The organism is Bradyrhizobium sp. Pa8, from assembly GCF_052588265.1.
In genome coordinates, this window is sequence record NZ_CP176767.1 from 5,114,242 (window position 1) to 5,167,448 (window position 53,207).

General features: G+C 63.8%; 61 protein-coding genes, 3 pseudogenes and 1 riboswitch (2 of these 65 only partly in view). Of the genes and pseudogenes, 17 read left to right on the plus strand and 47 right to left on the minus strand.

Annotation, left to right across the window (positions count from 1 at the left end; genetic code table 11):
• The 3 genes from ACKWRH_RS23665 to ACKWRH_RS23675 form a co-directional block, all read right to left on the minus strand.
• Positions 1-1,679: the 5' portion of an AIPR family protein gene (locus tag ACKWRH_RS23665; RefSeq protein WP_445215478.1), read on the minus strand. It extends 25 nt beyond the left edge of the window; only the first 1,679 of its 1,704 coding nucleotides appear in the window; the start codon lies at positions 1,677-1,679; its stop codon lies beyond the left edge, outside the window.
• Positions 1,680-2,134: 455 nt separating this feature from the next.
• Positions 2,135-2,605 (minus strand): hypothetical protein, encoded by a 471-nt coding sequence (locus ACKWRH_RS23670; RefSeq protein WP_445215479.1) that lies wholly within the window; start codon positions 2,603-2,605, stop codon positions 2,135-2,137.
• Positions 2,606-2,608: 3 nt separating this feature from the next.
• A complete protein-coding gene (locus ACKWRH_RS23675; RefSeq protein WP_445215480.1) occupies positions 2,609-2,743 on the minus strand; it encodes a hypothetical protein in 135 nt (44 codons plus the stop codon).
• 311 nt (positions 2,744-3,054) lie between these two features.
• On the opposite strand from ACKWRH_RS23675, the gene ACKWRH_RS23680 reads away from it, so the two are divergent.
• The 3 genes from ACKWRH_RS23680 to ACKWRH_RS23690 all read left to right on the plus strand — a co-directional run bounded on the left by ACKWRH_RS23680 (position 3,055) and on the right by ACKWRH_RS23690 (position 4,978).
• Positions 3,055-3,720 (plus strand): recombinase family protein, encoded by a 666-nt coding sequence (locus tag ACKWRH_RS23680; protein WP_445215481.1) that lies wholly within the window; start codon positions 3,055-3,057, stop codon positions 3,718-3,720.
• Positions 3,701-3,940: a hypothetical protein gene (locus ACKWRH_RS23685; RefSeq protein WP_445215482.1), complete on the plus strand. Its 240-nt coding sequence runs from the start codon at positions 3,701-3,703 to the stop codon at positions 3,938-3,940. The genes ACKWRH_RS23680 and ACKWRH_RS23685 overlap by 20 nt, the downstream gene beginning before the upstream one ends.
• A gap of 135 nt (positions 3,941-4,075) precedes the next feature.
• Positions 4,076-4,978 (plus strand): hypothetical protein, encoded by a 903-nt coding sequence (locus ACKWRH_RS23690; protein WP_445215483.1) that lies wholly within the window; start codon positions 4,076-4,078, stop codon positions 4,976-4,978.
• Between the two features lie 320 nt (positions 4,979-5,298).
• On the opposite strand, the gene ACKWRH_RS23695 is transcribed toward ACKWRH_RS23690, so the two are convergent.
• From ACKWRH_RS23695 to ACKWRH_RS23745, 11 genes are all read right to left on the minus strand, one after another.
• Positions 5,299-5,811: a hypothetical protein gene (locus ACKWRH_RS23695; RefSeq protein ID WP_445215484.1), complete on the minus strand. Its 513-nt coding sequence runs from the start codon at positions 5,809-5,811 to the stop codon at positions 5,299-5,301.
• Positions 5,812-5,968: 157 nt separating this feature from the next.
• On the minus strand, positions 5,969-6,331 hold the full coding sequence (locus ACKWRH_RS23700; protein WP_445215485.1) for a DUF1376 domain-containing protein: 363 nt from the start codon (positions 6,329-6,331) through the stop codon (positions 5,969-5,971).
• Entirely contained in the window at positions 6,328-6,540 is a 213-nt protein-coding gene (locus ACKWRH_RS23705; protein ID WP_445215486.1) for a hypothetical protein, read from the minus strand. The genes ACKWRH_RS23700 and ACKWRH_RS23705 overlap by 4 nt, the downstream gene beginning before the upstream one ends.
• 1 nt (position 6,541) lies before the next feature.
• Positions 6,542-7,045: a cell division protein ZapB gene (locus ACKWRH_RS23710; protein WP_445215487.1), complete on the minus strand. Its 504-nt coding sequence runs from the start codon at positions 7,043-7,045 to the stop codon at positions 6,542-6,544.
• 19 nt (positions 7,046-7,064) lie between these two features.
• On the minus strand, positions 7,065-7,514 hold the full coding sequence (locus ACKWRH_RS23715) for a hypothetical protein (RefSeq protein ID WP_445215488.1): 450 nt from the start codon (positions 7,512-7,514) through the stop codon (positions 7,065-7,067).
• Complete coding sequence (locus tag ACKWRH_RS23720) at positions 7,514-7,825, minus strand: hypothetical protein (protein WP_445215489.1); 312 nt, start codon at positions 7,823-7,825, stop codon at positions 7,514-7,516. Before ACKWRH_RS23720 ends, ACKWRH_RS23715 begins: the two co-directional genes overlap by 1 nt.
• A complete protein-coding gene (locus tag ACKWRH_RS23725; RefSeq protein ID WP_445215490.1) occupies positions 7,818-8,477 on the minus strand; it encodes an RAD52 family DNA repair protein in 660 nt (219 codons plus the stop codon). Before ACKWRH_RS23725 ends, ACKWRH_RS23720 begins: the two co-directional genes overlap by 8 nt.
• On the minus strand, positions 8,477-8,977 hold the full coding sequence (locus ACKWRH_RS23730) for a siphovirus Gp157 family protein (RefSeq protein WP_445215491.1): 501 nt from the start codon (positions 8,975-8,977) through the stop codon (positions 8,477-8,479). The genes ACKWRH_RS23725 and ACKWRH_RS23730 overlap by 1 nt, the downstream gene beginning before the upstream one ends.
• On the minus strand, positions 8,977-9,162 hold the full coding sequence (locus ACKWRH_RS23735; protein WP_445215492.1) for a hypothetical protein: 186 nt from the start codon (positions 9,160-9,162) through the stop codon (positions 8,977-8,979). Before ACKWRH_RS23735 ends, ACKWRH_RS23730 begins: the two co-directional genes overlap by 1 nt.
• The gene (locus ACKWRH_RS23740; protein WP_445215493.1) at positions 9,155-9,514 is read right to left on the minus strand and encodes a hypothetical protein; all 360 of its coding nucleotides are present in this window, start codon (positions 9,512-9,514) and stop codon (positions 9,155-9,157) included. Before ACKWRH_RS23740 ends, ACKWRH_RS23735 begins: the two co-directional genes overlap by 8 nt.
• An 11-nt stretch (positions 9,515-9,525) precedes the next feature.
• Complete coding sequence (locus ACKWRH_RS23745) at positions 9,526-9,738, minus strand: hypothetical protein (RefSeq protein WP_445215494.1); 213 nt, start codon at positions 9,736-9,738, stop codon at positions 9,526-9,528.
• A 191-nt stretch (positions 9,739-9,929) separates the two neighbouring features.
• Here ACKWRH_RS23745 and ACKWRH_RS23750 point away from each other — a divergent pair, with 191 nt between their 5' ends.
• The gene (locus tag ACKWRH_RS23750) at positions 9,930-10,340 is read left to right on the plus strand and encodes a helix-turn-helix domain-containing protein (RefSeq protein WP_445215495.1); all 411 of its coding nucleotides are present in this window, start codon (positions 9,930-9,932) and stop codon (positions 10,338-10,340) included.
• Here the strand turns inward: ACKWRH_RS23750 and ACKWRH_RS23755 are convergent.
• Positions 10,337-10,519 carry a hypothetical protein gene (locus tag ACKWRH_RS23755; protein WP_445215496.1) on the minus strand — a complete coding sequence of 61 codons (183 nt, stop codon included), beginning with the start codon at positions 10,517-10,519 and terminating at the stop codon, positions 10,337-10,339. The genes ACKWRH_RS23750 and ACKWRH_RS23755 overlap by 4 nt on opposite strands.
• 235 nt (positions 10,520-10,754) lie before the next feature.
• Here ACKWRH_RS23755 and ACKWRH_RS23760 point away from each other — a divergent pair, with 235 nt between their 5' ends.
• The 3 genes from ACKWRH_RS23760 (at position 10,755) to ACKWRH_RS23770 (ending at position 11,915) form a co-directional block, all read left to right on the plus strand.
• A complete protein-coding gene (locus tag ACKWRH_RS23760; protein WP_445215497.1) occupies positions 10,755-11,144 on the plus strand; it encodes a hypothetical protein in 390 nt (129 codons plus the stop codon).
• Positions 11,141-11,350, plus strand: a complete 210-nt coding sequence (locus tag ACKWRH_RS23765) for a hypothetical protein (RefSeq protein WP_445215498.1) — start codon at positions 11,141-11,143, stop codon at positions 11,348-11,350. Before ACKWRH_RS23760 ends, ACKWRH_RS23765 begins: the two co-directional genes overlap by 4 nt.
• Positions 11,351-11,636: 286 nt before the next feature.
• Positions 11,637-11,915 carry a helix-turn-helix transcriptional regulator gene (locus tag ACKWRH_RS23770; RefSeq protein ID WP_445215499.1) on the plus strand — a complete coding sequence of 93 codons (279 nt, stop codon included), beginning with the start codon at positions 11,637-11,639 and terminating at the stop codon, positions 11,913-11,915.
• Positions 11,916-12,149: 234 nt separating this feature from the next.
• On the opposite strand, the gene ACKWRH_RS23775 is transcribed toward ACKWRH_RS23770, so the two are convergent.
• The 11 genes from ACKWRH_RS23775 to ACKWRH_RS23825 all read right to left on the minus strand — a co-directional run bounded on the left by ACKWRH_RS23775 (position 12,150) and on the right by ACKWRH_RS23825 (position 23,419).
• Positions 12,150-12,512: a hypothetical protein gene (locus ACKWRH_RS23775; RefSeq protein WP_445215500.1), complete on the minus strand. Its 363-nt coding sequence runs from the start codon at positions 12,510-12,512 to the stop codon at positions 12,150-12,152.
• Positions 12,513-12,607: 95 nt separating this feature from the next.
• The gene (gene serS / locus ACKWRH_RS23780; protein WP_445215501.1) at positions 12,608-13,939 is read right to left on the minus strand and encodes a serine--tRNA ligase; all 1,332 of its coding nucleotides are present in this window, start codon (positions 13,937-13,939) and stop codon (positions 12,608-12,610) included.
• 192 nt (positions 13,940-14,131) lie between these two features.
• A complete protein-coding gene (gene tatC / locus ACKWRH_RS23785) occupies positions 14,132-14,944 on the minus strand; it encodes a twin-arginine translocase subunit TatC (protein WP_212483581.1) in 813 nt (270 codons plus the stop codon).
• Positions 14,941-15,480 carry a Sec-independent protein translocase protein TatB gene (tatB, locus tag ACKWRH_RS23790; RefSeq protein ID WP_445215502.1) on the minus strand — a complete coding sequence of 180 codons (540 nt, stop codon included), beginning with the start codon at positions 15,478-15,480 and terminating at the stop codon, positions 14,941-14,943. Before tatB ends, tatC begins: the two co-directional genes overlap by 4 nt.
• A gap of 86 nt (positions 15,481-15,566) precedes the next feature.
• Complete coding sequence (locus tag ACKWRH_RS23795; protein WP_028156107.1) at positions 15,567-15,803, minus strand: twin-arginine translocase TatA/TatE family subunit; 237 nt, start codon at positions 15,801-15,803, stop codon at positions 15,567-15,569.
• Between the two features lie 167 nt (positions 15,804-15,970).
• Positions 15,971-16,720 (minus strand): SMC-Scp complex subunit ScpB, encoded by a 750-nt coding sequence (gene scpB, locus ACKWRH_RS23800; RefSeq protein WP_063983111.1) that lies wholly within the window; start codon positions 16,718-16,720, stop codon positions 15,971-15,973.
• A 21-nt stretch (positions 16,721-16,741) separates the two neighbouring features.
• Entirely contained in the window at positions 16,742-17,581 is an 840-nt protein-coding gene (locus ACKWRH_RS23805; RefSeq protein ID WP_445215503.1) for a segregation and condensation protein A, read from the minus strand.
• Positions 17,578-18,606, minus strand: coding sequence for a beta-N-acetylhexosaminidase (nagZ, locus tag ACKWRH_RS23810; RefSeq protein WP_445215504.1), 1,029 nt, complete (start codon positions 18,604-18,606; stop codon positions 17,578-17,580). The genes ACKWRH_RS23805 and nagZ overlap by 4 nt, the downstream gene beginning before the upstream one ends.
• 46 nt (positions 18,607-18,652) lie before the next feature.
• Entirely contained in the window at positions 18,653-20,269 is a 1,617-nt protein-coding gene (locus tag ACKWRH_RS23815; protein WP_445222469.1) for an SPOR domain-containing protein, read from the minus strand.
• 141 nt (positions 20,270-20,410) lie between these two features.
• The gene (gene argS, locus ACKWRH_RS23820) at positions 20,411-22,201 is read right to left on the minus strand and encodes an arginine--tRNA ligase (protein WP_445215505.1); all 1,791 of its coding nucleotides are present in this window, start codon (positions 22,199-22,201) and stop codon (positions 20,411-20,413) included.
• Positions 22,202-22,210: 9 nt separating this feature from the next.
• Positions 22,211-23,419, minus strand: a complete 1,209-nt coding sequence (locus ACKWRH_RS23825) for a deoxyguanosinetriphosphate triphosphohydrolase (RefSeq protein ID WP_445215506.1) — start codon at positions 23,417-23,419, stop codon at positions 22,211-22,213.
• A 123-nt stretch (positions 23,420-23,542) separates the two neighbouring features.
• Between ACKWRH_RS23825 and erpA the strand changes: the two genes are divergently transcribed.
• Positions 23,543-23,872 carry an iron-sulfur cluster insertion protein ErpA gene (gene erpA / locus ACKWRH_RS23830; protein WP_014495044.1) on the plus strand — a complete coding sequence of 110 codons (330 nt, stop codon included), beginning with the start codon at positions 23,543-23,545 and terminating at the stop codon, positions 23,870-23,872.
• A 275-nt stretch (positions 23,873-24,147) separates the two neighbouring features.
• On the opposite strand, the gene ACKWRH_RS23835 is transcribed toward erpA, so the two are convergent.
• Positions 24,148-24,669 (minus strand): methyltransferase family protein, encoded by a 522-nt coding sequence (locus ACKWRH_RS23835; RefSeq protein WP_445215507.1) that lies wholly within the window; start codon positions 24,667-24,669, stop codon positions 24,148-24,150.
• Positions 24,670-24,907: 238 nt separating this feature from the next.
• On the opposite strand from ACKWRH_RS23835, the gene ACKWRH_RS23840 reads away from it, so the two are divergent.
• Together ACKWRH_RS23840 and ACKWRH_RS23845 are read left to right on the plus strand one after the other, a co-directional pair.
• On the plus strand, positions 24,908-25,810 hold the full coding sequence (locus ACKWRH_RS23840) for a hypothetical protein (RefSeq protein ID WP_445215508.1): 903 nt from the start codon (positions 24,908-24,910) through the stop codon (positions 25,808-25,810).
• Between the two features lie 73 nt (positions 25,811-25,883).
• Positions 25,884-25,994, plus strand: a pseudogene (locus ACKWRH_RS23845) (iron-sulfur cluster assembly accessory protein); the annotation flags it as partial.
• A 4-nt stretch (positions 25,995-25,998) separates the two neighbouring features.
• Here the strand turns inward: ACKWRH_RS23845 and ACKWRH_RS23850 are convergent.
• Positions 25,999-28,329: an ATP-binding protein gene (locus ACKWRH_RS23850; protein WP_445215509.1), complete on the minus strand. Its 2,331-nt coding sequence runs from the start codon at positions 28,327-28,329 to the stop codon at positions 25,999-26,001.
• A gap of 133 nt (positions 28,330-28,462) precedes the next feature.
• On the opposite strand from ACKWRH_RS23850, the gene xth reads away from it, so the two are divergent.
• Positions 28,463-29,260 carry an exodeoxyribonuclease III gene (xth, locus tag ACKWRH_RS23855; RefSeq protein WP_445215510.1) on the plus strand — a complete coding sequence of 266 codons (798 nt, stop codon included), beginning with the start codon at positions 28,463-28,465 and terminating at the stop codon, positions 29,258-29,260.
• Positions 29,261-29,347: 87 nt separating this feature from the next.
• On the opposite strand, the gene ACKWRH_RS23860 is transcribed toward xth, so the two are convergent.
• The 5 genes and pseudogenes from ACKWRH_RS23860 to ACKWRH_RS23880 form a co-directional block, all read right to left on the minus strand.
• On the minus strand, positions 29,348-30,178 hold the full coding sequence (locus ACKWRH_RS23860) for a tetratricopeptide repeat protein (RefSeq protein ID WP_445215511.1): 831 nt from the start codon (positions 30,176-30,178) through the stop codon (positions 29,348-29,350).
• Positions 30,165-31,889 carry a dihydroxy-acid dehydratase gene (gene ilvD, locus ACKWRH_RS23865; protein ID WP_445215512.1) on the minus strand — a complete coding sequence of 575 codons (1,725 nt, stop codon included), beginning with the start codon at positions 31,887-31,889 and terminating at the stop codon, positions 30,165-30,167. The genes ACKWRH_RS23860 and ilvD overlap by 14 nt, the downstream gene beginning before the upstream one ends.
• 434 nt (positions 31,890-32,323) lie before the next feature.
• Positions 32,324-32,782 (minus strand): GNAT family N-acetyltransferase, encoded by a 459-nt coding sequence (locus ACKWRH_RS23870; protein ID WP_445215513.1) that lies wholly within the window; start codon positions 32,780-32,782, stop codon positions 32,324-32,326.
• Positions 32,783-32,857: 75 nt separating this feature from the next.
• Positions 32,858-32,998 (minus strand): annotated as a pseudogene (locus tag ACKWRH_RS23875) (ribonucleotide-diphosphate reductase subunit beta); the annotation flags it as partial.
• 18 nt (positions 32,999-33,016) lie between these two features.
• The gene (locus ACKWRH_RS23880; RefSeq protein WP_445215514.1) at positions 33,017-33,427 is read right to left on the minus strand and encodes a MerR family transcriptional regulator; all 411 of its coding nucleotides are present in this window, start codon (positions 33,425-33,427) and stop codon (positions 33,017-33,019) included.
• An 85-nt stretch (positions 33,428-33,512) separates the two neighbouring features.
• Between ACKWRH_RS23880 and ACKWRH_RS23885 the strand changes: the two genes are divergently transcribed.
• Positions 33,513-33,953, plus strand: coding sequence for a hypothetical protein (locus ACKWRH_RS23885; RefSeq protein WP_445215515.1), 441 nt, complete (start codon positions 33,513-33,515; stop codon positions 33,951-33,953).
• Positions 33,953-34,166 (plus strand): annotated as a pseudogene (locus tag ACKWRH_RS23890) (hypothetical protein). Before ACKWRH_RS23885 ends, ACKWRH_RS23890 begins: the two are co-directional and overlap by 1 nt.
• A gap of 67 nt (positions 34,167-34,233) precedes the next feature.
• Here the strand turns inward: ACKWRH_RS23890 and ACKWRH_RS23895 are convergent.
• From ACKWRH_RS23895 to ACKWRH_RS23930, 8 genes are all read right to left on the minus strand, one after another.
• Positions 34,234-34,815: a hypothetical protein gene (locus tag ACKWRH_RS23895; protein WP_445215516.1), complete on the minus strand. Its 582-nt coding sequence runs from the start codon at positions 34,813-34,815 to the stop codon at positions 34,234-34,236.
• A gap of 61 nt (positions 34,816-34,876) precedes the next feature.
• Positions 34,877-35,887 carry a DUF6925 family protein gene (locus ACKWRH_RS23900; protein WP_445215517.1) on the minus strand — a complete coding sequence of 337 codons (1,011 nt, stop codon included), beginning with the start codon at positions 35,885-35,887 and terminating at the stop codon, positions 34,877-34,879.
• 17 nt (positions 35,888-35,904) lie between these two features.
• Positions 35,905-38,022 carry a TonB-dependent receptor plug domain-containing protein gene (locus tag ACKWRH_RS23905; RefSeq protein WP_445215518.1) on the minus strand — a complete coding sequence of 706 codons (2,118 nt, stop codon included), beginning with the start codon at positions 38,020-38,022 and terminating at the stop codon, positions 35,905-35,907.
• A gap of 114 nt (positions 38,023-38,136) precedes the next feature.
• Positions 38,137-38,350, minus strand: a riboswitch (cobalamin riboswitch).
• 75 nt (positions 38,351-38,425) lie between these two features.
• A complete protein-coding gene (locus tag ACKWRH_RS23910; protein WP_445215519.1) occupies positions 38,426-38,647 on the minus strand; it encodes a hypothetical protein in 222 nt (73 codons plus the stop codon).
• A gap of 128 nt (positions 38,648-38,775) precedes the next feature.
• Entirely contained in the window at positions 38,776-39,033 is a 258-nt protein-coding gene (locus tag ACKWRH_RS23915) for a hypothetical protein (RefSeq protein ID WP_038933070.1), read from the minus strand.
• 73 nt (positions 39,034-39,106) lie between these two features.
• Entirely contained in the window at positions 39,107-39,349 is a 243-nt protein-coding gene (locus tag ACKWRH_RS23920; RefSeq protein WP_445215520.1) for a hypothetical protein, read from the minus strand.
• Positions 39,350-39,501: 152 nt separating this feature from the next.
• On the minus strand, positions 39,502-39,678 hold the full coding sequence (locus ACKWRH_RS23925; protein ID WP_445215521.1) for a hypothetical protein: 177 nt from the start codon (positions 39,676-39,678) through the stop codon (positions 39,502-39,504).
• 126 nt (positions 39,679-39,804) lie between these two features.
• Positions 39,805-41,541: an adenylate/guanylate cyclase domain-containing protein gene (locus ACKWRH_RS23930; RefSeq protein ID WP_445215522.1), complete on the minus strand. Its 1,737-nt coding sequence runs from the start codon at positions 41,539-41,541 to the stop codon at positions 39,805-39,807.
• A gap of 324 nt (positions 41,542-41,865) precedes the next feature.
• On the opposite strand from ACKWRH_RS23930, the gene ACKWRH_RS23935 reads away from it, so the two are divergent.
• Positions 41,866-44,049 (plus strand): lytic transglycosylase domain-containing protein, encoded by a 2,184-nt coding sequence (locus tag ACKWRH_RS23935; RefSeq protein WP_445215523.1) that lies wholly within the window; start codon positions 41,866-41,868, stop codon positions 44,047-44,049.
• Positions 44,050-44,139: 90 nt separating this feature from the next.
• Here ACKWRH_RS23935 and ACKWRH_RS23940 read toward each other — a convergent pair whose 3' ends face one another.
• The 3 genes from ACKWRH_RS23940 to ACKWRH_RS23950 all read right to left on the minus strand — a co-directional run bounded on the left by ACKWRH_RS23940 (position 44,140) and on the right by ACKWRH_RS23950 (position 45,094).
• Positions 44,140-44,442: a hypothetical protein gene (locus tag ACKWRH_RS23940; RefSeq protein ID WP_445222470.1), complete on the minus strand. Its 303-nt coding sequence runs from the start codon at positions 44,440-44,442 to the stop codon at positions 44,140-44,142.
• A gap of 68 nt (positions 44,443-44,510) precedes the next feature.
• Positions 44,511-44,699 carry a hypothetical protein gene (locus ACKWRH_RS23945; RefSeq protein ID WP_084795121.1) on the minus strand — a complete coding sequence of 63 codons (189 nt, stop codon included), beginning with the start codon at positions 44,697-44,699 and terminating at the stop codon, positions 44,511-44,513.
• On the minus strand, positions 44,696-45,094 hold the full coding sequence (locus ACKWRH_RS23950; protein ID WP_445215524.1) for a hypothetical protein: 399 nt from the start codon (positions 45,092-45,094) through the stop codon (positions 44,696-44,698). The genes ACKWRH_RS23945 and ACKWRH_RS23950 overlap by 4 nt, the downstream gene beginning before the upstream one ends.
• Before the next feature lie 702 nt (positions 45,095-45,796).
• Between ACKWRH_RS23950 and ACKWRH_RS23955 the strand changes: the two genes are divergently transcribed.
• The 3 genes from ACKWRH_RS23955 to ACKWRH_RS23965 all read left to right on the plus strand — a co-directional run bounded on the left by ACKWRH_RS23955 (position 45,797) and on the right by ACKWRH_RS23965 (position 49,370).
• Positions 45,797-48,223, plus strand: coding sequence for a PAS domain-containing sensor histidine kinase (locus ACKWRH_RS23955; RefSeq protein WP_445215525.1), 2,427 nt, complete (start codon positions 45,797-45,799; stop codon positions 48,221-48,223).
• Entirely contained in the window at positions 48,220-48,897 is a 678-nt protein-coding gene (locus tag ACKWRH_RS23960; RefSeq protein WP_445215526.1) for a response regulator transcription factor, read from the plus strand. Before ACKWRH_RS23955 ends, ACKWRH_RS23960 begins: the two co-directional genes overlap by 4 nt.
• Before the next feature lie 86 nt (positions 48,898-48,983).
• Positions 48,984-49,370, plus strand: coding sequence for a response regulator transcription factor (locus ACKWRH_RS23965; protein WP_445215527.1), 387 nt, complete (start codon positions 48,984-48,986; stop codon positions 49,368-49,370).
• A 79-nt stretch (positions 49,371-49,449) separates the two neighbouring features.
• Here the strand turns inward: ACKWRH_RS23965 and ACKWRH_RS23970 are convergent, their stop codons facing one another.
• From ACKWRH_RS23970 to lpdA, 3 genes are all read right to left on the minus strand, one after another.
• Positions 49,450-50,421, minus strand: a complete 972-nt coding sequence (locus ACKWRH_RS23970; protein ID WP_445215528.1) for a tripartite tricarboxylate transporter substrate binding protein BugD — start codon at positions 50,419-50,421, stop codon at positions 49,450-49,452.
• 126 nt (positions 50,422-50,547) lie between these two features.
• Entirely contained in the window at positions 50,548-51,789 is a 1,242-nt protein-coding gene (locus ACKWRH_RS23975; RefSeq protein ID WP_445215529.1) for a threonine synthase, read from the minus strand.
• A 182-nt stretch (positions 51,790-51,971) separates the two neighbouring features.
• Positions 51,972-53,207, minus strand: partial view of a dihydrolipoyl dehydrogenase gene (lpdA, locus tag ACKWRH_RS23980; RefSeq protein WP_445215530.1) — the 3' portion only. 186 nt of this gene lie beyond the right edge of the window; only the last 1,236 of its 1,422 coding nucleotides appear in the window; its start codon lies off the right edge, out of view; the stop codon is at positions 51,972-51,974.

Here is a 53,207-nt window from a genome sequence, read left to right on the forward strand (position 1 = left end):
TTCTTCCTGTCCCACTGCGCATCCAATCGCTTCAGCAAAACGGGGCCTCTGGCGACAAGGTCGCTATCGGCTGCTTTAAGAAGCTTGAAGTAGAACCGCTGGACGTTGCGCAGTGTGCTCAACAACAGATCGTCCTTCAGTTGGTCCGGGCGAGGAAGTCTGGAAGCTACCGGCATCTTTAGTCCGGTGTATTCACGAACCGCCATGGCCACTACGTAGTAGAGAAGATTATTTGAGTCTCTCTTGTCCAAAGCTGTCCGCTTTGACATGTAAGATGCAACATGGCGCACGATGCGAACGCACGCTAGATAGGTTGGCAGGGGGACCTTTTGTGTTGCAAAAATTGATCGATACCGATTCTCTTCCTTGAAATAATCTCCCGGCCTCGCGCGAGCATCGTCCGGTCGCTGCAAGATGATTGAGATTATGGCCTGAGCGACAGCATTGACGGAGACAATGCGCTTAATCGGCTGCCCCTGGTCTTTGTAGAAACCCTTCCTTCTGTCATAGAACAATTCTTCTCCTCTGAAGTGCTGCTCAATGTCTCGATGGATCTGATCTGTCATTCGCAGGGAGGCGGCCTGCATCTTGTTCTGACTATTGGTGGCTTTAATGATGCGATCCTGAGTTCGCTGATCTGTTGTTTCAATCACCCGAACAAGAACTGTTCGGTCGTCTTTCGTCCCGGGCTTGATGGTGTCGAAGATCACGCGAGAAGTCTGCAACCCATTGACGATTTGAGGATCAGAAACAGTCACCATCAAGTGAGACGGCAGGGTCTTCGCGGCAATTACAGTCACTCCATTGTTGAGGAGCCAAAAATTTGGCTCTCCGTCCGGATTGCGAAGTGAATTCATCATTTCTTCGTTGATCGTCGAGTCCACGACAAACCCGCGAACGTTGGACTCAAATATGCGCTCAGCCAGTACGTTAGGGTCCTCATCCTCAATCAGGAACTCGCGAAAATCATGAAGCCTCACAAGCCCTACGTACCCCTCCTTAGTCTGCATTGGGTTCTCTGCCCAACGCACCACGCGATGGCTCAGCGGGCGTTTCTGCACCTGCTCCCAAAGCTGTTTGGCCCCGACGCAATTAACCTTGCACGTTGACTTAATCGCTCGTTCAACGCGCAGTTTTACGCGGTTGCAGGCATCTAATGCCAGCCCGTCCGGCGCAGCATCATCGCCGGTGATGTAGAAAAAGCTGACAGAGACACTAGGAAAATGAACTGAGAACTTCAGGAACTGTTCGCGCCAGACCCGCATGGCGGTTCTGATCTTGAAATTGTATCGGTGCTCAAGCGCACTTGGGTCTTTTGATAGGTCAAAAAAATCATCGACAGTTTCTAGCCACTTTTCTATTTCCGTCGGCCTCATTCCCCCGCTGTGTTTGACCTGAAAGAACAGGAGGTGAATCGAGGACACCATCTTTGGGTCTAGATCACTGTCCGCATCGACTACCTGTCGATTATTGACGAGAAAATAGTACCCATCGATGCCGCCGTCGTGACCAGAGTCGGTGATGCCGGCCTCAAGGTCGTCGTCGTCTATCGCGTAGGATTTGAGATGCTGCTCTAGGCAGTAATAAAGCCATGGATCAATATCTGCGTCCAAACCATCAGCTCGACGCTGCCAAGATTCAAAATTTGTCCTCAGCACAATTGCTTCGTTTGTGGCCATCCTGATTCCCCCACTAGTTGTGGGGAGTATAGGACCCCTATAATGTTCGATCAAAGTGATAACTACCCTGAGCGCAGATCGCTGTTATGATCTACCGTAGATTCGTAGACAGGTTTTCAGCACAACGCACTATGGGGGACAGGGGGGAGCCGAACAATGACCGCAGCAACATCTCTTTCCATCCGCACCCCGCGAACTTTCTGAGATGTGCGCCGATCCGAGGCGCTGACCCCAGGGCGAACATTCTGAAGTTGCCGCTGACGTCGAGGGGGATGTCGAAATAAGCATGCTTGCCCGGCTGAATTTTCCCACCCCCGGTACCCCTGCCAGAGGGGCATGCCCCCGGCCGCCGAGGCCAGGGCGCGAGGCGGGATCGCCCTGCCCAACACGCCCTCGACGAGGGCGCAACGGCTACTCCCCAAGCGTAACGGCTCGCTGCCCCAGGTTGACGTTCGTCAGCCTGAGTCAGTTTCAGCCACGCGAACGGCCTCGACGTCGATGGTCTGGCCATCTCCACCCGCTTTCTGTGCTGCAATCGCGTAGAGCTGGGCGTCGGTGAGCTGCTCGACTTTGACGTTGTGATCGTGCTGCACGTTGCGGACGTCACGCCACGTCGCGGGCGCGATGTTCTTCAGCGCGAAGATCGAGGCCATCGTCTCCGCGCCCTTCTTCGACCGGATGAGCTTCTGCTCCCAGGCGAGCAGCTGCTTGCCGCGAGCGCGGCTCACCGCCTCGGAGAATTCGGGATGTCGCTTCATCCACTCGTAAACCGTGTCCACCGCGACCCCAACCACGCCTGCGAATGCGCCGACGCTGATGCCCGTTCCCATCGCCTCGATCACGAGCTGGCAGTATTCCGGCCGGTACTCTGATGGTCGCCCAGGTCCAACCCTCACCAGCTCATGCGTTCGCTTAAACGGTGCCACGTCTCACCTCTCGTCCGGCTCGTTCCGCTTCTGCTCGCGCTCCATCCGCGCCAGCTTGCTCTTCCACTTGCCCCTCACCTTCAGCCCCTGCTTCGGGATCACGAGCTTCGGCCTGCGCCGCGTGGTCTGATGCCTCATGGCGTCCGCTCCTCCTCCTGGGCCCGTGCGAGGCCCGCTGAGCGGCCTGCCCGATTGGGGGCGCTGATGTCGCGGTCACCCGCGAACGCGCTCTGCACGCCCGCCGCTGCGTCACGGCGCTGCCTTGCGCGCTTCGACGTCCCCGAAGTCTTGCCCCAATAGCGATGCCGGTCCCGATGCCGCAGCGTTCGGCTCATCCTGGCTCTCCGATTAGGTCCGAGTTGAGAAGCTATTTCGCGCGGCGCGTATTTATACGGCTTGCCTCCGTGGCCTTAAAGGCCTACAAGAGATCGAAGCAAGGGGAATACGTCATGAAGCCGATCATTTCTTACGTCCGCGTCTCGCGTGAGAGCCAGGGCCGCTCCGGTCTCGGCCTGGACGCCCAGCGCGCCGCCAATGAGCGGTTCGCTGCCGCTGAGGGCTACGAGATCGTCGCCGAATATGTCGAGGTCGAGACTGCCAAGGGGTTCGACGCCTTGGAGCGCCGCCCGCAGCTCAGCGCAGCGCTGAAGCAGGCCAGGAAGCTCAAATGCGCGGTGCTGGTCGCCAAGCTCGACCGCCTGTCGCGCGATGTCGCATTCATCGCGGCGCTGATGGCGCAGCGCGTGCCGTTCGTCGTCGCCGCCCTGGGCCCGAACGTCGACCCGTTCATGCTGCACATCTACGCCGCCATCGCCGAGAAGGAGCGCAGCGACATCTCCGCGCGCACCTCGGCCGCGCTGCAGGCCGCCAAGGCCCGCGGTCAGGTGCTGGGCAATGCCGCCCTGGCGAAAGCCAATGCCGATGAGGCGCAGGCCTTCGCCGAGACCCTGCGCGGCGTCGTCGCGCCGCTCCTCGGCCTGTCCTCGCGCAAGATCGCCGCCGAGCTGAACGCGCGCGGCATCAAGTCCGTCACGGGCGGCGAGTGGCGCAGCTCCACCGTCGTCCGTCTCGTCAATCGCCTGCAGGGAGAGATCAATGTCGCACAAGCCGCCTAAACCGATGGACGGCGCGCAGCTCGATGCTGCGCTGAGCCAGCTCTACGACAACCCCGCGAGCGTGCGGGCGCGCTCGCTGCTGTTCTCCGAGACCATCGGCTGCGGCGACCGGCAGGTGCGCAAATGGATCAGCGGCGAGGCCGAGGTGCCCAGGCACATCGCGATGCTGGTCAACGCGATGCTCGACCACGACATCAAGCCCGAGGAGCTGCGCCCATGAGCACAACAGCGATTGCCCTGTTCGTAGGCGCGGTATTCGTCGTGTCCTTCGTGCAGGAGGTCTTTCCTTCCGCTACCTATGGTTGTATCGTATAAAATATCCTGTCTGAGGCCCTTCGCGATAGTGGACCTGCCCATGGAATATGATCCGAGAGAACTCATGCAGCGCGCGGCGACTCGTCGGGCCTGGAATCCCGACAGCACTCCATTGTACGGATGCCTAACTGCCTTGGAGTTGCCGGAAGAAACCTGGGACCTCGGCCCAGGATTGCTCTTGCGTCGGGTGTATGTGGACATCTTCGATGCGCCGATGATGGCATTTGCTGCGCCGGCCAAGATTGGCGTGGCTCATCCCACGCCTTGGGTCGCAGTTCAAGGCGGGTTTTCGTTCAAAAGCCGGGTCGAGCTGACCATCCAAGCCGAAGGCGTCGTCGATCATCTCACTCCGACACTGACCGCGTGGCTGATCGCAGCTCTCTTTCGGTTGAAGGTGAACGCGCCGGTACGGATGGTCGTCGTCGGCAGCATGCCATTTATGGAGATGGGAGCACAGTGGCGGACCGCACTCGCCCACGCCTTTGAGGACGCGCCGCAGCATCTCGGCGTCTTCAAAACAGATGTGTGGCGGGCTTGTGAGGACGACCTGTCTTTTGTCCGCGATCTACTTCCTCAGGCAGCAAGCCTTTATCGTCAGGACCGCTTCTATCGGGCTTTCGGTCTCTTCGACGCAGCTTCCTGGAGCCCAACCATTGAGCAAGCGATGACGCTCATTTGGACCGCAATGGAGGTTCTTTTCGGTATCAGTTCTGTGCAGCAAAAGACGAAGACAATTGCAACGGCTCTTTCAGAGTATGTCGGCACGTCCGCTGAGGACAAGGCACGCGCTTACGAAGTAGTAGACGAGATGTATAGATGGAGGAACAAAGTCGTTCACGCTGCGCGCCAGCTCGACCCTAACGCCTTCATGCAATCAGCGTGGCTTGCGCGCTGTGCCTTCGAGCGCATGCTCATAGACGGTGAACTTCCTGCGCTGCCATAAATTGCTGGTCAATCGAGGTCTGGCCTCATTACCAAGATGGTTGATTGCCTGTGCACCAGCGGCACCAAGACGACGTCATGCACGTGCTGCCCCTGCTGGGGCTGCGCTAGAACAGGAACGCGGGAACAGGCGGCCGGGCTTCAGTTTCAAAGCGAAGTAATCCCGACCTTCACCACGGCGCTGAAATTCAAACCCTCGGCGGGGGCGGCCCGCCGGGGGTTTTGCAATCGCTCCGTCGCGCGCACCGAACGCAAGGGGAAACTTGGCAAGAGGCACACGGCGGATTGATAACGAATTGTTCGCGCAAATCGCCCCTGCGGTCAACGCCGCAGGCTCTCGAAAAACTTGGACAGCCCCGCGCCCGCGCTCGCCAGATATTCCGCGGCACGCTCGCGCGCACGGTACGGGCTCTTGAACCCCATCGACATCCCGGTCTCCTGCAGCGCCCGGCCGAAGCACGCCACCTGATCGGCGACGTAGGACGGGTTGAAGCCGATGGCCTGCTTCGCCGCGTAGTAGGTCCGCTTGTGATCGAGCTGGGCCTCGCTCTTGGCAAGCCCCGACATCTGCGTCGGATCATGCGAATAAATCCTATTCAGATCGACAGACGGCAGCGGCCCCTGCAGCCCGCCAGCGACCCAGTGCAGCGCGTAGCGGCGCAGCGCCGAATATTCCTGGGCCGAGATGATCTGGCGCAGCCACGCCTTCCCCAGCGCGTCGTCGAGCATGGTGATCTTGCGGCTGGAGCGCGAGCGCCCGGCGACGGTGAAGAACTGTCCGGCTTTCGCGAGGCGTTCCGGCGTCGGTCCTGCGTCGTCGAGCGGCGTGTCCATCGGCAATCCCCGGCGCGAATGCGTGGCACGCTATATCCACAGTTTCCACACCGGCAAGCCCCTTCGCGCGCGCAGCCACAGAGAAGGTAGAAGTAAGGGAAAAGAATATGTGGTTGTGGTTAGTGCAGCCCAGGTGCAGCTGGAGCTGTAGCTGGTGCTACTTAAGCCGTTGCAATTGCCAGAGAAGCTTCTCGCGGTTCATGGCCGCCGTCGCACCACCCTTCTGGCCTTTCGCTTTTGCCTGGGCAGTTTTTTTGGCAGTCCGCGTCAGCTCAGCCTCGACGCGCTTGTGCTTCCAGCCATCGTAGAAGAACGCTTGCAGCACCGGCTTGTCGGCCTGCCACTCGTCATGCGTTGACAGTGTGATATTGGCGAGCTGGCGGTCGTCATCGGGGAGACTGCCATGCGTCCAGTAGTGCCCGATCAGCATCAGGTAGGAGGCATGCTGCAGCTTGGTCAGGTGCCGCGTGTCGCGAAAGTAATCGCCCCAGTAGAACGGCATCCACGGGCGCGCCATCATTCACCTGCGCTGTTGTCGACCACACGCACGAAGGTGTAGCGCGGAATCTTGCTCCTGCGCCTGCCCGGCTCGAAGATGCTCTTCTTGATCGTGATCGACTTGGCGTGCAGCCCCTTCACGACCGGTGCAGGGTCGCCGTCGAGCTGCATCAGCTCGACGTCGTGGTTGCTGCCGTATTCGCGGACCCAGATCGACCAGCGCTTCTTCATGTCACCCACGCTGAACCGGTGGCTTGTCGTTGGTCGGTACCTTGAGGTGCCGAACGCTGACGCTGTGCGGCGGCAGCACCAGCGTGTCGATCAGCTTGTTGTAGCGCGGCAGGAAGTCGGCGAGGACGCTAGCGATCTGGAGGTTCTCCTGGCGCAGCTCGCGGTTCTCCTGGCGCAGCTCGCCGACCTCGCGGCTCAGCGTTTCGTTCTCGCGCTGCTGGCGGTCGAGGGCCCGCTGCAGCGCGGCAACCTCGTCGCGCAACGCGCTGACGAAGTTGCCGCCGGGCGGCGTGTCGCCGCGTTCAAAGAACGTGCCGAACCGCTTGGTGCGGATGCTGATGACGGACTGCACGCCGACGCCGAGCTTGGCTGCGACGGTGACGTCGGTGTTGCCGTCGAGATATTCGATGGTGCGCTCGCCGGTCTTCTTCAGCGCGCGCTTCAGCTCCTCGTAAATCTCGATGATCTGGTCCTGCGTCGCTACCTGCTTGGTCTGCTTCGTCATGGGCTGTCCTCCCGTTGGGTTATGAATTCTCGGCGATGCGCCAAGCCTGGAAATGATCATCGAGCCGGTGCCAGCGCCGTCGCTCGTCGACTCTGCCGGGCTTGCTCAGATCGGCGCGGCTGGCGACGCCACAGTGATGGCGCACGCAGTCGGCGGCGTGCTGCTCGCACGTCACGTCGCGGTAGCGGTGCTCTTCCTGAAGGTAGCGCCAGAACACCGGATCACCGCAGCGGATGCCAGCCTGCTTGGCCGGGCCGAGCCCGGCCCAGGCGTCGCGCCCGTCACGTTCGCCGAACATGTCGTCCTGCTCTGGCTTGCGCTCGCCGCGCTTGCGCGCAGAGATGTCGGCGCGCACCTCGCTGACCTTCCAGCCGCCGATCTCGTATTCGGTGCCAGCGATCACCAGATAGCCGGTGATGTGCGGCGGGCGATCCGAGAAGAACAGCGCGCCCTTCAGCTCCCTGCTCATCACGCCTTCCTGTGCAGGTTGGTGCGCCGCGCGTGCGATTTCTTTGCCGTCATCGCCACCCTGACCGGCAGCTCGATCAGCTGCTTGCGCTTCTTGGCGGCGTTCCAGCACGCGCCCCAGGCGTTGCGGTGGTGAGGCCTGCTGCCCGTCCAGTCCCTGCGGATGTCTTCGCAGGTGCCGGTCCAGCCGGACGGCAGCTGATCGATGACGCGCGCGAACTGTTCCTTGAAGGTCTCGTTGTGATCCATCACCAGCGCCATCCCTGCGTCGCGCAAGTCGCGCGAATTTTCCAGATTGAACTCGTCAGACATCGAGCGCCTCCGCTTTCTGGCGCACGCGCGCCTTCAACATTTCAACGTCGTCGTTGCTCAGCTCGTACTGGCGCCGCGCCGCCTTCTGCGCGTCGCTGTTCCACCACGTCAGCAGCCTGATCTTGTCGGTGTAGTCGTCGATGGACGCCTTGTAGTGTTCGAGGAACGAGGTCCGCTTCGCGGCCATCTCGGCCTGCCGCCGCAGCTCGCCCTCATCGACGACGTTGCTCTGGGTCTTGTCGTAGAGCGCGAGGCCGAACACATTGCCGAATGTCATGAGGGCGCGCTTCATCGCGTCGGTCTCGGCCTCCTTGATCGCGCTCTCGTGGGCGAGGCCGAGGTCGCGGTCGATGCCGTGACCGGAGCCGCAGCCCTCGCGCACGATGCGGCCGACCGTCACGCGGACCTTGGCGTTGTAGGTGACGCCGAAACCTGGGGTCTTGTCGCGACCGATCTCGCGCGGGGCTTCCGCCACGCACTTGACCTCGACGGTCTCGCGGGTCCAGCCGTCGAAGCCGAAGATCCGATTGGCTTCGGCAATTGCGACCCAGCCCTCGATGTAGGACAGCTTGCGACCACCCTGCTCGCGTTCCTTGACGTGGGCGCGGTTGAGCGGCGCATCGAGCGCGGCCTTGATCTCTGCGTCGAACATCACTTCACCATCACCATGATCGAGGGCGGCGCATTGGAGAGCTGCAGGCCGGGCAATTCACGCCCGGCCTGCAGCGCCGTCTTGATCGCCGCGCGATCCGCCGTCCGCTTGATCTTCACGAATTCGTCCGGCAGCGCGTCGGCGTCGGGCTCGCCGACCAGCTGCTGCGGGTTGTTGCGCAGATAGAGCGTCGCCTCGGGCAGCTCGACCTTGCGCAGGGCGGCGGCGTTGAGGATCGACAGCATCAGCGCGCGGCTGAACTCCAGGCGGCGGCCGAACCGGTCGGCCCGCGCCTTCAGGTTCTCCTGCTGCGTCTTGGTGGCGTCGCGCAGCGTGCGGGCATCCTCGCCCAGGCGGATCAGCGCGGTGAGCACGTCCGCCAGCGAGGTCTCGGCGTCGAGCATGTCGGCGCGTAGCACCTCGTCCTCGGCGATCTCGGGATAGTCGCGGATCAGCTTTTCGATCTCCAGGCGCAGCGCGTCGGCTTCTGTCGGCTTCATCAGCGTTTTCCTTCGGCGCGGTCACTGAGACGGGAGAGATTGTCGCGGGCGTCCTCGATGGCCATGCGGAACGAGGCGGCCTCCTGCGCGGTCATGTTCTCCGCGAGGAACTGGGCATCCATCGCCACGCGCATCAGGCGGTGCGAGTGGCTGATCGGGTTGAGCTTGACGACGTTGTCAGACATGCCAGCCTCCACTGCGCGCGATCACCAGCTCGGCGATGCGGCGCTCGATGACGTCGTGGTCGTCGCGGAGCTGCTCGATGATTTCGAGCTTGCCGCTCATCTTGGTGCCCATGCTGGCGGCATTGCTGGCGCTGCAACCGAGCGCGGCGCCGATGATCGGAAGGCTCGCGCGCGTGTAGCGGCGCGCCAGCAGCACCACGAGGCCGCGGATGTGCTTGAGCTTCAGCCCAGGATCGAGACCGACGCGATAGTGGGCGCAGGCAGCGAGCGCGATCTCGTGCAGCTCCGGTGGCCATTGGTCGAGCACCCGGCTGGCCGGAACATCGTCGGGGATCAGGAGAAGTTCGCCCATCTGCCGCCCCGTCACACGCCGCGCTGGTTCCAGAGATGCGGCGGCGCGCTGGCCCTGCGACGGCGCAGCGCTCGCTGCATCACGACATAGGTCGACGCCGGGAAGGATTTGGCGCGGGTCGGCCAATTCTTGGCAGTGGCCGGTTTGCTGGCGGTCAGCTCGCAGACGCGCTCCAGGCCGCCGAGGTGATTGACGACGTCGCGCGCGGTGGTGAGGTACTTCATTCGCGATACCTACGATGTAGCGTCGATGAGAAATAAGTACTCCTACGGTATCGAACAAATTGCGGCCAGCAAGTGGCCACTTCTCACGGGGCTTGATTTTTTTGCGTACAAGTTACAACCTGCTGCACGCGAGCCTATGTCCGCTCGTGCAGAGGTTTTATTTTCCGACCACAAACTGCGGGAAGTGCGTCTTGGCGAGAAGGCTGGAAGGGCTCGACGAACTAGGCTTCGACACCGAGGCCTATGTGAAGCGACTGCGGATGCTGCGACAGATCGTCAGCGGGGAGAACCAGCAGGATTTCGCTGCCCGTCTAGGTGTCGATGCCAAGCGTTGGAACAATTACGAGCAGGGTTATCCCGTCCCGCGGCACGTCGCCATGATGATCATGAAGCAATTCGACGGCATGAGCATCGAGTGGCTGTGGTTCGGCAAGATCGGCAATCTGTCGACGTTCTATCTGGAACAGATCAGGGCCATCGAGGCGCTAGAGCGGCAGCAGAACAAGGTTCGCCAGCACATTTTGCAGAAGGCACCGGCAAAACCTCTTCCCCCGCGCGCCACGGCGACGAAGACCAAGGGGCGCGCGCGCAAGCGCTCCTAGCTCGCGGCCCTCCCCTCCAGCTTCCTCAGCTCGTTCAACCGAGCTTCCTCGCTCGTTAGGATGGTCGGCGCCAGCTGGCTCGCCAGCGAGAGCACCGCCGTGGCCTCAGCCACGTCCCTCGGCAACATGCAGACAATGTAGGTCGCCAATTCGATCCGCTTGTAGTCGGGATCAAACATGAGCATTTCCACTTCCCCGTCTACGCTTGGGCAACGCCACTCGCCCGATTTCCACGAACGCTCCCCCAGGGCAGGTCACGCAGTGTAGGCGGTAGTGGGGAACTGTCACGCGGAATCTTTCCCCTTTGACCTGGCCTAATAATTTTGCCTGCAATGATTCGCTAAGATCGTGATAACTGCTTGCTGTACGTACTATGTACGCCTAGGCTCTCCTTTCCTCCAGGGAGGCGAGCGAATGCCCATGCCCTACGTGCGACTTGCCCAAGGACTTGCCCAAGAGAGCCACCGCGACCACCTCGCCGCGATCCGCGACCGGATCGATGCCGCCGCCGACCTCAAATGCGCCGAGCCGGTGGCAGCAGGAAGCGTCGCACCGCCCGGCTACGGCGCGCCGCAGCGCGACGCGATCTCCTCCGTCGTCGACAACGTGGTGCAGACGGTGTGCCTGCAGATCGCCGAGCTGCGCGGCCAGCTCGATGCGCTGGAGCAGCACCTGTTGGTGAGCGGCGCCGCCGCCAAGGACACGCTGAACCAGCAGGTAACGGTGTGCATGGAGGTGAACGAGCAGGCCAAGCAGCTCGCCGCGACCATCGGCGGCATCGCCGAGCGCGTGGTGCGGTTATGAGCCCTGCCCCGCCCGACGACATCGAGATCGTGATCCCGCCCGAGGTCCAGGCGCAGCTCGACGCCGACCCGGACCTGAAGGCGGCCTTCACCGAGCATATGGCGCGCATTCGCCAAGCCGCGCATCAGCATCGCGGCGATCTGGACGCGGCAATGGCGGCGATGGGGGCCGAGCGCGTCGAGCTGGAGGACGACAGCGATGGGTGACCGCACCGAGACTCCCTGGAACGACGCCCAGGTCGACGCGCTCAACCGCTTCCAGAAGCTGCGTCTGTTCCCCCCTTCACCTGCCCACACCACAGCGACCTGCGCGACAAGGACCGCGCGCTCGTCGCCACGGCCCACGGCTGGCGCTGCCGCCACTGCAGCTACACGCAGGCATGGGCGCATCGCTGGATGCTCACCGTTGCCGACGAGGCCGAGCGCCTCGACGGCATGGTCCGCATCAGTGATCTGCGCGCCCTCAGCAAAAAGAAAAAAGAGGAGGACGACAATGACTGACGTGCAGGACAACGTGCGCGAGATGCTCACGGCTGAGCAGGTGCTCGCCATGATCCCGGTGAGCCGCACCACCCTGTTCAGGATGGAGCGCGACGGACTGTTCCCGAAGGGGCGAGCCATCGGACTGCACCGCAAGCTGTGGTTCAAGGACGAGGTCGTCGCGTGGCAGCAAGCCCTGCAAGACCCCAACTCGCCGCTGGCGCAGGCACTGCGGCGGCGCCCGACGGGAAAGGAACGCAAGCGCGTTCTGGAAGTGGTGAAGGCGGGCTAGTCCCGCCTTTTTTTATGTTCTTTGCTCCTGATTAGACCCGCGTTAGATTGGCCTTGAGACCGAAAACCTAAGTCATTGAAAATACAGCATTCTTAGCGCTTGACTGCATTGGTGCAGAGAATGCGCATGCCGGGGGTCGATTCCTGAAGCGGGGTCTGAGCCGTCTTATCCGGCCCGGGCCGATCAGGCAAACCGTCCGACTGGGTCCGGCGGCGGGTTCCCAGCCTGGTCCTGCTACCTGCGGATGCGCCATTGCGGCAGGAAGCGTGCGAGCCTGCCTTCCGCACGCAGCCTCATCGCCGGCACCACCAGGCTCAAGACGGGAGCCTCGATCACCCCGAGCGCCTCCAATTGCGCGAGGATCGGGTCCGGCTCCGGCGTCTGCGGAAAGCGTTCGCGCGCCACGGTCAGCGCCTTGTCGAAATCCGCGGCATTCACGCCGGGCTTGGCCCGCCGGCTGCACACGAGAGCGTCATCCCAGAGCCGCGCGACCGCGATGTCGAGCACACCACGCAGGCGCTGATCGACAGCCTGGATACCGGCACCTGTCACCGCCCATTGTCTGCCGACCCAGAAGATGTCGCGGTGCAAGGCCATGGACAGTGAGTTCGCGTTGTCGGGTGGCCGGCAGGATAACCAGCCGCCCGATCTTCGCAACCAAACGTTTCTGCGTAACTGGGCGTGATCGCGTCCTATTCGCGCGCGACCACCTTCAGCCCGCCCATATAGGGCTGGAGCACGTCGGGGACTGCGATCGAGCCGTCCTCCTGTTGATAAGTCTCCATCACAGCGATCAGCGCGCGGCCGAGCGCGGTGCCGGAGCCGTTCAGCGTGTGCACGAATCGTGGCCTGCCGTCCGGACCGCGCGAGCGGGCGTCCATGCGGCGGGCCTGGAAGTCACCGCAGACCGAGCAGCTCGAGATCTCGCGGAACGCGCCGCCCTCGCCCTGCCCGGGCATCCAGACCTCGATGTCATAGGTTTTTTGCGACGAAAAGCCCATGTCTCCGGTGCAAAGCGTCATCACACGGTAATGCAGATCGAGCCGGCGCAGCACTTCCTCGGCACATGCCAGCATCCGCTCATGCTCGTCCTTGCTGGTCTCCGGCGTCGTGATCGACACCAGCTCGACCTTGGTGAACTGGTGCTGGCGGATCATGCCTCGGGTATCACGTCCTGCGGCGCCCGCCTCCGCGCGAAAACACGGCGTCAGCGCAGTCAAGCGCATCGGCAGCTGCTTCTCATCGAGGATGGATTCTCGAACGAGGTTGGTGAGCGCCACCTCCGCTGTCGGAATGATGCCGAGACGCTCGGTCCGCAACCGCTCAAGGTCGGGCGCGGAGAGCAATTCGCCCTTGATCGCCCAGAACTGGTCGTCCTCGAACTTCGGCAACTGTCCCGTGCCGAACATGATCTCGTTGCGCACGAGCAGCGGCGGATTGATCTCGGTATAGCCGTGCTCGTCGATGTGCAGATTCAGCATGAACTGGCCGAGCGCGCGTTCGAGCCGCGCCAGCCCCTTCTTCAGCACGACGAAGCGCGCGCCGGAGAGCTTTGCCGCCGTCTCGAAATCCATGTCACCGAGCGCGCCGCCGAGATCATCATGGGGTTTGGGCGCAAACGCGTAGTTGCGCCGGTTGCCGAAGACATGGCGTTGCACATTGCCGTGCTCGTCGACGCCGTCGGGCACTTCGCCGAGCGGCAGATTGGGGATCGCCGACAGCGCCGTGGCAAGCTCCTCGTCGGCGGCTTTCGCAACGGCTTCGAGCTCAGGCATCGTGGTCTTGAGCTCGGCGACCTCCGCCATGAGCTTGGCGGCGCGCGCGTCGTCCTTCGCCTTCTTGGCGTCGCCGATCTCCTTGGAGGCCGCATTGCGCCGCGCCTGCGCCTGCTCCGAGGCCAGGATCGCCGCCCGCCGCTTCTCGTCGATCGCGAGCAGCGAGCCCGACAACGGCTTCAGGCCCCGGCGGGCAAGGCCGGCGTCGAAGGCTTGCGGATTGTCGCGGATCGATTTGATGTCGTGCATGGCGGTGGTCCTGGATCAGCGTGCAACAGCCAACGCGGTATGTCGGGAGCTTGCATCGCGCCTCCCACTACCACAGGCGTCATCGCCCGCGAAAGCGGGCGATCCAGTATTCCAGAGACAGCAGTGATTCTCCGAGGGGCCTCGGCGTACTGGATTCCCCGCTTTCGCGGGGAATGACAGTGAACCCAAGCCCTACTCCGCCGGATTGGCCGGCGTCGACACGTCGGTCCCGGTGGCGGCCTGCGACGCCGCCGCCTTCTTCTCCACCATCCCGACCGCGATGATCGAGCCCTCGTAGAGCGCCAGCAAGGGGATGGCGAGCGAGCACTGGCTGAGCACGTCCGGCGGGGTCAGCACGGCTGCGATGACGAAGGCGATGACGATGAAATAGCGGCGCTTCTCACGCAGCATTTTCGAGGTGACGATCCCAATGCGGCCAAGCAGCGTCAGGATCACCGGAAGCTGGAAGGCGATGCCGAAGGCGAAGATCAGCGACATCATCAGCGACAGATATTCGCCGACCTTGGGCAGCAGCTGGATCTGCGCTGTCTCGTCGCTGCCGGCCTGCTGCATGCCGAGCGAGAAGCGGACCAGCATCGGCAGCACCACGAAATAGACCAGCGCCGCGCCCAGCACGAAGAAGAACGGGGTCGCGACCAGATACGGCAGGAAGGCCTGCTTCTCGTGCTTGTAGAGCCCGGGCGCGACGAACTTGTAGATCTGCGTCGCGACGATCGGGAACGAGATGAAGCCGGCACCGAACAACGCGAGCTTGAGCTGGGTGATGAAATATTCCAGCAGCGCCGTGTAGATAAACTTCGAATTCTCGGGACCCGCGACCCACACGAACGGCCAGACCAGCACGTTGTAGATCTGCTTGGCGAAGAAGAAGCAGAAGATGAAGGCCACGCCGAAGCCGAGCAGCGCCTTGATCAGCCGCGATCGCAGCTCGATCAGGTGGTCCATCAGAGGGGCTTTGCTGGCCTCGATATCGGCGTCGCTCATGACGCTTTGACGTCCTTGATCGCCTCAGGTGGCGCAGTGTCTTGCATAACCTGGGCCTGCTCGACCTCGCGGGTGATCGCGAGCGGCTCGTTCACGGCCGCATGCGCCTCGGCTTCCACGAAGGTCTCGGGCCTCGGCGCTTCCGGCGTGGTTGGTGTCGCCGGCGTTTCGCTTGAAATCGCCAGCGCTTCACTTGAAGTCGCTTCGACGGCGGTGGTCGTGGAGGTCTCGGCTGGCTTGTCCAGCGCATCGACGCGGAGTGCGTCGCTGACGTCCTTCTGGAGCGAGGTCATCAGGTTGTTGCCGGCAAAGCCGGAAGCGGCTTCCTTGACCTCGTCGAAGCTCTTCTTGAGGTCGGCCATTTCGGCCTCGCGCATCGCTTCCTGGAATTGGCCCTGGAATTCGGCCGCCATCTTGCGGGCCTTGCCCATCCACTGCCCGACCATGCGCAGCACGCCCGGCAGCTCTTTCGGGCCGATGGCGACCAGGGCCACGACCCCGATCAGGACCAGTTCACTCCACCCGATGTCGAACATGAGGCCTTCCGTTCACGCCAGCCGCGACCGGCCCAATCCTTCGTGCTTAGGATCGGCGCCGTCACCCGCGTCTCGCGTACGCTTACTCAGACGGCCTTGCTGCCGACGTCGGACCGGGCCGCGGTCGGCGGCGCGGCGGCGTGCTCGATCGACTTGGCCGGCTCGGGCTTGTCGGCGACCTTGTCGTCGTCCTGCATGCCCTTCTTGAAGGCCTTGATGCCCTGGGCCACGTCGCCCATCAGATCCGAAATCTTGCCGCGGCCGAACAGCAGCAGGACGACTGCGATCACCAGGATCCAGTGCCAAATGCTAAGCGAACCCATCCTGCAACCCTCCAAACACACTTGGCCGGGGACCCGGCCGATCTTCCCCGAAACCTAGGCTCGGCAGGCCTCAAAAACAAGGACCAAGGCAGCGCCAATTCGCTGTTGGCGCTACGTAATCTTGCCAGTGTTAACTGGTCGCAGGGAGCCTCTAAACGGCCGGGACGTCAGTCCTCGCTGCCACCCTCGCCGCCCTCATTGCCGCCTTCCGGCGTCTCAGGCTCGACTGCGGGCGCCAGCGCCAGATCCAGGTCCTCGCCCGGTTCCAACGGATCCTCGTCCTCGCGCAGCTGCGGGTCATCCGAGGGGGTCGGCACGCTGAATCCGGTCGGCAGGCGCGAATCCAGCAGGCCCGTGCCCTTCAGCTCCTCCAGGCCCGGCAGATCACCAAGCTGTTCCAGCGTGAACTGCGACAGGAAGTCCTCGGTGGTTCCGAAGGTCAAGGGGCGGCCGGGCGTCTTGCGACGACCGCGCGGCTTGATCCAGCCGGTCTCCAGCAGCACATCGAGCGTGCCCTTCGAGGTGACGACGCCGCGGATCTCTTCGATCTCTGCGCGCGTCACCGGCTGGTGATAGGCGATGATCGCCAGTACCTCGATCGCGGCGCGCGACAGGCGGCGGGTCTCGGTGCTCTCCCGCGTCATCAGCCAGGCGAGATCGCCCGCGGTGCGGAAGGTCCATTTGTTGGCGACGCGCACGAGATTGACGCCGCGCAAGGCATAGTCGGCCTGGAGCTGTTCGAGCGCAGCCTTGACGTCGACGCCATCAGGCATGCGCTTGGCCAGCGTCGCGGTGTCCAGCGGTTCATTCGAAGCAAACAGCAGCGCTTCCAGCAGCCGCAGCTCTTCGGGGCGCGCCTGGGACTCGTTCTCCATCGGCTCGGCCTCTTCTACTCGCACTTCAGCCAGGCTTGCCATGGTAGCTTCTCCTTCTTGCACTTAACCGACCGGCGCATCAGGCGCAGGAGCTGCGTCCACGACCGGTTTCGGGCGCCCCTTCCGGAAATAGATGGGCGCGAACGCCTCTTTCTGGTTCAGCTCGAGCTGACCTTCGCGCACTAGCTCGAGCGCGGCGGCAAAGCTCGAAGCGAACACCGTCGCGCGCTGCGTCGGATCGGCGACGTGGCGGACCAGGAAGTCGTCGAGAACGCCCCAGTCGTCCTGTTCGCTGATGCTGCCGACCAGCCGCTCCAGCGTGGCGCGCGCCTCGGCGAGCGACCACACCGTGCGCTTGGCCAGATGCACGCTCGCCAGCACGCGCGACTGGCGCTGCGCGGCATAGGCAGTGAGCAGGTCGTACAGCGTCGCGGTGTATTTCGGGTGCTTGATCTCGGCGATCTGCTCGGGCTCGCCGCGCGGGAAGATGTCGCGCTGCAATTGCGGCCTGTTCATCAGCCGGTTGGCGGCTTCGCGAATGGCTTCCAGCCGGCGCAGGCGGTTGGCGAGCGCGGTCGCCATCTCTTCTGCGCTCGGGCCTTCCGCACTCGGCGGCTCCGGCAGCAGCAGGCGCGACTTGAGGAAGGCCAGCCAGGCCGCCATCACGAGATAATCGGCGGCAAGCTCCAGCCGGATCTTTCGCGCGGCTTCGATGAAGTGGAGGTACTGGTCGGCCAGCGCCAGGATCGAGATCTTGGCGAGATCGACCTTCTGCTGCCGCGCCAGCGCGAGCAGCAGGTCGAGCGGGCCCTCATAGCCCTCGACGTCCACCACCAACGCCGGCTCACCCTCGGCGAGCTCTGCGGGCCGCCCGGTTTCAAACGATAGGATTTCTGCGGTCATGCGGATGCCGTGTTTGCCCGTGCGATCAATGCGTCCAGTTCGGCGCGTGCGGCCGCACGGTCGAACGGCTGCGGTGCCTTGCGCGACGCAAGTGCGGCTTTCGCCCGCGCCAGCGCCGTGCCGGACAGCTCAGGTGTCTGGCCGGCGACCTCGCGCATCTCCTCGATGTTGCCGTTGCAATGCAGGGCCATGTCGCAGCCGGCCGCGAAGATGGCGCGGGTCCGTTCGGCGATATTCCCCGACAGCGCGTTCATCGACACGTCATCACTCATTAACAAACCCTGGAACCCGATCACGCCGCGAATCACCTGAGTGATCATTGTCGCAGAAGTCGTCGCCGGATGGGCGGGGTCGACTGCGCTAAACACAACATGTGCAGTCATGGCCATCGGCAGGTCGGCCAGCGGCCTGAAGGCCGCAAAGTCGGTCCGGTCGAGTTCGTCCCTCGGCACATCGACCGTCGGCAGCTTGAAATGGGTGTCGGCGGTGGCGCGTCCATGACCGGGAATGTGCTTCAGAACCGGCAGCACGCCGCCCTGCTCCAGGCCCTCGGTGACCGCGCGCGCGATCGCGGCGACCTTGCCGGGCTCAGTGCCGTAAGCCCTGTTCCCAATGACGCCATCAGCACCCGGCACAGGCACGTCAGCCAGCGGCAGGCAATCCACGGTAATGCCAAGGTCGGCGAGATCCGACGCAATCAGCCGGGCGCTGAGGCGCGCAGCCGTCAGTCCGAGTACCGAATCAGTGTCGTACAAGGTCGAGAAAATGGCGCCCGGCGGATAGACCGGCCAGTGCGGCGGGCCCAGCCGTTGTACGCGGCCCCCCTCCTGGTCGATCAGGACAGGCGCGTCAGCCGCTCCCGCAATCGACCGAAATTCCGCAACCAGCGCAGCAACTTGAGCCGGCGTCGCGACATTGCGCTTGAAGAGGATGAAGCCCCACGGGCGCTCGGCACGGATAAACTCCCGCTCGGCGGCGGTTAGTTCTGTTCCGGATACACCGGTAATGAAGGCCCGCGTGCTCATAACGGCCGATTAACCCTGCCCCGCGAGGGGGTCAAGGAAACGGCCGTTAATTCCTCTGGACGAAGCAGGCGGACAGGCCAGCGGACTTCAGGCTGTTGCAAGCCTGCGTCGCTTCCTCCGCCGAACCATAGGGTCCGGCGAAAGCGCGATAGACGACCCCCTTGCCCTTGTCAGTCAGATCAACCCGCTTGATCACCGGCGAGCGCGATCCAAGCACGCTGCCATATTTGCTCTGAAGCACCCGGTAGGACGCGGCCGCGCTGTCCTCGCTCTGCTGCGAGGAGACCTGCACGACGTAGCCGCCACCACCGTTGCTGGCCGGCGTGATTTGCGTCGGGTTGGTCGCAGCCATCCGCTGCGGCGCAGCCATCCGCTGCGGCACCTCCGCAACCGGCGTCGATTGCGGCGCGAGCGAGAGCGGCTGGTTGGCGCTGGCATTGGCCGAAGTCGGCGGATTGTGCGGCACAGCCGGTGCGGTGGGCACGGCAACGGGCTTCGGCGCGGCTGCCGTCGGCTTGGCGGCTGCGGATTGCGGCGCGGTGCTATCGGTCTGATCGCCCCTCACGGCCACAGTCCTGATCGAGCGCGGCGTGTTGGCCGGCAGCGTGCCGTTGCTCGGGATTGGACCCGCGCTTGGCGGCGGGATCGTGGACGGCGCGACGCTCGCCACCGACGGCGGGTTCGCGTTCTGATTCAGCGGCGGGAACACCACGCGCGGACCGCCCGCCTTGGCAGCGACGTCGACAGGCGCCTCTTCGCGCGGCACGATCTTCTCGGAGCCGTCGCCGCTCGCCATGCGATCCGGCACCTTGGCCGAGGAGTCGGTCGGCGCCGGCACTATCTTGGTCGGCGTGTTGTCGGCCTTGATGATCGGCGGCTCGCCGCTGCGGGGCGAACCGACATAGGTCTTGTAGGCGAAGGCCGCGCCAGTGCCGACCACCGCAAGCGCGAGGATCGCCGCGACCGTCATCATGCCGCCGCGCGGCTTCTTCGGCTCGTCGAGATCGGCCTCGGGATAGTCGCTCTGGAACGCGTAAGGATCGTCCGGATAGGCGGGATCGCGCTGATAATCCTGCTCGCCACCCTCCAGCCGTCCATAGAGCGCGTCGTCGTAGCGCGCCGGATCGGCCGGCTGATGCGGCTCCTGATAGGCTTGCTCCTGGTAAGCCTGATCATGCTGCTGGTGAGCGCGGCCCTGATGAGCCTGATCCTGATAGGCCTGCGCTTGATAGGCCTGATCCTGGTAAGCGTGGTCCTGATAGGCCTGCGGCTGATGAAAATCAGGCTCGGGCGCGGTCGGCTGGGCTGAATAGCGGTGCAATGGATGAACCGGGTTCACAGAAACGGGATAGTCGGGCTCGGGCGCCGGCTGCGGCTGCACGTTGGCGCGCCGCATCCATGAGGGTGGTCCGGGCGGAGCCGCCGGCGCCTGCTCGGCATAGTCCTGCCGATGGTCGTCCTGCGGATAGTCGTGGTCCTGATAGCTCTGGGCTGGCGGTGCCGGCGGCTGCGCGCTCGGTCGCCCCTGCGCAGCGAATGGATCGGTCTGTCCGATCAGGCGGGCGAGTTCGGCCAAGGGATCGTTGTCCGCCTTCCCATGCTGATCGCCACCGCGACCATAGCCATCGGAAGGAAACGTTCTGTCCTGATATCGTTCGGCCATCGTGATGATGCGTCCCTTCGGGAAAGCCGCGCGCCCCTCGACCAAGGCGCGGCTTTCGACCCACAAGGCATTCAACCAAGTCTAAGCGGTCCGGCTTCTGCCGGTTCCCCCCAAAATTCCCCTTAAGTAGTTCGCCCCAAACTACCGCATCTCGTCCGGAGCATGGACGCCGAGGATGGCGAGGCCCGATGCCAGAACCGAGACGACGCCCTGGACCATGGCCAGTCGCGCCTTTGTAAGATCTGCATCATTATTGATAATGAAGCGTAAATAGGGCAAATCGCGCCCCTTCGTCCAAAGTGCATGAAATTCGCTGGCTAAATCATAGAGATAGAAGGCAATTCGGTGCGGCTCATGGGCCGCCGCGGCCGCCTCCAGCATGCGCGGAAAAATTGCGAGGCGCTTGAGCAACTCGAGCTCGACCGGGTCCGACAGCCGTTCCACCGCCGACTCGCCGAGCCACGCGATGCGCTTGCCGGTATCCTCAGGCAGTTCCGGGAACACCTCGGCCCGGGCGTTGCGGAAGATCGAGTGGCCGCGGGCGTGGCCGTACTGGACGTAGAATACCGGGTTGTCGCGCGACTGTTCCATGACCTTGGCAAGGTCGAAGTCGAGCACCGCGTCGTTCTTGCGGTAGAGCATCATGAAGCGGACGGCGTCCTGGCCGACCTCATCCACCACCTCACGCAAGGTGACGAAATCCCCGCTCCGCTTCGACATTTTCACCGGCTCGCCGTTGCGCAGCAACTTCACGAGCTGGACGATCTTGACGTCGAGCGCGCCCTTGCCGGATGTCGTCGCCTTCACCGCCGCCTGCATCCGCTTGATGTAGCCGCCATGGTCGGCGCCCCAGACGTCGATCATCTCGGCGAAGCCGCGATCGAACTTGTTCTTGTGGTAGGCGATATCGGAAGCGAAGTAAGTATAGGAATTGTCCGACTTGATCAGCGGACGATCGACATCGTCGCCGTAAGCGGTCGCCTTGAACAGCAGTTGCTCGCGGTCTTCCCAATCCTCGACCGGCGCGCCCTTCGGCGGCGGCAGGCGGCCCTCGTAGATGTCGCCCTTGGCCTTCAGGAAATCGATGGTCTCGGCGACCTTGTTGTTGCCGGTCTCGATCAGCGAGCGCTCGGAGAAAAACACGTCATGGCGGATGTTGAGGGCGGCGAGATCGTCCTTGATCTCGTCCATCATCATCGCGATCGCCTTGGCGCGCACCGTCGGCAACCACTCGGCCTCGCTCATCGCAAGGAGCTTGTCGCCGTGCTCTTTCGCCAGCGCCGCGCCCACCGGCTTCAGGTAGTCGCCGGGATACAGCCCTTCCGGGATCGCGCCGATATCCTCGCCAAGCGCCTCGCGGTACCGCAGGAAGGCGGAACGCGCGAGCACGTCGACCTGCGCACCGGCATCATTGATGTAGTATTCGCGGGTAACGTCGTGGCCGCCGAACTGGAGCAGGCTCGCCAGCGCGTCGCCGAACACGGCGCCGCGGCAATGGCCAACATGCATCGGTCCGGTCGGGTTGGCCGAGACGTATTCGACATTGACCTTGGAGCCACCGCGGACGCGGCCGTAATCGGCGCCCTCGCGCAGCACCGTCCGCAGCGCCTCGGCCCAGGCGGCCGGCTTCAGCGTCAGGTTGATAAAGCCGGGACCGGCGACGTCGACCTTGGCAATCAGCGCGTCCGCACGCAGGCGCTCGGCGATCTGCTCGGCGAGATCGCGGGGCTTTGCCTTTGCCTCTTTCGCAAGCACCATGGCGGCGTTGGTCGCCATGTCGCCGTGGGAGGCGTCCCGCGGCGGCTCGACCACCACGCGCGAGAAATCGATACCCTCGGGCCAGTTGGCGTCCGCCGCGAGCGCGCGGCAGGCGGCGTGCACGCGTGCGAGCACGTCGGCGAACAGGTGCAGTGCTGAGGATGTGTCGGGCATGGCCGCCGCCTAACGCAAATCGGGGGTCGAGTCAAAGAGCCGCTGGTGCTCGGTCAGGGCGAAACGGTCGGTCATTCCAGCAATGAAATTGCCGATCCGGCGGGCCCGGTCGCCCTCATTGTCCGCCTCCGCCCCAAGCAGCCATTCCGGTGGCAGCTCACCGGGCGATGTCAGGTATTTTGCGAACAGGTCGAACAGAATCTGTTCCGCCTCCCCCATCACCCGCATCACCCGCTTGTGGCGGTACATGTGCTGATAGAGAAAGCGCTTGATGGCGGCCTCCTCCTCGGCAACCGCCGCCGGGAACGTGACCAGCGCCCGGCTCTGCTGGCGCACGTCCTGGGCCGATTGCGGTTTTACGACGGCGAGGTTCTTCTGCGCCTCCGAATACACCGCGCCGATCAAGTGCGAGATCAGCTCGCGCACCAGCTCGGCGCCGCGCCTGACGTCTTCGAGATCGGGGTAATGCGCCGAGGTCTCGGCGATGATCTCCGCGGTCAGCGGCATCACCTTGAGATCATCGAGATGGAACAGGCCGGCGCGCAGACCGTCATCGATGTCGTGGGCGTCATAGGCGATGTCGTCGGCGATCGCGGCGACCTGCGCCTCCAGCGAGGCGAAGCTCCACAATTCGAGATCGTAGGTCTTGATGTAGTCGGCGATGCCGACGGGAATGCCGTGCCCGCGATAGGGCCCGACCGGCGCGCCGCTGCGATCCGTCAGCGGACCATTGTGCTTGACGATGCCCTCCAGCGACTCCCAGGTCAGGTTGAGACCGTCGAACTCCGGGTAGCGATGCTCGAGCGAAGCGACGACGCGCAAGGTCTGGGCGTTGTGGTCGAAGCCGCCGAAATCCTTCAGGCAGGCATCCAGCGCCCGCTCGCCGGCGTGCCCGAACGGCGGATGGCCGAGATCATGAGCCAGCGCCAACGTTTCCGTGAGGTCCTCGTCCAACCCGAGCTGCCGGGCCAGGGCGCGAGCGATCTGCGCCACCTCCAGCGAATGGGTCAGCCGGGTGCGGTAGTGGTCGCCCTCGTGGAACACGAAGACCTGGGTCTTGTACTTCAGGCGGCGGAACGCGGTGGAGTGGATCACCCGGTCGCAATCCCGCCGGAACGGGCTGCGGGTCCGGCTCGGCGGCTCCGCGACCAGCCGGCCGCGGCTCCGGTCGGGGTCGCAGGCATAGGGCGCACGGGGGGCTGCCATTCCGACGGACACGACGAATTTAGTCCCTATCCATTTGATTCTGCGTATGCTTGCACTTAACTATGCCGGACGCGGGATACCAAATGAATTGGGCAAGTGAACTTGGTATGACCGCGGGACTATCGGAGACGAGCTATGACGACTGACGTGACCATCAGTGACCGCGCCGCGCGCCGGATTGGGGAGATCCTCAAGGGCGAAGGTTCTGGCGCGATGCTGCGCATCTCCGTCGAGGGCGGCGGCTGCTCGGGCTTCCAGTACAAGTTCGACATCGACCGCGACCGCACCGACGACGATCTCGTGATCGAGCAGGAGAATGCGGTTGTGCTGGTCGATTCCGCCTCCCAGCCGTTCCTGGCGGGCTCGCAGGTCGATTTCGTCGACGATCTGATCGGCGCCTCGTTCCGCGTCAACAATCCCAATGCGACGGCATCCTGCGGCTGCGGGACCAGCTTCTCGATCTAGCCCGACTTAAAAATCTGAAAAACAACCCCATGCAAAGTAGCCGGGAGCCGGCACGATGCATTTCGGACTTTACGAAAATCGTTTGACGCGTCGGGCAAATCAGGGGTAACTTGTGATCATCGCGAGGGCCCCAAGGGGGCTCGGCGGGTCCGATACAGTCTGACGCCGAAGCGGCACCTGCCGCAGTCCAATCATTCTAGAAAGTTCGAATCTCGTCAGCGGCGCCATTTTACGACAGGGCACGCTACTACGCCCTTCCCGCGGTGGCGCCCGCGTCACGAATGATTCCGGCGTCGTGCGGCTCGCCAGGGCGTGAGCCGCGGAATCCAGCGCGGGACATTGGCCCGGAAATCCTCGTACTCGGTTCCGAACGTACGAACGAGCGCCGGCTCCTCGTACCCCACGACAAACGCGTGGAAGGCGAGCCACACCAACACACCGTACCCAAGAAGGCGCTGGTCGCCGAACAAGACCGCTTGGCCCAGAATGACGGCGACAAGGGCAACGTAAATAGGATTGCGCACATAGCGATAGAGACCTGTCACCACGAGGTTCTGCGTCGGTGCGATCGGCGCCGGCGTGCCCAATCCTTGCAGTGCAAAGCGTGCAAACGAGTCGACAAGCCCGGGTAGACCGGCGACGATCAACAGGATCCCGACGGCGCGTGTCGCGTCGAGATCGAAGAAGGGCGGCCGAAACTCCCAACGCGTAATCCACCAGGGAACGAGCCCCGCCACTGTGGTGGGCGCAACCGCAAAGAAGAGGGCGGAGCCCAATATCGCGATCGTTTTCGGCATGGCACCTCCTTCCCGTCCTGTCGCAATGTTAATGCAGCCATGTCCGGTCAGCGCGTTCAGCGGAAGTAGGCGGTGGCCCCATCCAAAATCCGGTTGCTCATCATAGCAGCGTCGGCGGCTCACGTCCGCCCTGGGCAGCAGTCGAGCAAAATTGAACGTTGCATCATAGCGCCACGACGAAGCAATAGTGCCCATCTTCATCTGCCGTGGCGCGCCAATAGCGGTATTAAATTATCCAATGCGTATTATTGATCGTCTGTTCTCTTGCCTCGCTCTATTCCTTGCAATGGCAGCCGTCCCGATGTTTCCCGTGCGCGCTGCCGAAACCTGCCCGTTCATCAGCGCCCAGGAGCTCGCCGGCGCGATGCCGGCGCTCAAATGGTCACTGATTTCAAATCAGGACGGCCGCGGCTGCATCTACCAGGGCGGGCGCGGCGACACGATGATGCTGACCGTATTCCGCAATCCCGACAAGGACCGCGCCAGGGAATTGTACGCGACCTTCGTCAAGACGCTTGGCGAGCGCATGCCGCTTAGCGCAGTCGCGGGGATCGGTGACGAAGGCCAGGGCGGAACGAGCGCCGCCGGCGCAGAGCGCCAGGAGGCCTCGGTCGTCGCCTTGTCCGGCGATTACATTCTGCAGATCAGCGTCTATCCGATCGGCCGGCGCGCCGACGGCGCGCTGCTCGGATCGCTCACGGAAGCCGCGCGCGTTGCCATCGGGAACGTGAGCAAGAGCAGCGAGCGGTTCGGCAATTGCGAGTGGCTCACTGCCGCGGATGCCGACGGCTTTCTCGACAAGGGCACGCTGACGGTCCAGCGGACCGGCGCGGGCAGCTGCATGATGTTCGATCGCGAGGCCAACACCATGACTGTCGCGGTGATCGCGATCTCGCGCGACACCGTCATCAGCATGATGAAGCGCACGGGCCCGTGCAAACACGTGGCGATACCCGAACTCGGCAGTGAAGCGTTCGGCGAGCACTCCTGCACCAAGGGCAACGGCAACGCCGTCAACATCTATGTCTGGAAGGGCGGCAGGCAGGCGTCGATCCTGTTCGCGCCGGTCAAGCCGCACCCGGAGTCCGGATCGGTCGAGCGCCTGAAGGCGATCGCCGGGCGAGTGTATGGAAAACTGTAACGGCGCCGCGTTACATTGCCGACGCACGCGCCCGTAGCTCAGCTGGACAGAGCGCCAGACTACGAATCTGGGAATTGCGGGGAATCAAATCGACTTCGTCGACGATCTGATCGGTGCCTCGTTCGGCGTCGACAATCCCAACGCGACGGCGTTCTGCGGCTGCGGGAGCCGCTTCTCGATCTGAGCGCTTACGCGCCCGTCATCTGCCTTTCCTCGTCTGTCCACGCGACCTCGACCGGCGTCAGCTCCGGTTGAAGCGGCACGTCCTCCGACATCGCGTGGCCGTCGAGCGCGCGCAGCAAGGCGGCGGCGAGCGCGGGCTTACGCAGCGGCTTTGCCAGAAAATCCGACATGCCGGCCTCGCGGCAGATCTTGACGTCCTCGGGGAAGGCGTTGGCGGTGAGAGCGACGATCGGCAAGGCTTCGAAGCGCCCGCCTTGCGCGCGGATCGCCCGCGTCGCGGCAAGGCCGTCCATGTCCGGCATGCGCACGTCCATGAGCACGACATCGTAATCGCTCTCCGAGGCAGCCTCGACCGCCTGGACGCCGTCGGTGACGACGCGCAGCTCGACGTCGAACGCCCCCAACATCTTGGTCACGACCATGCGGTTGACGGCATCGTCCTCGGCAACCAGCACCTTCAGCGGCCGGTCGAGCCTCGCGATACGCGCCTTGAGCTCGTCGGCTTCATCGCTGCCCGCCGCCTGGTCGGAGACCTGCGCTTGGCTCCAGGGCAGCACCAGCGTGAAGCGGAAGGTCGAGCCCTCGCCCGGCGTCGAGGTGACGCCGATGGTGCCGCCCATCTGCTCGATGATGCGCCGCGAGATCGCAAGCCCTAGCCCGGTGCCGCCAAAGCGGCGGCTGATCGAGGCGTCGGCCTGCGCGAAGTCGGAGAACAGCTCCCCGAGCTTCTCGGGCGCAATCCCGATGCCGCTGTCGGTCACGGTCCATTCGACGGTCGCAAGCAGATCGCGGCGCGCCTGGCAGGTGGCCTTGATCGTCACCTCGCCTTCGTCGGTGAACTTTACCGCGTTGGAGGCGAGGTTGAGCAGCACCTGCCGGATCCGCGCGACATCACCGCGCAGCGTCGGCGGCAGGTTCGGATCGAGCTCGACCTTGACGGCGAGCCCCTTGCTCTTGGCGCCTGCGCGCACGACGGTCGCAACTGTCTCGACCAGCGCCTGCGGAGCGAAGTCGATCGCCTCGAACGCGAAGCGTCCGGCCTCGAGCTTGGACAGATCGAGGATATCGTTGAGGATGCGCTGGAGATTGTCGCCGGACTCGCGGATCGAAGTGACGGCCTCGTGCTGCTCCGGATCGAGCTTGGTTTCCAGCAGCATGCTGGCAAGCCCGAGCACGCCGTTCATGGGCGTGCGGATCTCGTGGCTCATCACCGCCAGGAAGTCGGACTTGGCGCGGCTCTCGGCCTCCGCCTTTTCGGCGCGCCAGCGTTCGGTGACGTCGCGGCCGAAGCCGCGATAGCCGAGGAACTGGCCGTCGCGGTCGTAGGCCGGCTTCGCAGTGAGCGACCACAGGCGTGCCTCGCCACCGGCGACGACCTTCAGGTTCATCTCGTGCAGCGGCTCGCTCTGCTCCATCAGGCCGACGACGTTGTAGGCCGCGCTCTTGTCGTCGGGACAGAGCATGTTGAGCACGTCGACGAAATGCGAGCCCTTCAGCAACGGGAGCGGAAGCTGCGCCACTTCGGCGAAGCGTTGGGGTACGTCGACGAGATGCCCTTCGGCGTCGGTCTGCCACAACCAGTCGCTGGCGTTCTCCTGAAAGTCCTTCAGCAGCAGCGAGATGATCTCGGTCTGTCGTTCGAGCTCGAGCCGGGCCTTGAGATTGCCGAGGAACAGATTGCCCTGCGAGACGATGTTGCGCGCCATGAAGAACGCGAACAGCAGCAGGAACACCGCGGTCAGCAGATACGGCCCGGTGCCGCACAGGAACAGCGCGCCGGCACAGGCCATCGTCACGGTCGCGAGATAGACGAGGCCCGCGCGCGGGAAGGTCGACAGCGTGAAGGCGCCGCCGGACATCATGCCGACCATCAGGCAGGCCAGGATGAGCTGACTGGTCGGCTCGACCCGGCTGAACAACGCGAGCGGCAGCGTGCCCCAGATCGCCGCGAGGAAGAACGCCTGCCGCAGCATCTGCCGCGCGGCGCGCGATGACGCTTCCTGCGACGGGTTTTGATGCGACAGCCGCCACGCGCGCACGGCAAGCGAGGCGGTGACGGCGAGGGTCATGCCCCAGATCGCGAGGAAATCGTTCCAGCCCCTGCCCCAGAACAGGATCAGGACGATGGCGACGTTGAGCATGGTGACGGCCATGGTCACCGGGATCGCGCGCATCACCGCGTCGATCTGCTTGGCGCGGATGCGGCGCAGCTCGCGCTCGCTGAGATCGGCGGTCAGGCCGTCCTCGATCTCGAAGCCGCCGAGCCAGTACAGGAACGCGCCGATCAGGCCGTCGCGCGGCTCAGCTCGCTTCATGGATTTGTCCGGCCATCCCATTCGAAAACCTTTTCGGTATCAATGGCCCGAGCCCGGCTTAAGCCGGGTTAATTTTGTGGGAGATTTTGCGGCGTCCTTGACGGGCGCGTTTGCAGTTTGTTCTAACCATGACCCCTTGCCCGGAGCCCCGCCAATGCCCATCAGAGTTGCCACCTGGAACGTGAACTCGGTCCGGCAGCGGATCGACCTGCTACTGACCTGGCTGAAGGAGTGCCAGCCGGACATCGTCTGCCTGCAGGAGATCAAATGCGTCGACGAGGCCTTCCCGCGGCTGGAGATCGAGGCGCTCGGCTACAACGTGGTCACCCACGGTCAGAAGACCTTCAACGGCGTCGCTTTGCTCTCGAAGCTCCGCTTCGACGAGACCAAGTCGGGCCTCGCCGGCGACGACGAGGACGCCCATGCCCGTTTCCTCGAGGGCGTGGTCACGCTCAAGCACGGGGTGATGCGCATCGCCTGCCTCTATCTGCCCAATGGCAATCCGGTCGGGACCGAGAAATATCCCTACAAGCTCAAATGGATGTCGCGGCTTCTTGAGTATTCGAGGGAGCGCCTCAAGGCCGAGGAGCCGCTGATCCTCGCAGGCGACTTCAACGTCATCCCGCATGCCCGCGACGTCCATAATCCCGCCGCCTGGACTGAGGACGCCCTGTTCAAGGCCGAGACGCGGGAGAGCTTTCAGTCCCTGCTCGGCCTCGGCCTCACCGACGCCCTGCGCGCGGTCACCGACGAGCCTGGGCTCTACACCTTCTGGGACTACCAGGCCGGCGCCTGGCAGAAGAACCATGGCCTGAGGATCGACCATCTGCTGCTGTCGCCGCAGGCCAGCGACCGGCTCGCCGATGTCGGCATCGACAGCTATGTGCGGGCCTGGGAGAAGCCGTCGGACCACGTGCCGGTATGGGCGGATCTGGATCTGGAGGCGGCTTGAGCTGAAGCGTGGAGGTGCTGGATGGTGTCGGCGGACTGCGCTTCGCGCAGCCGCGGGCTAACCTACCCTACCCGGCGGGGGTACCTACTACCGGCGCCCCTGAACGCCCTGCACCCACTGTTCCAGCATTTGCAGGCACATGGCGCGGTCGTCGTCCGAGGCCTTGGCGAAAGCGCGGTTGTAGCTTTCCTTGATCCAGGTTTCCTCGATACCGGCGCTGTCACGCGCCAGCGTCAGCCACATCAGGCCGCGCGCGGCCTGCCGCGGCAGACGGTCGCCATTGAACAGCATCTGGCCGAGCAGCGCCTGCGCCTCATGCTGGCCCTTCTGGGCGGCAAGGCCGAGCCAGCGCGCGCCATAGCGGAAATCCTCGCGCGAGGCGTCCGGAGTCTTCAGATACAGCCGAGCGAGATCGTACTGCGCATCCGCATTGCCGAAATAGGAGGCCGCATAGGAGAACATCTCCCGCGCCCGGTCCGGATCCGACTTGATCTTCGAGTTCGGGATACCGCTCAGATAGTAGCGGCCGAGCGCGACGAAGGCGTTGGCCACGACCTGCGCCTGCGGCGCCGACGGGCTGTCCTCGGCATGCGCATTGGCGATGCGGCTGAAATATTCAAAGGCGCGCACATCGTCCTGAGCGACGCCGTCGCCGTTGGCATACATGCGGCCGAGCTTGAACTGAGCGCCGGGATGACCGCCTTCGGCAGCATATTGCAGAGCGCTGAGCGAGGTTTCCTGGGGCGTGGTCGCCGGTGCCGCCACCTTGCTGCGCACGGCACCCGCGGCGCCCGGCAAGGTGGTCACGACCGGAAGGGCCGCATCCTTGCTGGCCGAGCCGTCAAAGGCGAGCGCCGGCGCGGCCAGCGCACCGGCCCCCAACACAAACGCAACTATGGCACGCCTAGATGTCCGCATAGCACTGTTTCTCGTGCGCGCCGCCCGGATGGGTTACTGCCCCACCGACCGCTGGTCCAACCTGCTGAGCATACTTCCAGAGCGCACCCGACGTGTGGTTAGTCGCGCGAGCCCTCCATTTGGTCTTGCGCTGGGCGAGCTCCTGGTCGCTCAATTTTACGTTAAGGGTACCTACGACCGCGTCGATCTCGATGATGTCGCCATCCTCGAGCAGCCCGATCGGGCCGCCGATGGCGGCTTCCGGCCCGACATGGCCGATGCAGAAGCCACGGGTGGCGCCGGAGAAGCGGCCGTCGGTGATGAGCGCGATCTTGCCGCCCATGCCCTGGCCGGTCAGCGCCGCGGTGGTCTGGAGCATTTCCCGCATGCCAGGACCGCCCTTGGGGCCCTCGTAGCGGATCACGATGACTTCGCCTTCCCTGTAGGTGCGGTTCTGGACGGCCTCGAAGGCGTCCTCCTCCCGGTCGAAGCATCGCGCCGGACCGGTGAACCTCAGGTTAGACATTCCCGCGACTTTCACGATCGCACCTTCTGGCGCCAGATTGCCCTTCAGACCCACCACACCACCAGTGACGGTGATCGGCTTGTCTGCCGGGTGCACCACATCCTGGTGCGGATTCCACTTCACGCTTTTGAGGTTTTCGGCGATCGTTCGACCGGTGACCGTAATGCAGTCGCCGTGGAGAAATCCGTTGTCGAGCAGCGTCTTCATCAGAAGCGGTATGCCACCTACTTCAAACATGTCTTTGGCGACATAACGGCCACCCGGCTTCAAATCCGCGACATATGGTGTCTTTTTGAAGATTTCGGCGACGTCGAACAGGTCGAACTTGATGCCGGCCTCGTGCGCGATCGCCGGCAGGTGCAGTGCAGCATTGGTCGAGCCACCGGACGCCGCGACCACGGCGGCGGCGTTCTCAAGCGCCTTCCGTGTCACGATGTCGCGCGGCCGGAGGTTGGAGGCGATCAGGTCCATGACCTTCTCGCCCGCGGTCATGCAGAAAGCGTCGCGGATTTCATACGGTGCCGGGGCGCCGGCCGAGTACGGCAGCGCCAGGCCGATCGCCTCGGAGACGGTCGCCATGGTGTTGGCGGTGAATTGCGCGCCGCAGGCGCCCGCCGAGGGGCAGGCCACGCGCTCGATCTCGTCGAGGTCCTCGTCCGACATGGCGCCGACTGAGTGCTTGCCGACCGCCTCGAACATGTCCTGCACGGTGACCTGCTGTCCGCGGAAATTGCCGGGCAGGATCGAGCCGCCGTAGATGAAGATCGAAGGCACGTTGAGACGGACCATCGCCATCATCATGCCCGGCAGCGACTTGTCGCAACCGGCAAGGCCCACGAGCGCGTCATAGGCGTGGCCGCGCACGGTCAGCTCGACGGAATCGGCGATGCACTCGCGCGACGGCAGCGACGAGCGCATGCCATCATGGCCCATGGCGATGCCGTCGGTGACGGTGATGGTGCAGAATTCACGGGGGGTGCCGCCGGCGGATGCCACGCCCTTCTTCACCGCCTGCGCCTGGCGCATCAGGGAGATGTTGCAGGGGGCGGCCTCGTTCCAGCAGGAGGCGACGCCGACGAAGGGCTGGTGGATCTGCTCGGTGGTCAGACCCATGGCGTAGAAGTAGGACCGGTGCGGCGCGCGCGTCGGGCCTTCCGTCACGTGACGGCTCGGCAGCCTCTGCTTGATGTCGGTCTTTGCGTCCATCGCAAACCAGTTTCCCCGGCAACCCTTTCAGACCCGAAAAATCAGAGCCAAGATTTGAATCGACCTTGGGATTTCCAGTCCTTCGAAGACCGCCGATGCCCTTCAAACTTTAGAGCGATTTTATTCATGTTCGGGTGTGGCTAAAAAGCGGCGCTGATGCGAACGGACGGAGATAAGGGTTTAATCCAAGATGAGTGTTGCAGAGACGGCACAATCGTTACCGGGAAGACACGGGTCGGCTTACTGTAATACCCTCGTGATTATGACAATTCACAACTCAAGATTGCTCCGTAGGCTTGGCGCGCCTGACTTCTGCTCGGTAACGAGGCGCACTGCACTAAGGTGAGTCGGTGCCGCCCTCCGTTGTCGGCGATGCCCCCCTCTCCGGACCGTAACAATAGCCCACCGGCAAATGTCCCCTGGACGAAGGCAACTCAATCGGTCAGGTCGAGCCGCATGAACTGGTTGTGCGGGCTTGCCTCATAGTCGGCGAACGGCGCGCAGGAGACGAAACCGGCGCTGCGGTAGAGCGAGATGGCGGGCGCGTGCAGGGCTGCCGTGCCGGTCTCCAGGCTGAGGTGCACGTAACCCCGCGTGCGGGCTTCAGCGATGATATGGCTCAACAGTGCGCGCCCTATCCCGGTGCCCCGCGCAGCCGGCGCGGCACGCATCGACTTCACCTCGCCATGCGTATGATCCAGCTCCTTCAGCGCACCGAACCCGAGCAGGACATCGTCCCGCCAAGCCGTCCAGAAGGTCACGGTGGCAGCCGAAAGGCCGGTGGCATCGAGAGCGAAGGCGTGCTCGGCCATGACGCTGCGCAACTCCTCGAGATGATGTGCCAACAAGTCGGCGACATAGGGCGCCGTCGGATCGTCTCGTCGGATCTCCACCTCATCCCCCTGCAGTCGTACGCGTGCCACCGTTTAAGCACAGGTGGCACGCCCGCGGCATAGCCACTATCGATGCTATTCCCAAGTCAGCGCACCACCATTCTGGTATTCGATGACGCGGGTCTCGAAGAAGTTCTTCTCCTTCTTCAGGTCCATCGCCTCCGACATCCACGGGAACGGGTTCTCGACCTCGGCGAAAACGGATGCGAGTCCGATTCAATCCTGGAGCGCGCCTCAACTTGGCGCGCTATGAGGTCCGCATCCCGACTGCAGGATCACACAGTCCGGCGCGACGCTGCCGCTGCATGTCGCCTCGCAGTCGCTCACCAGCGACGCCACTGTCGCTTCCAGCACACGCAGCTCCGCAATTTTCGCCCTGATTGCACCGAGGTGCTTCTCCGCAAAGGTCCTCGTTTCACTGCACGGCGCGCATCGCTGCACCGATGCGAGGAGTTCACGCGTCTCGTCGATCGAGAAATCGAGATCGCGGCAGTGCCTGATGAGGCGGATCGCACCGAGAGCCTGTTCGCCATAGACGCGCTGGCCGCCTTGCCGTGCCGGCGGCATCAACAGGCCAATGCTCTCGTAATAGCGGATGGTGGGGACCGAGACGCCGGCCGCTTTGGCGAGGACACCAATTCGCATGGAAGCTCTCACTTTTCGCTTGAACCTCAAGTGGCTTGAGGGCGTAGCGATCGGGTCCGCGACGCACAAGCACGAGGAGAATCACATGAGCGTTATTGGACCGTCCTGCAATCTTCCGTCCGAGGCCTCGCCGGGATGCGGCTGCGCGGCGAAGGCAGAGCCGAGCGGCGGCAAGGCCGCAGGCACGGCGGTTGCGACTGCGGTCGCCGCTGCGGCCTGCACGGCGTGCTGTGTGCTGCCCTTCACATTGCCCGCTGTCGTGCTCGCCAGCGCCGGAAGCCTGATCGCCGCGCTCGATCACGCGCACGGCCTGATGACGAAGTTGTCGATCGCAATAGTGCTCTCCGCATGGGGCTGGATCGTGTGGCGATCGCGGACATCAGGCCTGAAAATCCGATCGTCGGTGCTGGCCGCGATGTGCGTGGCAACCGTCCTGACCGCGACGGCCGCGCTGTGGCCGGTGATGGGGCCCGCCGTCTTTCACGCGCTCGGGGTCGCCAAGAAGCCGAAACCGCCGGCGGGCTGATGGATACGCTGACGATCTTCGGACTGCTGTCGGTCAGCGCGATGCTGCTGTTCTACGCGCTTGAGCCGCGGGCCTCACTATGTGCTGGCCTTCGCGGCGGCGTGCGCGCTCAGTGGCGCCTACGGCTTTCTCCAGGGCGCCTGGCCGTTCGGGTTTGTCGAGATGGTGTGGACGGCGGTCGCCTTGCGGCGGTGGGCGATGGTCCGGTCATAGACATGACCGGACTCTTGTCTCGTAGCCCGGATGGAGCGCAGCGCAATCCGGGCCACCAGTCAGCCACTCAGGCCGACATTGCGCCCTTGCGCCCGAACGGACCGACCAGGCGGACGATCTCGCAGGCGGCGACGAGGCCGGCGAGCCAGACGGCGCTGGTCAGCCCGATGCGCATCACGATGGCCGCAGTGAACGCGCCCTCTCCGCCCAGGAACGGCGTCGCGGCAAGCAACACGAACTCATAGGCGGCGTAGGCGGCGACGAGCGCGATGGCCAGCATCAGCGGCGTGCGGCCTTGCGGCAGCAGGCGGAGAACGGTCGACGCCGCCACGGTCGACAGCAGCGCAGCCGCGCCAATCACAAAGCCCCAGGCGATGGTGCTGCCATCAATGGGATAATGCAGCGCGCCGAATCCGATGGTCTGGTTCACGAGCCAGGCGCCGGTGACGACGAGCAGCGCCGGACGCATCGGCAGCATCGCGGCGGCGACGACGGCGAACGCCGCAAACGGCGTCGCGCAGGCAAGTGCGAAGCTCGCGAGCGCGCATGACACCGTCAGCAGCGCAAAGCAGAACATCGGCGCGAGGCGCGACGCGACCGGATGAAGGCGGAAACGGTCGGCGTGGGGCGGCAGGATGGTGACAGTCATGGAACGATCTCCTTGTGGGATTTGTAGCACATTTTTGCTGGAACGCGGCATCGCGTCTGACTCAGTGAAGAGCCTCCATGGGATCTTCAGTCTCGGCTGGATCGCGCCGGTCGTAGGCGGCAAGCCAGGCGGCGAGTGTCGCGGCGTGCGGCTCCATCGCCGCCAATTGGCGCAAGGCCACGCGAACGGTGGCGCGCGCCGTGCGATCTGGCGGAAGCGTCACCGTCTCAGGTCCCCGCCCCTTCGCGACCGCTTCGACCACGGCCCTCTTGCACGCCGTCAGCTCCGGCACCCCATAGAGTTCGAGCAGCACCTGGAAGGCTGCGTGATGATCCGGCCGGAAAGCGCGCTTGCGGCCGAGCTGATCGCGCAGCGGATGGGCCGGATAGAGATGCACGCAGGCGATCCACCCCTCAGGCAGTGGCTCAGTCGCAGCATGGGTGCGGCGATGCGCGAGCAGCTTTGGCAGGACGTGGGTGTGCGGGCCGTCAGGGCTTCGCCCGCCCGGTGGCGGGATCGGCTGAAATACCTCGGCGCGCCCGATGCGACTGATGAAGACGCGGTGCGGATTGGCGGCCAGAATAATCCGCATGGCGTCGCTTTCAGGCGCGAACACGGATTGGCCCGTGCGGCTCCTGAGCGCGGCAACGGCATCGGCATCGCTGACGCGGATGCAGGCGTCGATTTGCAATGCGCCGAGGCCAAGGTCGAACAGGATGCCGCTGCGATCCCTCGTCAGGAGCGCCTCGATATCCGGGCCGAGCTCGGTCAGCACGGTACGACCACTCATGGCGCTGGCTTCATGCGGAAGACACAGCGCGAGGCGGTGGCTCCAGCTCTCCGTGGTCGGCGATTCCGATGCGATCAGGCGCAGATCCGGGTGGGAGACAACGCGTATCCCACCCTTCCGCGTCACGACGCTGATCCCGTTGCGCGACTGCTCGATATCGAAGGCCTCGCCGGGCTCGCGTGTGAACTCGGCAATGGCACCGAACGTGCCGACGCTCCAGCCGGCCTCAGGGTCGGCAAGCTGGCTTGCGATCAGGTCCATGAGCGGATCGGCCGTTGTCATGAGGCTTCTCTCTCTCGCTATCTGACGTCGTAATTCGCCAGGCGAATGCCGCCATAGACGCCCAGTCCCGGCTGCAGAAAGCCGGTCGGATTTTGATAGTGCACATTGGCGAGATTATCGAACCGGCCAAACACCTTCACCTGGTCGGTGACCAGATATTCGGCTGCAACGTTGACGACGGTGTAGGCCGGAGCCAGCAGACGCGGAATGCTGAAGTCGCGGTTGCCATCGACGAAACTCCCGACGTGCAACACGGTTGCGGACAATGTGAGCGGATCGATCGGATTCCAGATGACATTTGCGCTCCACTTCTCCTTCGGACGCCTCAGCAACTCCAGTCCCGCCGTTGCATCCACCGCGCGGGTAAAAGTGTAGTCAGCACGAACGCGAATCCGGTCCGTGATCGCAGCCGCGACGAAGCTCTCCGTGCCCTCCGTGATCGCCTTGCCGATATTGGTGTTGGTGCTCGTGAATGTCACGGGATCGAACGTGCTCTGGATCAGGTCCGTAACGTCGTTGCGGAAGTATGTCGACCCGAAGCGAACGCGATCGCCAAACAAGGGTTGCTCGAAGCCGGCGTCGTATCCGACGCTTTCCTCGGGCCTGAGGTTGGGATTTGCAAAGAAGAAAAACGCGGGAAAGCTGACGTAAAGCTGGTTGAGCGTCGGCGCCTTGAAACCCGTGCCGTAGCTACCCTTGAACTTCGTATCCGTGACCGGCACGATCACGGCAGACGTCAGACGAAAGGTCGGATGCTCTCCAAACCGCTCATTATCGTCCTGCCGGACGTTGGCCGTGAAGAAGACGCGATCCCGGAACTGGGACTGCAGCTCCATATATCCGGCCTTGTTGACGTTTTGCGCCGAGACCGTCGCCGTTTGCAGTGTTTCGGTCTCATGCTCCGCGCCAATGATGACATTGTTGTTGGGCGCGAGCTGGGTCGTGGTGTGCCAATCATACTTGAGGCGGTCGCCGGTCGTGATCGTGGCCATCGCGTCGCCGGGCGTGATATTGTAGTTCCAGTGGTTGGTGTAGTTGACGCCGAAATAGCTTCTCATCCGGTCGTCGAGAGCCGACCAGACCGCCTCCCCGCGCGTGAAGAGCTGGTGCACCGTCTGCGTGCTTTGCGCGGCCGAGGGAAAGCTCGCGGATGTGACGGGATTGAAGGTGTCTCCGGTAAAGCGCAGGGTGGCGTCAGTGTACCGCGCCACGCCGTTGAGCGTCAGGTTTTCGCTCAATTCGGCGCCAAGCTTCGTCGAATAAGTGATGTTGTCGTAATAGTTGCCGATCGCCTTCTGCCCCGGCGGCAGCAATTCGAGCGGCGTCACCGGCACGTCGTTCGCGTGGAAATGCGCGACGTTGAAGGCATAGTTGAAGTGGTCCTGTGAACCGCTCAGGCCTGCGGTTTGATTGAACGTTCCGAACGAGCCTCCCTCGACCGAGCCGGTGGCGCGGGCGGGACCGTCACCCTTCTTCGTCACGATGGAGATCACGCCACCCAGCGCGTCTGCGCCGTAGAGACCGCTCTGCGGACCGCGCAGGACTTCGATCTGCTGAATGTCGGAGGTGAGCAACTGGCCGAAATCGAACGAACGGTTCGGGTTGCCGGGATCGCTGACGTCGATGCCGTCGATCAGGACCTTGGTGTGGTTGGAATTCGTTCCGCGCACGAAGATCGACGTCTGTCCGCCGGGACCGCCGGTCTGCACGAGGTTGAGGCCAGGAACCGCGCTCAGCGCATCGGATGCGGTTCGGCGCTGATCGCGCTCGATGTCTCTGGCGGTCAGAACCGTCACCGAGCTCGCAACCAGATTGGTCGGAGTGACAACGCCCGTCGGACTGACGACGACCGTCGGAAACAGGTTCGCTGCGGATACCCCGGCAACCGTGGGCGACGGAGGCAACAGCTCGGGTTTCGGCACGCGAGCGACGCGCCGCTGCTCGGGCTGGTCGGGCGCACGCTGCGCAACTTGCGGCTTGGCCGCACGCTCGGTCGGCGCGACCTCGACCGGCGGCAGCAGATCGGGCGATGCCGATTGCTGGGCCTGGGCAATGGACAGATCGAGCGAACAAAGGGAAACGAACACGACAAGCCCGGCGCGGAAGCGCCTGGCGGCAAAGACAATACGGGACACTCTTGTAACCTCGGTATGACGTCAGTGGCACGTCACAGCGAACGAGGTTTCACGGCGGAGCGATCGATTGCTCCGGTGAAGCTAATGTCTGTACTCCCCGACCGACATCTTCGCGTGTGACCACGGCTGACGGCAGGTCTCCTGGCTCGCGGGTCGTTACCTTGCGTCGCCTTCCCAGGACCGAGATTCCCAGTGGCATATGACGAAAGATTCACCGCTTACAGTTGCGGGGGCAGCCGTGGCGTTGAGAATATCCCGGTATCGGGAAAATCTCGCACCACGTTCCCTTTTGATCTCCGTGAGGAGAACCGTCACCGACCAATCTACGGGGCGGGTAAGCGGAGAGTCAATCGGCCGGTTGCATGACGGTCAAAGCACCGCACCGGAGATTGAGCCGGCGCAATCAGGCCGACTCCCGCTCCGAACGCGTCCTGATCATCGCCCGCTCGCCGGCATCGACGAGCTGACCGATGCCGGTGCGGCCCGTGAGCGCGCAGCGGATGATGTTCTCGGCAACGGACCTGCGAAAGCAATGGTCCTCGCCGACCGGGCGATTGCGGCAGACCCGATCCAGCGCCAGCTTCATGTTGATCCGGGTGCGGGTGTCGAAATGCTCGCTGATCATTCGCAGGGCCTCGATGCGTTGATGTAGGAGCGGAAACGCGTGGGCGTAGGCCGGGTTCCAAAAACGGGCCGCGCAAGGCCTTGCGCAGAGCTGACTACGCCCGCCCTCTTGGTCCTGTGACGGGCGGGCTACGCCCGACCTCTTGGCCGCTGGGCCTGAGCCCAGGCCGCGGTGACGTCGCGCAGCGGAGCGTCGCTGCGCCGGATCGGGGTCAGCTCACCGGAGGCCGAGATGATGGCGGTCTCCTCGCGGCGACAGCGCGGGCATACGAAGCGGACCTCGTGCGGCGACGCCGACCAGCTCGAACGTTTGACGTTGGCCGCCATCGGCCAAGCATCGCAATGCGAGCACGACACCAGGAACCGACCGGGATCGAGCATACCCATTCCATAGGACTCCGCGTCCTGTCCGCCTCTTCAATGACTAACCCATGTGAATCGTTCCGGTGCCCGAGCACCGTCAGCCCCTCAGCTCCAGGCAGCGCCGCCGCTCAGTGGGCGCCTTTGAGGGTGCATGACGGGTGCAGGTGACGGTGTTGCCGTGGTCGCACGCCTTGCAGGCGGCAACGCACTGATTCATGTCGCGGGGATTGTAGGAGTTGTAGTTCCGCATCGCACAGACCGGGGTCGAGCCGGTGATGTCCTGCTCCTGGTTGCAGGCAGCCGTCATGAGCGCGAAGATGAGGACTGCAACAAGGCGCATGGGATTGCCCTGGTAAAGAGCGGCAAAGCGACATCGGCGAGGCACGCTGCACAGCAACGCACCTCGGCATTCCCACTGCGAGCAATCATGATCGCAACGCTCGCATCCTCCGAGGATGCGCGCCAAACATTAAGAACGGATTGCAGGCGGCGTCAGGCCGCAGCCTTGGTCGCGATCACCTTCCGCATATCCACCGCCAGCTGACGGTACTGCTCCGAGAGTTTCAGATAGAACTCGCGCTTGGTGCTGTCGGTGGCGAGCTTGGCAATCAGCTCGCATTCGGCGGTGAGCGTCTCGAACCGTTCCAGCCTGTCATGAAGTTCTGTCATCGGCGTGTCCCCATCAAACGCCTCAAGGGACGACAAACCTAAGCCCGGGAATTAGGTCACGGCGAACATCGTTATCGAGTAGAAGCGTTTTTTCCGGCAAGGGCGATGCCGGCCCGGTAAGGACGGCTATTTCTGCTCCAGCCGCCAGGCGCCATCCCAAGCTGCGTCCGGCGGATTGGCCTCGAACAGCGCGATGCGGCCGAGCAGCGTGCGCGAGGGGCCGTCGCCGGGCACCGCTTCGAGCGCTGCATTGAACGCGGCCCGAGCATCGTCAAAGCGCTGCGCGCGATAGGCGGCGAGGCCTTCGGTGTAGCGCGCGCGCAGGCTCTCCTGCGGGATGCTGAGCCCGTGCGCCTTGCTCATCACCTCGAAGATCGCCTGCGGCGCGCTCTGGCCGGCGACCGCGAGACGATCGATCTCGCGCAGCTCGAGGTTCGATCCGATCGCATCCGCCGTGGCCTGCGAGATCAGGATGCGGGTGCCGTAGACCTTGTTGACCAGCTCGAGGCGCGAGGCGAGGTTCACGGCATCGCCCATCACGGTAAAGCTCATCATCAGCTCGGAGCCGATGCTGCCGGTCAGGACCTCGCCGGTGGCGATGCCGATCCGCAAGTCGCATGGCGCCGGCATGGCGCGGATGCCGAGCAGGTCCGGCAACTGCTTCTGGAGCGCCGGCACCTGATCGGCCATGTCGATGGCGGCGAAGCAGGCGAGCAGCGCCGGCTCGTCCTCCTCGATGAAGGGAGGCCCCCAATAGGCCATGATGGCATCGCCGATATATTTGTCGATGACGCCGCGATGGTTCCTGATGGGGCCGGACATCACCGTGAAATAGTGGTTCATCACCTTGACGAGGCCGCGCGGGGTCATGCCCTCGCTCATCGAGGTGAAGCCGCTCATGTCGCAGAACATGATGGTCATCACCCGCCGCTGGCCGTCGATGGCGACCTCCGGCCGGTCGATCAGCCCCTGCACCACCTTGGGATCGATGTAGCGGCCAAAGGTCTCGCGGATGCGCTCGTTGTGGCGCAACTGCTCGATCATGCGATTGAAGGCCGCGGCGAGTTCGCCGATCTCGTCCTGGGTCGAGACCGTGATGGTCTTGTCGAACCGACCCGCCTCGACCTCGCGGGTGCCGGCGAGCAAGAGGCGCACCGGCCGTGTGATGCCGCTGGAGACGAGGAGCGCGAAAGCAAATCCGACCACCGCCGCGAGAATGGTGACGATGCCCGAAATGATCATCGCCTGGCGCTGGCGACCGATCACTGTCGCCGTACTGGCGAAGACCTGCTTCAGCATGTCGGCGCGGATCGCGTCGATCTTCTGGTTGAACTGGTCGCGTATGGTGTCGAGATGCTCCAGGGTCCCGCGCGCCTCCGTCATCTCCTTGCCTTCCACCTGCTTGAGGAGTTTTGCGTGGTCCTCATTCATGTCGTGACGCAGCTCGGTGAGAGCGGTTTCGATCCGAGTCTCGATCCGCGCCAGCCCGGCATTGTCGGAAGGCGTCCTCTTGTCGTCGATGATCGCGTTGATGTGCGTACGCGCGGCCTCGGCCTCCTCGTCGATCTTCCGATCGGCCTCCTCGAATTCGCGCAGGCGCGCCGCATAGGCCTCCTCCTCCGCGGGCGCCTGCATCTTCATCATGACCATCCGCCGCAGCGCCACCGACCGCTCCAGCGAGCGGATGTTGGCGCGCGCCAGATGGCCGTAGGCCGGAATGTAGCGGTCGGTCAGCTCGTCGAGCAGGACGCCGACCTGGCTCGACATCACCATCGACAGGATCGAGGTGACCAGCATCAGGACGATCAATCCGAGGGCGATGCCGACGATCTTGCGCCGGATCGACTGGTTGAAAAGCGGCATGGGTGCGGGGGCAAAGGCTGAAAGAACGAGTTGGGGAACTCAATACACCGGATTTGACCGCGGGAACACGCGCAATCTGACCCCACGGCGCACTGAACCCTGCGCAACCGTCGCCCGAGCCTCATTCGTTAACAAAGGTTGAAGGCGCTACCCTTTCCGCCATTTCGGAAGTTCCCGAGTTCCCATCGGTATTTTGCCGCATTGTTGAAGGAGCGTGAGGACTGCGAAACGGTGTCGTGGCATCGTTTTGGGTGTCGTCTTTGATTCTCAAGCCGCATGTCGTCGCGGACCTTGGTTTGTAGTGGTTCGCAGGGGGACCATCGAATGAACCAGTGCCTACGCTCGCTCGCGTGTGTCGTTGCCGTGGCCGCTTTGGCCTTGATCCCAACCGAGCTGGCAGCGAAGAGCAGTCACAAATCGTCCGCGTCGAAGAAGACGCATGAGGCGAAAGCCGGCAAGCAGCGCCATGCTGTGGTCAAGTCGCGCCATGGCAAACACGCCGAGGCCAAGCGCAAGTCGAAGAAGGACGACGAGCCCTCGGACAAGCCGGCGCCGCCGCCGCTCACCGGCGACCTCGCCGCGCTGAAGGACGCCATCGATCTCGCACGCAAGGGCAAAACCGACGACGCCAGCGCGGCGCGCGACCGCATTGCCGATCCGGCCGGACAGAAGCTCGCCGACTGGTTCATGCTGCGCCATTCCGAGAGCACGGCACCTTTCAAGCGCTACGCCGCCTTCATCGCCGCCAACCCGGACTGGCCGAGCAGCGCCCTGCTCCGCCGCCGTGCCGAAGCGCGGCTGTGGCAGGAGAAGAGCGACGCGGCGACCGTGCACAAGTTCACAATGGACCGGCCGACCAGCGCCAAGGGCAAGTTCGCACTCGCCCGCGTGCTCCTGAGTGAAGGCGACAATGACAGGGCTACGCGCCTGGTGCGCGAGGCCTGGCGCACGGACGAACTATCCGAGCGCAGCGAGGAGGATTCCTACGAGGCGTTCCGCGATCTCCTGACCGCTGACGATCATCGCGCCCGCATGGACAAGCGCCTCGGCGCAAAGGACTACGCCGCTGCAAGGCGCGCGGCCAAGCGGCTCGGCGAAGACGCGCTCGCGATCGTCAAGGCCTGCTCGGCGGTCACCGGCAAGGCCAACAAGGCCAAGGATTATCTCGAGGACGTCTCGACCGAAGCACGCCGCGATCTCGGCTACGTCCTCTGCCGCGCGCAGTGGCATCTCCAGAACGATCGCATCGACGACGCCGCCGAGGTGATCCTGGCCGCCGCGCCCGACACGATGGCGGCCCAGGACACCGATGCCTGGTGGCGCGAGCGCCGCCTGCTCGCGCGAAAGCTGCTCGACCAGGGCAAGTTCAAGACCGCCTACGACGTGGTGCGTGCGGCGGCGGTGCCCGCGATGGAAGTCTATCGCGTCGACTACCACTTCATGTGCGGCTGGATCGCGCTGCGCTATCTCGACGATCCCAAGGCGGCCATGGTGCATTTCGCCGCGATCGACGAAGGCTCGGCCAATCCGATCGCGCTGTCGCGTGCGCATTACTGGCGCGGCCGCGCGGCCGAGGCGATGGGGGCGACGGCGGATGCGCGCATGAGCTATCAGGCCGCCGCGCGCTATACGACCGCCTATTACGGCCAGCTCGCACGCGCCAGGCTCGGCCTCGACGGGATCGAGCTGCGCCCGCCCTCGCCCGTGCTGGCCGCGGCCGACACACAGCCCGCGGACGAGCGCGTCCGCGCCGCCGAGATGCTCTACGGCATCGGCGAGCGCGACATGGTGTTCTATTACGCCGAGGATTTTGCCAAGGAGAGCACCGACGTCGCAGCGCTGGAAGCCCTCGGCGAGCTTGCCGGCCGGCGCAACGATGCGCGCGTGATGCTGCAGGTCGGCAAATCGGCGCTGGCGCGCGGGCTTGCGCTCGACCATTACGCCTTCCCGACCATCGGCATTCCCGAGCACAAGCAGGTCGCGCCCGCGATCGAGACCAGCGTGATCTATTCGGTGGCGCGCACCGAAAGCTCGTTCGACCAGCGCGACAAGTCACCCGCCAACGCGGTCGGCCTCATGCAGGTGACGCCGGAGGCGGGCCGCGATACCGCAAAGCGCTTTGGCCTGACCTATGACTGGGACAGGATGGTATCCGATCCCGTCTACAACACGCAGATGGGCGCGGCCGAGCTCAGCGCGCTGCTGTCGGAATATCGCGGCGACCAGATCATGACCTTCGCCGGCTACAATGCCGGCCGCGGCCGGGTGCGCGAATGGGTGCAGGCGCGCGGCGACCCGCGCGACCCCAAGATCGATCCGGTCGACTGGGTCGAGCGCATCCCGCTGTCGGAGACACGCAACTACGTCCAGCGCGTGATTGAGAATGTGCTGGTCTACCGCGCCCGGTTCGAGGGCAGCGGCACAGCCACGGCGAAGTCCGAGCAACGCGTCACGACGCACGAAGTCAGCGCGGCACCCACGGCAGCGGCCGCAGCCGCCGCGCCCTAGCTTCGCAACGCCGGGGCTGGACGCGGCGCGAAGCTGGATGCAGTGACTGCGGCCGACCACTCTGCGCGGCTCGCATCGTTTGGCTAGCGGTCACCTCCTTCCGTGGTCAGAAGGTTCGCGCGCGCGCAGAAATGCCTCCGTCAGCGCGCCAGAGAGCGCGCCCACCTGCATCATCCAGCTCCAGCTCGAAACGGCCGCGAACACCGTGATCAATTCGAGCGAACTGCGGTAAGGCCAGAGCCCTTCCATGCTCGTCTGCTGATATCGGCGGTAGCAATCATACTCGCAGTACCGCCGTTGCGTGGATACATGCCGGACGTAACTCGAGCCCAGCGGCTGGGCGCACGCGCTGCAGGTGACGCCATGGCGCGGCTGGCCCTGATTGACGAGCATGAATTTCAACGTCCTGTCCTCCCCTGCCAGCCCCCGCATCGGCCGATGCGCCTCGCCCACCCGTCAGCTCAAGACGCCGCTTGCGCTCGCCTCTCGATCAACGGCGCCGCTTCGTGATGGAGCGCGTAACACTCGTAGCCGCAATAGGGCAGCAGCGTCTTCGCGTCGCGCAGATAACCGCCGCTGATCTCCTCGCAGCACCATAGACAAAATGTCTTGCGGAAAGGGGTCCTGCCGTTCACCAATATGAATCTCACGTGGCACCTCCCAACGCGAAGCAGTAGACCGTGTCGACCAGAGAGGCGGACGGCGGCGGCGCGCAAAGATGGTTGCGGCCGTCGGGATTGTCCCTGTTTCGCTCGACCTTCTGGGATGGAATGAGGATGTACTTCCCGTCCTCCCGGCGCCGCGCGAAGATCCTGCCGTCGACGTATCGCACCTCGGTCGGGTAGCAATCCGCGCTGTTGCAGCAGCTGAGCACGGGATTATCGGGCATGTGCCAGCTGGAATAGAACTTCTCGTGCAGGAGCTGATCCTGGAGCGGATGATGACGATGTGCACCATCCTGTCCGATCTCGTCGGCCTCCACTCCCGTTATCCACGGAAACGGCAGCGCGATCATCAAGAGGAGCTTGCAAGCACGGTTCAGCACGCAGCCTCCTGTTCAGAATTGCCGAATGGAGCCGATCGAAGGGCTAGTCCTCATGCCGCCTGAAATCGAAACAACCATCGGCGGTCGCGTTCGCGGCGCGCCCTGAAGCGATCGAGACATTTTCTGGAGCACAGCGGCGTTCGCCACGAATAATATCGGATCAGGCCAAACTTGCCGCTACAGACAGCGCAGGCTTTTACAGCAGGACCACGCTCGGAGTGTTCAGGCGTATCGCACATCATGCTCTCCTCCCGGCTCTCATGGTCGTGGCGTCGCGCGTACGCTGACGCCCGGCCATCCACGCTCGTTAGTGAAATGCGGCCTCTCAATCGCGACCGGCCCATCGTGCGGCAGGTCGGGCAATGGACGCGGAGCTATCAGCAGCACATCGAGCCAATCGCCGGCTTGTGGCCTTGCACATCGCGTCCCTTCGATGGTTGTGAGACTAGTCCGCATGCAACGGACGACTCAATTGTACGGAGGTAAATGTGCGCTATGACTTGGGATGCGCGAGCTATACGTAGGTTTGTCCCGTAGTTTTTCGGGCCTTTGCCGCACCTTCGCAACGAGACGGCGCAAGGCCGGCAGGCTGCACGGCTGCCGCGAGTTTCGGCGCGGAGTTCTACTTTGGTCAGAGGGAATTGCTCCCCTGGTTGCAAAGTGCTCTACTTGCTTCGACCCCTGCGAGCCGGGACGCCCGCGATGATGCCTGGCCAAATCGCGAAATTTGGGAATTCGGCCGCACAATTACTACTCGGCGGCCTCGCGGCGCTTCGATCTTTCGGCACCGGCGAGAAGGACAGTCCCGCGGTCGGTGATGACGCGCGACAGGACATCGTCGATCTACGCGACGCCGTGAAGCAGTGGCGCGAGGTGTTCGAGCACAATCCGGTCATGTACTTCATGGTCGATCCGGCCGGGACGGTGCTCAACGTGAACACGTTTGGCGCCGCACAATTGGGCTACACGGCGGCCGAGTTGACAGGCCAATCCGTGCTGAACGTCTTTTTCGAGGAAGACCGCCACTTCGTTCGTCAATGCGTCGGGTTGTGCCTGGAAACCGTGGACCAGTCGCATACCTGGGAGATTCGCAAGATCCGCAAAGACGGCTCGGTTCTCTGGGTCCGTGAAAACGCCAAGGCGATGCTGCGCGGCGACGGCACGCCGGTCGTGCTGGTCGCCTGCGAAAACATCACCCAGCGTAAGGAGGCGGAGGATGCGCTGCGGCAGAGCGAGGCCTACCTCGCCCAGGCTCAGGAACTGAGCCGCACGGGCAGCTTCGGCTTGAGCCCCGCGACCGGCGAGATCTTCTGGTCGAGGGAAACCTTCCGCATTTTCCAATGTGACCCGGCAATGCAGCCGAACCTGGGCTTCGTTTTTCAGCGCATCCATCCGGAGGACCGCGATGCGGTCCGCAAGACCCTTGATCGAGCCTTCCGCGAAGCGGAGGATTTCGACCATGAATATCGCCTGTTGATGCCGGATGTATCCATCAAATATCTCCATTCCGTGGCACGCGCGGTGAGACGTGCATCCGGGCGCATCGAGTTCGCCGGCGCTGTCACCGATGTCACGATTGCAAAAGAAACAGAACAGAGGCTGCGCCGCAGCGAGGCCTATCTGGCCGAAGCCCAACGCCTCAGCCATACGAGCAGCTGGGCCTGGGACGTGCGTCGTCAGGAGTTTGCCTACCGATCGGCTGAACTCTACCGCCTGTTCGGATTTGAGCCGGACCAGATCGATGTCCCGGCGCGGGCTTTCCAGCAACGGATCCTCGCCGATGACTTTCGACGAATTGCCGACGTGGAACGTCGCGCAATCCACCAAGGGGAGCCCTTCGAAATCGACTTTCGGATTGCGCGTCCGGACGGTTCGATAAGACGTGTCCATACGGAGGGGCATCCTGTGAAGGGCGGCGATGGCGATGTGATGGAAATCATCGGCACGCACGTGGACGTCACCGACCAGTTCGCCGCAAAAGAAGCACTGCAGAAGGCCTTTGACGAGCTCAAGCAATCCGAGCAGCGATTCCGCGACTATGCCGAAACCGCATCGGACTGGTTTTGGGAGACCGGGCCGGATCACCGCATCACCCGGATATCGGAACACGCCGATACGGCCAGTCCGGTGCCGACAGGCTTGATCGGGCTGACCCGTTGGGACATTCCGCCCGATGCCGAGTTCGAGCCCGAGAAGTGGGAGCAGCATCGCGCGGCGCTCGATGCCCACCTTCCGTTCCGCGACCTGGTTTACCGCAGCAAGGATCGCAACGGATCTCCGATTTACGTGCGCACCAGCGGCAAGCCCTTCCATGACGAGAATGGTAACTTCCTCGGCTATAGGGGCGTCAGCAGCGATGTGACGGCGGCGATCCGCACCGAGCAGGCCGAAGATGCCCTGCGCAAAGCGCAAGCCGAGCTCGCTCATGTCACGCGCATCACGACGCTCGGCGAGCTCACCGCCTCGATTGCGCACGAAATCAACCAGCCTCTTGCCGCCGTAATTTCCAATGCGGACGCCTGCATCGGTTGGCTCGGCCGCGACCCCGCCGATCTCGACGCTGCGCGCCGTTCCGTCGAATGGATCGTCGAGGACGCCAATCGGGCCAGCGAGGTGATCCGCCGGATCCGCGCGCTCGCGAAAAAGACCGAGATCGAGATGGTTCCACTCGACATCAATCAGGTCGTGAGGGAGGTGATGGCCCTCGTTCGGCGCGAGCTCGCCACCCATGCCGTGTCGGTGCGGATGGAGTTGTCGTCCGGCCTGCCCAACATTTGCGGCGATCGGATCCAGCTCCAGCAGGTGCTGATCAACCTCGTCATGAACGGGATCGAAGCGATGCAAGCCAATGTCGAGCTCCCGCGCGAGCTGGCTATTCGCTCCAGTCGGGACGGCGACGAGCACCTGCTCCTTACCGTGACAGATCGCGGCGTCGGCCTTGACAGCGACGTGACGGACCGCATCTTCATGCCGTTCTTCACCACAAAGTCGAGCGGCCTGGGGATGGGACTATCGATCTGCCGATCGATCATCGAGGCTCACGCGGGCCGGCTTTCGGCATTTCCAAATGAGGGGAGCGGTGCAACATTCCAGATTGCCCTGCCCTTCCCACACGAGGCCGCGTCGTGACTGACCAGGCCAAGCCAACACAGGCGCAGGCACAGGCGGGGGCCGATGATCCGATCGTCCTGATCGTCGATGACGATCCGTCGATGCGGCGTGCGCTCACCAATCTCTTCCAATCGGTCGGCCTCAGGGTGGAGGCCTTCGGCTCGGCGGCGGAGGTCTTGGAAGCCAAGCCGCCGGTGGTCCCCAGTTGCCTCGTGCTCGACATCCGGCTGCCCGGCTCGAGCGGCTTCGACCTCCAGGCGGATCTCGTGAAGGCCGACATTCGCACGCCCATCATCTTCATCACCGGTCATGGCGATATCCCGATGACCGTCAGGGCCATGAAGAGTGGCGCCATCGATTTCCTGACCAAGCCGGTGCGCGACCAGGACATGCTGGATGCAGTCCAGGCTGCGATCGAACGGGATCGCAGGCGGCGCGATGCCGAGAAGTCGGTGTCAAGCGTGCGCGCTCGCTTTGAAGGCCTGACGGCGCGCCAGCGCGACATTCTCGCCCTGGTTGCGTCAGGCCTGATGAACAAGCAAGTCGCTGCCGAGCTTGGATTGGCTGAGATTACCGTCAAGATCTATCGTGGGCAGATCATGCGGAAGATGGGTGCGAAGTCATTGGCCGATCTCGTCAGAATGACCGAGACGCTCGGAATCCCGCGCCCAAGGGGGAAGGTGCAAACCTAAGTATGCTTTTCAAGCTCGCCCCGAGGGCCCACCTTCCGGTGGGTGCTGCACCATGATCGGCGGCTCCCCGATCAGGAGCGATCATCTTGTCAGTCCTCTCGGTCATTTCCATCATTGACGATGATCCATCAGTCCGCCTTGCGACGAACAATCTCCTGACGTCGCGGGGATACACCGTCTGCATCTTTGGCTCCGCTCTCGAATTTCTCCAATCGGCCGAACTGAAGACGACGTCCTGCGTGATCGCGGATGTGCAGATGTCGGTCATGGGCGGGGTTGATCTTTTGATGCATATGCGCGGCCTTGGTCACCGCACACCGTTCATCTTCATGACCGCCTTTCCCGACGATGCCGTGCGCGACCGCGCGCTGAAAGCTGGCGCCATCTGCTTTCTCGCGAAGCCGTTTTCCACGCCGGCTCTGATCAGTTGTCTGGAGACCGCCCTGTCGAAGCACAGCGAAGCCAAGACGTAACGCGGCGCCGCGTGAACCTGATTGCCCCACAGGGTGCGGCGACTTGACGTTGTGGCCGCCTCCGAAGAGGCAAGCCGCCTCAATCCACCTTGATGTTGGCGGCCTTGATAATCGGCCACCATTTTGCGATTTCCGCTTTCTGGCGGGCGCCGAGCGCTTCGGGCGTGAGCTGATCCTTGGGCGTCATCTCGAGGCCCTGGCTCTCGAGCTGCTTCTTCACGGCGGGATCGTTCAGCGCTTCCACGGCGGCCGCATTGAGCTTGGTGACGATCTCCTTCGGCGTGCCCTTCGGCACCCACAGGCCCGACCACAACGTCATGTTGAAGCCCTTCAGCCCCGCCTCGGCTGCCGTCGGAATGTCCGGCGCCGACGAGAGCCGCTTGTCGTCGGTGATGGCATAGGCGCGGATCGTGCCGGCGCGGACCTGGTTGATGGAGTTGGAGGTCTGATCGATGATGACGTCGATCTGGCCGGCGATGAGATCGTTCAGCGCGGGAGCCGTGCCGCGATAAGGCACGTATTGCAGCTTGATGCCGCTGACGCTCTCGAAATAGACACCGGCGATATGGCTGCCGGAGCCCGCGCCGGCGGTGCCGGCGGTCGGCGGCGACGGCCGCGACTTCAGCCACTCGATGAGCTCCTTCAGCGAGGTCGCGGGCACCGCGTTCTTGCTCACCACGATCATCGGATTGCTCGGCAGCAGCACCACCGGCTCGAGATCGGCGACGAGGTCGTATTTGAGTTTGTAGACGGCGCCGTTGGCAACATGGGTGCCGAGATGGCCGAAGGAGATGGTGTAGCCGTCCGGCGGCGACTGCACGGCGCGCCCGACGCCGATCGAGCCGCCCGCGCCGGTGACATTCTCGATCACCAGCGGCTGGCCGAGCGTCACCCGCATGCGCTCGGCGAGCACGCGCGCCATCGCATCCGACGGGCCTCCGGCGGCGAAGGGAACGATGACGGTGATGGGATGTGAAGGATAGTCGTCGGCGCGCGCGGCGCCGGTCACAGCGATAATACCGAGCAGCCCGACCCAGATGGCCTTCTTCATTGTCTTCTCCCCAGCGATGTCTTTGTTGTTTTTGTGCCCTCCCGCGTACGGGAAGAGGGATCGGTCGTGAAGAGACGAAATGACGCGCCAGAGCGCGATCATCGCGCTCCGGTGGTCTGGTCGTGCCTAGAACTGCGTGTAGTCGATCGGCTTGTGGCGATCGAGCGTGCGGGTCACCGGCGGCAGCGGGTATTTCAGGCCCGTCGCGCAGTTGAACAGCATCACGCGGTCGGTCTTGCTGACGCGGCCGTCGGCGAGGCTGTCCTTGTAGGCGGCGTAGGTGGCGGCGCCTTCGGGGCATAGCAGCAGCCCCTCCTCGCGTGCGACCTCGTTCAGCGCCGCCGAGATCTTGTCGTCGTCCACCGCAATGGCAAAACCCTTGCTCTCGCGCACCGCGCGCAGGATCAGGAAGTCGCCAATCGCCTGCGGCACGCGGATGCCGGATGCGATGGTATGGGCATCCTCCCAGCGCGTCGCATGCTCGGTGCCGGCGTCATAGGCTCGCACCAACGGCGCGCAGCCCGACGCCTGTACTGCGACCATGCGCGGGCGCTTGGAGCCGATGAACCCGATTTTCTCCAGCTCGTCGAAAGCCTTCCACATGCCGATCAGGCCAGTGCCGCCGCCGGTCGGATAGAAGATCACGTCGGGCACGTCCCAGCCGAGTTGCTCGGCGAGCTCCAGGCCCATCGTCTTCTTGCCCTCGATACGGTACGGCTCCTTGAGCGTAGACGTGTCGAACCAGCCGACTTTTGCCTTGCCTTCGCCGACGATCTTGCCGCAATCGTCGATATAGCCGTTGACGCGATAGACGGTCGCGCCCTGAAGCTCGATCTCGCTGACGTTCACTTCCGGCGTGTCGGCCGGGCAGAAGATCGTGGTCTTGATGCCGCACGACGTGGCGTAAGCTGCGAGCGCCGCGCCGGCATTGCCGTTGGTAGGCATCGCCATGTGCTCGATGCCGAGCGCCTTGCCCATCGACACCGCCATCACGAGACCCCGCGCCTTGAACGACCCGGTCGGCAAGCGTCCCTCGTCCTTGACGATGATCTCGCCGCCGCCAAGCCTGGCGCCGAGCTTCGGCAGCCGGATCAGCGGCGTCGTGACCTCGCCGAGCGAGACGATGTCCTTGCATTTGCGCACGGGCAAGAGCTCGCGGTAGCGCCACATGTCGCCGGGACGCTGGGCAAGCGCGTCCTTGGTCAGCGCCTTCTTCACGCCCGCAAGGTCATAGCGCACCAAAAGCGGCTTGCCGGCCTTGGAGAGATTGTGGACCTGGTCGGCGGCGTAATGATCGCCCTCCATCGCGCATTCGAGATGGGTGACGAAGGTCGGGCGTTCGATGGTCAGGTTGTCGTTGTCGTGCATGGGTTGACCCCTCTTGTTGTTCTGCTTGGTTGCTATTGAACTCGTCACCCTGAGGTGCCGGAGCGAAGCGGAGGCCTCGAAGGGCGACGAGCCCGGCTGCTGCATCTCGGCCGTTCACCCTTCGAGGCTCGCTTTGCTCGCACCTCAGGATGACGGATCGGCACGGCGCCGCCGTCCAATCCTCAAATATTCAAAACCCTTCCATACGCATCGAGCACGGCTTCCTTCATCATCTCCGACAGGGTCGGATGCGGGAACACCGTGTGCATCAGCTCTTCTTCGGTTGTCTCCAGGTTCATCGCGACGACGTAGCCCTGGATCAGCTCGGTGACTTCCGCACCGACCATATGGGCGCCGAGGAGCTGGCCGGTCTTCTTGTCGAAGATCACCTTGACCAGGCCCTGGTCCTCGCCCAGCGCAATCGCCTTGCCGTTGCCGACGAACGGGAAACGGCCGACGCGGATCTCTCTGCCGCTCTCCTTGGCCTTGGCTTCGGTGAGGCCGACGGAGGCGACTTGCGGCTGGCAATAGGTGCAGCCCGGGATCAGGTCCTTGTCCATGGGATGCGGATGCAGGCCCTTGATGGCCTCGACGCAGATCACGCCTTCATGCTCGGCCTTGTGCGCCAGCATCGGCGGACCGGCGACGTCGCCGATGGCGTAGATGCCGGGGACATTGGTCTTGCCGTAGCCGTCGATGACGATACAGCCACGGTCAGTCTTCACGCCGAGCTTTTCCAAGCCGAGATTCTCGATATTGCCGACGACGCCGACCGCCGAGATCACGCGCTCGAACTCGGTGGTGACGGGCTTGCCCTTGCCGTCGTCGATGGTGGCGACGACGCTGTCGGCCTTCTTCTCCAGCTTCGTGACCTTGGTCGAGGACATGATCTTGATGCCCTGCTTCTCCAGACGCTTGCGGGCGAGGCCTGCAATCTCGGCGTCCTCGACCGGCAGGATCTGCGGCAGCACCTCGACCACGGTGACGTCGGAGCCCATGGTGTGGAAGAACGAGGCGAACTCGATGCCGATCGCGCCTGAGCCGACGACCAGCAGCGACTTCGGCATTTTCTCCGGCACCATCGCCTCGAAATAGGTCCAGATCAGCTTCTTGTCGGGCTCGAGCCCCGGCAGCACGCGCGGCCGCGCGCCGGTCGCAATGATGATGTGCTTGGCCTGGTAGCTTCCCTCGCCCAGCGCGCCCTTGGGGCCCTCGACGTCGGACTTCTTCACGGTCACCTTGCCGGGCGCGTCGATCGAGGCTGCGCCCCAGATCACGCTGACCTTGTTCTTCTTCATCAGGAAGCCGACGCCGTCGTTCAGCCGCTTCGAGACGCCGCGCGAACGCTGCACCACGGCCTTCGGGTCGAACGAGACCTTCTCCGCCGACAGGCCGTAATCCTTGGCGTGCTGCATGTA

Bases quoted from the DNA above. Each gene is read 5' to 3' on its own strand.
- ACKWRH_RS23700 (WP_445215485.1), bottom strand. From the start codon at position 6,331: ATGATGGCGCGCCCGTGGATGCCGTTCTACTGGGGCGATTACTTTCGC.
- ACKWRH_RS23920 (WP_445215520.1), bottom strand. From the start codon at position 39,349: ATGCGCCTTGTTGCAGTCCTCATCTTCGCGCTCATGACGGCTGCCTGC.
- ACKWRH_RS23720 (WP_445215489.1), bottom strand. From the start codon at position 7,825: ATGTCTGACGAGTTCAATCTGGAAAATTCGCGCGACTTGCGCGACGCA.
- serS (WP_445215501.1), bottom strand. From the start codon at position 13,939: ATGCACGACATCAAATCGATCCGCGACAATCCGCAAGCCTTCGACGCC.
- ACKWRH_RS23840 (WP_445215508.1), top strand. From the start codon at position 24,908: ATGCGTATTATTGATCGTCTGTTCTCTTGCCTCGCTCTATTCCTTGCA.
- scpB (WP_063983111.1), bottom strand. From the start codon at position 16,720: ATGGCAAGCCTGGCTGAAGTGCGAGTAGAAGAGGCCGAGCCGATGGAG.
- ACKWRH_RS23745 (WP_445215494.1), bottom strand. From the start codon at position 9,738: ATGAAGTACCTCACCACCGCGCGCGACGTCGTCAATCACCTCGGCGGC.
- ACKWRH_RS23935 (WP_445215523.1), top strand. From the start codon at position 41,866: ATGAACCAGTGCCTACGCTCGCTCGCGTGTGTCGTTGCCGTGGCCGCT.
- tatC (WP_212483581.1), bottom strand. From the start codon at position 14,944: ATGAGCGACGCCGATATCGAGGCCAGCAAAGCCCCTCTGATGGACCAC.
- ACKWRH_RS23860 (WP_445215511.1), bottom strand. From the start codon at position 30,178: ATGCGGACATCTAGGCGTGCCATAGTTGCGTTTGTGTTGGGGGCCGGT.
- ACKWRH_RS23725 (WP_445215490.1), bottom strand. From the start codon at position 8,477: ATGTTCGACGCAGAGATCAAGGCCGCGCTCGATGCGCCGCTCAACCGC.
- ACKWRH_RS23955 (WP_445215525.1), top strand. From the start codon at position 45,797: ATGATGCCTGGCCAAATCGCGAAATTTGGGAATTCGGCCGCACAATTA.
- ACKWRH_RS23885 (WP_445215515.1), top strand. From the start codon at position 33,513: ATGAGCGTTATTGGACCGTCCTGCAATCTTCCGTCCGAGGCCTCGCCG.
- ilvD (WP_445215512.1), bottom strand. From the start codon at position 31,889: ATGGACGCAAAGACCGACATCAAGCAGAGGCTGCCGAGCCGTCACGTG.
- ACKWRH_RS23925 (WP_445215521.1), bottom strand. From the start codon at position 39,678: ATGACAGAACTTCATGACAGGCTGGAACGGTTCGAGACGCTCACCGCC.
- argS (WP_445215505.1), bottom strand. From the start codon at position 22,201: ATGCCCGACACATCCTCAGCACTGCACCTGTTCGCCGACGTGCTCGCA.
- ACKWRH_RS23735 (WP_445215492.1), bottom strand. From the start codon at position 9,162: ATGTCTGACAACGTCGTCAAGCTCAACCCGATCAGCCACTCGCACCGC.
- ACKWRH_RS23770 (WP_445215499.1), top strand. From the start codon at position 11,637: ATGACTGACGTGCAGGACAACGTGCGCGAGATGCTCACGGCTGAGCAG.
- ACKWRH_RS23685 (WP_445215482.1), top strand. From the start codon at position 3,701: ATGTCGCACAAGCCGCCTAAACCGATGGACGGCGCGCAGCTCGATGCT.
- ACKWRH_RS23775 (WP_445215500.1), bottom strand. From the start codon at position 12,512: ATGGCCTTGCACCGCGACATCTTCTGGGTCGGCAGACAATGGGCGGTG.
- ACKWRH_RS23675 (WP_445215480.1), bottom strand. From the start codon at position 2,743: ATGAGGCATCAGACCACGCGGCGCAGGCCGAAGCTCGTGATCCCGAAG.
- ACKWRH_RS23915 (WP_038933070.1), bottom strand. From the start codon at position 39,033: ATGGGTATGCTCGATCCCGGTCGGTTCCTGGTGTCGTGCTCGCATTGC.
- ACKWRH_RS23900 (WP_445215517.1), bottom strand. From the start codon at position 35,887: ATGACAACGGCCGATCCGCTCATGGACCTGATCGCAAGCCAGCTTGCC.
- ACKWRH_RS23760 (WP_445215497.1), top strand. From the start codon at position 10,755: ATGCCCATGCCCTACGTGCGACTTGCCCAAGGACTTGCCCAAGAGAGC.
- ACKWRH_RS23795 (WP_028156107.1), bottom strand. From the start codon at position 15,803: ATGGGTTCGCTTAGCATTTGGCACTGGATCCTGGTGATCGCAGTCGTC.
- ACKWRH_RS23690 (WP_445215483.1), top strand. From the start codon at position 4,076: ATGGAATATGATCCGAGAGAACTCATGCAGCGCGCGGCGACTCGTCGG.
- tatB (WP_445215502.1), bottom strand. From the start codon at position 15,480: ATGTTCGACATCGGGTGGAGTGAACTGGTCCTGATCGGGGTCGTGGCC.
- ACKWRH_RS23805 (WP_445215503.1), bottom strand. From the start codon at position 17,581: ATGACCGCAGAAATCCTATCGTTTGAAACCGGGCGGCCCGCAGAGCTC.
- ACKWRH_RS23970 (WP_445215528.1), bottom strand. From the start codon at position 50,421: ATGAAGAAGGCCATCTGGGTCGGGCTGCTCGGTATTATCGCTGTGACC.
- ACKWRH_RS23850 (WP_445215509.1), bottom strand. From the start codon at position 28,329: ATGGGATGGCCGGACAAATCCATGAAGCGAGCTGAGCCGCGCGACGGC.
- ACKWRH_RS23835 (WP_445215507.1), bottom strand. From the start codon at position 24,669: ATGCCGAAAACGATCGCGATATTGGGCTCCGCCCTCTTCTTTGCGGTT.
- ACKWRH_RS23710 (WP_445215487.1), bottom strand. From the start codon at position 7,045: ATGACGAAGCAGACCAAGCAGGTAGCGACGCAGGACCAGATCATCGAG.
- xth (WP_445215510.1), top strand. From the start codon at position 28,463: ATGCCCATCAGAGTTGCCACCTGGAACGTGAACTCGGTCCGGCAGCGG.
- ACKWRH_RS23880 (WP_445215514.1), bottom strand. From the start codon at position 33,427: ATGCGAATTGGTGTCCTCGCCAAAGCGGCCGGCGTCTCGGTCCCCACC.
- ACKWRH_RS23755 (WP_445215496.1), bottom strand. From the start codon at position 10,519: ATGTTTGATCCCGACTACAAGCGGATCGAATTGGCGACCTACATTGTC.
- ACKWRH_RS23910 (WP_445215519.1), bottom strand. From the start codon at position 38,647: ATGATCAGCGAGCATTTCGACACCCGCACCCGGATCAACATGAAGCTG.
- ACKWRH_RS23940 (WP_445222470.1), bottom strand. From the start codon at position 44,442: ATGCTCGTCAATCAGGGCCAGCCGCGCCATGGCGTCACCTGCAGCGCG.
- ACKWRH_RS23695 (WP_445215484.1), bottom strand. From the start codon at position 5,811: ATGGACACGCCGCTCGACGACGCAGGACCGACGCCGGAACGCCTCGCG.
- ACKWRH_RS23740 (WP_445215493.1), bottom strand. From the start codon at position 9,514: ATGGGCGAACTTCTCCTGATCCCCGACGATGTTCCGGCCAGCCGGGTG.
- ACKWRH_RS23730 (WP_445215491.1), bottom strand. From the start codon at position 8,977: ATGAAGCCGACAGAAGCCGACGCGCTGCGCCTGGAGATCGAAAAGCTG.
- nagZ (WP_445215504.1), bottom strand. From the start codon at position 18,606: ATGAGCACGCGGGCCTTCATTACCGGTGTATCCGGAACAGAACTAACC.
- ACKWRH_RS23930 (WP_445215522.1), bottom strand. From the start codon at position 41,541: ATGCCGCTTTTCAACCAGTCGATCCGGCGCAAGATCGTCGGCATCGCC.
- ACKWRH_RS23895 (WP_445215516.1), bottom strand. From the start codon at position 34,815: ATGACTGTCACCATCCTGCCGCCCCACGCCGACCGTTTCCGCCTTCAT.
- ACKWRH_RS23765 (WP_445215498.1), top strand. From the start codon at position 11,141: ATGAGCCCTGCCCCGCCCGACGACATCGAGATCGTGATCCCGCCCGAG.
- ACKWRH_RS23715 (WP_445215488.1), bottom strand. From the start codon at position 7,514: ATGAGCAGGGAGCTGAAGGGCGCGCTGTTCTTCTCGGATCGCCCGCCG.
- erpA (WP_014495044.1), top strand. From the start codon at position 23,543: ATGACGACTGACGTGACCATCAGTGACCGCGCCGCGCGCCGGATTGGG.
- ACKWRH_RS23680 (WP_445215481.1), top strand. From the start codon at position 3,055: ATGAAGCCGATCATTTCTTACGTCCGCGTCTCGCGTGAGAGCCAGGGC.
- ACKWRH_RS23815 (WP_445222469.1), bottom strand. From the start codon at position 20,269: ATGGCCGAACGATATCAGGACAGAACGTTTCCTTCCGATGGCTATGGT.
- ACKWRH_RS23705 (WP_445215486.1), bottom strand. From the start codon at position 6,540: ATGAAGAAGCGCTGGTCGATCTGGGTCCGCGAATACGGCAGCAACCAC.
- ACKWRH_RS23975 (WP_445215529.1), bottom strand. From the start codon at position 51,789: ATGCACGACAACGACAACCTGACCATCGAACGCCCGACCTTCGTCACC.